Raw genomic sequence first — 57,671 nt, 5'->3', positions numbered from 1 at the left:
CATGAACTGCTCGGAATTGCGGCTGCGCAGCCGGATGCTGGCCACGCTGGTCACCACGATATAGACCACGACCATGGCGATGATCATGGCCGTGTCCCAGTTCGAAAACGAGGTCATCTTTGTCTCCTGATTTTGAGCGGATGGCTCTGGCCAGCCCGGCGTGTCTCCGTCGGGTCTAGCCGTGCGCGGGGGCGCTACATCGATTTGTGCTGCGTGGGTGCGGCGGTGTCAGGCTGCGCGCACGGCTTGCGGGTCATCGTGTCGGGTGGCGAGTTCACATGCCTGGCGAAACGCTTCGAGCATGCTGCGTTCATCGGCGATGCCCTTGCCGGCAATGTCGAAGGCGGTGCCGTGGTCGACCGAGGTGCGGATCACAGGCAGGCCGACGGTGACATTCACACCGGCCTCCAGCCCCATCACCTTGACGGGGCCGTGGCCCTGGTCGTGGTACATCGCCACCACCACATCGAAGTCGCCACGGCCGGCGCGGAAGAACAGCGTATCGGCCGGCAGCGGCCCTTCCACGCGCCAGCCGCGCGCTTGCAGCACCTGCACGGCCGGGATGATCTTTTCCTCTTCCTCGCCGTGGCCGAACAGGCCGTTCTCGCCGGCGTGCGGGTTGATGCCGCATACGCCGATGCGCGGGTTGTCGATGCCGGCGCGCACCAGCGTGGCGTGTGCGCGTTCAATCGTGCGTTGGACCAGGCCGGGCTCGATGCGGCGGATGGCATCGAGCAGGCCGATATGCGTCGTCACATGGATCACGCGCAGGTTGGGCGCCACCAGCATCATCGAGACCTCGTCGATGCCGGTCAGGTGCGCCAGCATTTCGGTGTGGCCCGGAAAGATGTGGCCGCCGGCGTGCAGCGCTTCCTTGTTCAGCGGCGCGGTGCAGATGGCGTCCAGCTCACCGGCGGAAGTCAGTTCGACGGTGCGGGCGATGTATTGATACGCCGCATCACCGGCAATGGGCGAGAGCTTGCCGTAGGGCAGGTCGGCAGGGATCAGGCCAAGGTCGATGCAGTCCACCACGCCGTAGCGGAAGGCGGCATCTGCGGGGCGATCGATCGAGCGCACTTCCAGCGAGACGCCTGCGCGTCGGGCAGCATCGCGCAGGCGGGCGGTGTCGCCGATCACCAGTGGCCGGCATTGCTCATACACCGCGCGGTGCGTGAGTGCCTTCATGATGATCTCGGGGCCGACACCGGCGGCATCGCCCATGGTGATGCCGATGACAGGACGATAGGTCATTGCGTGAGTTCCTTTGGGTGGGGTGCCGGCCGCGGTTTCGATCAACCGTTGCCAGGCGGCATGCAGGGAGCCGGGTGTGCCGAAGCCACCCGCCTTGGTGACGACCGGCAGCACGCGGCCGACGCCAGTGAGTCGGGCATGCAGCAGTGGCATGCCGGATTCGATTTCATCGCTCAAGTGCAGCGCGTCGATACCGGCGGTCGACAGCACGGCGCGGGCGGTTTCGCCGCCGGTGGCGATCAGCCCCCCGGCATGCGGCAGGGCGGGTGCCAGCAATGTGGCGAGGCGGCGGCAGAAGTGCAGGCCGTCGGCACTGTCGCCGCGCGTGGTCTGGCTGAGCGTGACGAGCACATCGCGACCGTCGCACAGGGCGTCGATGACGGTTTGGGTGATGTCAGCCTGTGGCGTGTCGAGTGCCTCGACGGGCAGTTCAAGTGACAACAGGCGGACACCGGAGGCGGCCTTCAATTCCGCCGCCTGGGCGTGCGACACGCTGGACATGCTGCCAACCACCGTCAACACCGGTCCGGCGATAGCGGTTGCCGCACCACCTTTGACGGCGGCGTTGGCGCTGCCCAGCCCAGCCGCGCGAATCAGCGCTGGCGCCAGACCGGCGGAGCCGACCCAGAACACATGCGCCAGCCGCACGGAGGCCTCGGCGATGTGCGTGAGATCGTCATCGGTCTGGGCATCACACACCACGGTTTGCACGCCGTCCGCTTGCAGCGCGGCCAGGCGACCGGCCAGGGCGGGGGCACCGGCGCGGATATCGTCAAGCGTCAGCACAGCGGTCTGCAGGCCCTGGCGCATCAGCATGTCCCGCAGATCGGCGCGGCCGCCGATGCTTTCGTTGCGCCACACCTCGGTGTCTTCCACGGCCACGCCGTGCAGCCACTGGCGGCCGTCGCGGGTGGTGCGTCCGGCCGCCGGAAACGCCGGCGCCACGATGGCCAGACCCGCCAGGGGTGCAAGTGCGGCCACCTCTGCGGCGACGTTGCCGCGCAATGTCGAATCGATCTTCTTGTAGAGCCGCGTGGCGGGGCCGGCCAGCGCGTGCCATGCCGTCACCTGCGTGGCCGCCGCGTCGACGGCGTTGGCGCGCCGCGTGTCGGTGTCCAGTGCGAGGACGTCGGCGCCGGGCGGTTGCCCGACATCGGCACGCAGCATGACCGCGCTGCGCAGCCCGGCGCGTACGCCGGCCACCGCGCAATCGGCGGCACCCGACAGATCGTCAGCCAAGATCAGCAGCTTCGGGGCGGTTTGGGCGATGGTATTCACGGCAGCAGGCGCTGGTAGATGGCCTTGATGTCCGAATGGCTCAGCGGCTTGGGGTTGTTGCCCAGCAGGCGCTTGACCTTGGAGGCGGCTTCGGCCAGCGCGTCCAGGTGCGATTCGGACACCCCGAACTGGCGCAGATCCTGCGGGATCTGCACGACTTCAGTCCACTCGGTCAGGCGTTCGATGAGGGCGTCGGCGGCAGCTTCATCGTCAACATCGTGGCGGCTGATCGTGAGTGCGCGCGCCACGTTGGCCAGGCGCGTGACGATGGCGTCCTTGTTGAAGGCCATCACGTGCGGTAGCAGCATCGCGTTGGCCACGCCGTGCGTCACGCCGAACATGCCGCCCAGCGGATACGCCAGCGCATGCACGGCCGCTGTGCCGGCGGCAGTCAATGCCAGGCCGCCGTACATCGAGCCCAGCATCATCGCCTCGCGCGCCTTGACCGAGCGGCCGTTCTGATACGCCTCGACAATGTTCGCACCGATCAACCGCATCGACTCCATCGCAAACATGTCGCTCACCGGATTGGCTTTGGTCGAGATATACGACTCCAGCGAATGCACGAACGCATCGATGCCGGTGGCGGCGGTGATTGGCTTAGGCAGGTCGAAGGTCAGCTCTGCGTCGAGAACCACCAGCTGCGGCAACAGGTGCCGGCTGACGATGCCGACCTTCAGTTCTTCATCGGGCAGCGTGACGATGGCATTGGGCGTGACTTCCGAACCGGTGCCCGCGGTGGTCGGCACCAGCACGAGCGGGATGCCCGGGCGCCGGATCAGGTCAATGCCGAGCCATTCGCGCAGCGGCTGGTCATTGGTCAGGCGCACCGCAAACAGCTTGGCCGCGTCAAGCACGCTGCCGCCGCCGATCGACAGGATGGCGTCGGGTGCAAACGGCGAGATCTGCTCACGGAAGACGGTTTCGACGTTCTCAATGGTCGGCTCGGGCTCCACGCCGCGCACGATGCGGGCTTCAATACCGCGTGCGGCCAGTGCTTCCACCACACGGCCGATCACGCCGTTCTGTTCCATCACCGGTTGCGTGATGAGGGCGATGCGCTTGACGGATACATCGAGCAGCGCGAGCTTCTCTGGCAGCAGCGCCAGGCTGCCGGCGCCGTGGACGATGTGCTTGACGGTCTGGAAGTGATAAGTCTGGGACATGACGTTTCGTGTGGTGGGCGTGGGCGACGAGGCTCAGGCTACGTTTAGCGCAGCTCGGTAGATGGCAAGGGTTTCAGCCAGGCGTTCGCGGGTCTTGGCATCGAGCGGTTTGGCGGGTGAACGTGCCGGGCCGGCGGGCATGCCGAGCATCTCGGCGGCGGTCTTGAGCACTACGGGCATGGTGCCGAGCGCAAACGCATCGCGCAGCGCACGCAACGATTCCTGCGCGGCACGTGCAGCCGGGATGTTGCCTGCCTGGAATTGATTCCAGATCGACATCACCACGTGCGGCACCGCGTTGGTGGTGGCGGCCACAGCGCCATCGCCACCGGCAATCAGCGTCCACAGGATCATCGAATCGGTGCCGGTGAACACGGCAAAGTCGTCGCGGCGCAGGTTGATCAGCTGCAGCAGGCGGTCGAAATCGCCGCCGCTGTCCTTGATGGCGCGGATGTTCGGGATGTCCGCCAGCCGGCGCACGGTGTCGACGGTCAGTGTCACGCCGGCCTTGGCCGGAATCGTGTACAGCAGGATCGGTAGCGACGTGGCGCGCGCGATCTGCTCGTAATGCGCAAACAGTTCCGGCTGCGTGGCGCCGTTGAAGTACGGCGTGATCACGGAAACACCGTCCACGCCCACGTCCTGCATCTTATGGTTGAGCCCGATCACATCGCGCGTGGCATAGGCGCCCGTGCCGGCAAAGACTGGCACGCGGCCCCGCGCCTGCTCGACTGTTATGCGGGCGATGCGCAACTTCTCTTCTTCGCTGAGCGCGATGAATTCGCCGTTGGTGCCAAGCACGAAAAGACCATGCACGCCCGCATCGATCAGCCGGTCGATCAGCACACGCAGGCCGTTTTCATCCACATCTTCCGTCGGGGTCATCGGGGTGATCAGAGCTGGGACGATCCCTTTGAACGACGCGGTCATGTTGCACATCCTTTTGTGGTGGGCCGATGGGCCCGTGGGTCAGCTTGTTTGATGACCGAGGCGCGCATGCGTGGCGTCTGCATCGATCGGTTCAGTCATTGTAGTTCACAGAGTGATTGAAACGATCAATGTTTACCCTGATCCTCGACGGTCGGCCCATGGATTGCCTGCGAATCTCAAGCGGTGTGATTCTCTTATAATTGGCTTAAATGCGGGGCTGACGGTTGGCCCCCCATTTGTGAGGGCGGATGCACCTGGCGCCTATTTTGATCGATTCGATCGAAATTCTCGGGGGGTGCGGTGATTTGGGGCGCTAGATGACTTTGGAGTGGCACCATCGACACCCGGCTGGGGTCTTCATCCTAGCCAAGCAAGGACGGTGGACGGTTCCGCGCGCTGAAGGCGTGCGACGCTGGAACGCGCTGTCGGGACGGGGGCCAAGCGTTGGGAAGCGAGCTGCTCTTTCGTACCCCCTCTGTAAAGCGCTCACCTTTGGCCAAGCCACAGCCCCGCCAGCACGATCACAGCCAGCGCCAGCAGCGCCGACAAGATCTGCCAGAAGAGCACCGGATTCCGTTCGATCAGTGGGGGCTCGCGCAGCCGCTGCTGCTGACGCGGCACGCGCAGATCGTGGATGAACTCGGACAGGGCTTCCTGCCTTTTGTGGGGATAACCGCCGCGCACTTGGTGAAATCCTCGATGAGGAATGGCGTCGGGCCAAGCGAAATCGCAGTGTGCTTTCATTGCTGTTCGTCGATATTGACCGGTTCAAGGTCTACAACGACACCTATGGACATCAGGCGGGTGACGACGCACTGGCAGCGGTGGTCAAATGCATCGGGGTGAATATTCGCCGTCCAGCAGACAGCGCCGCACGATACGGCGGTGAAGAATTCATCGTGGTACTGCCGGACACCACCCCAGACGGTGCCGCGTCCATTGCAGAGAAAATCCGAAAGGCGATTTCCGACCTTGCCATCGAGCATGCTGGCAGTGAGTACGGACGTGTCACGGCCAGTATCGGCGCAGCAGCATGGACACCAGAACAAGACCGAGACATGTCTGCCGTCATTCGTGCCGCCGATGAGGCCCTGTGCAACGCCAAGGCGACGGGTCGCAACAAAGTTGCATTTTCATGCCCAGATCCGCGTAGTTGCAGGCGGCGGGCGATTCTGACAGTGTCTGATGTCGATTTCGCTAGCGCGGGTGCGTGGCAATTGAGGTTGTTACCTCGCTCGGCTACCTGAGCTCGACCAAGTTTGCACGGGGGGAATGGACGGTGGCCATGTCGACTGGCAATTCGGCCTGACAAGGTCGCCACGAGAATCACCAGCAACGGCCCCGGCGTGATGGCAAGCTCCGCCAGCGGCAGCGAGTAATGCAGATCGACTTCATGTAGAAAAATGAAGCCAAAAAACATCATCGAAAACGCGGTACCGAAACTCAATGTTGCGAGGTTGACGTAACCGATAAGTCGGGTTGCGAAACACCCCCAAGTCGACCAGCGGGGCGGTAGCAACGCGAGCCCAGGCCACAAATCCGATGATGCTCAAGAGCCCGATGCTGGCAATACCGAACAGTTCATTGCGTGACCACCCCGGCGATTCTGATTGCGCGATCGACAGTGCCAAAGCGCTCGTCCCCACAATCAGCAATCCCATACCGAATAGATCAAGCGGGCGGTTGGTGGTGTGCTGCTTTGTCTCGGTGAGCAGCGTCGCGCCGCGCGAAATGGCGGCCAGACCCAGAGGCACATTCAGATAGAAGGCCCAGTGCCAGCCGATCGATGCGATTACGAATGCCCCAAGGCTTGGTCCCACCGCGGCAGCTAGAGCACCAACCGCTCCCCATAGACTGATCGCCACAGCGCGCTTGCTGATGGGGAAAGCTGCCAGCACGAGTGAGAGCGATGCAGGCGTGAGCAACGCAGCGCCGATGGCTTGCAACACGCGCGCCGCAACGAGCCACCCGACGCTCGGCGACAGGCCACACGCGACGGACGCGGCCAGAAACAATGCAACACCGGCCAGAAATACCTTCTTGCGCCCATGCTTGTCCGCCAGGCCGCCCGAGGGGATGAGCGTGGCAGCATAGGCGACGGTGTAGGCATTGAGCACCCAGGAAAGATCCGCCGCGGTGGCGTGCGGAAACCCGGCGCGTAAGGCACTGAACGCTGCGAACAGCATCGTGCCGTCCATCGAGACGAGAAACACTGCAACGCTGGCGATCCAGAACACCGGTCAGGGTGATGCAGTGTTGGGCTGTGCGTTGGGCAACGCCTGAGTCATCGTGGCGGGGGCCGTGGTTGCTGAGTTGTCTGGGTGTGTCATGGGCTCTTCCGATGGCGCGCACCGGGCTCGTTAAGAGGTAACGCGCGTCAGGCGAGTCCGAACGCCTTACGCAGGTTGGCATCGACGGGGCCTGCGGGCATGAAGCGGCGCAGCTTGCGCAAAAGAGACGCTTCTCCTTTGGGCGTGCGGCGCATCTTCCATGCACCCAGCGCGGCGTCGACGATCGTGCTGGCGACGCCATCCGGGTCCGGTGCCTTTTGGATGCTCTTTTGAATGGACTGGGAAACAACGCGTCGCTCTGCGTCGTAAGCCGATAGCGTGGCAGCCGCATGGGGCGCATTCGCATCCAGGCTGGTCTTGGTGAATGAAGGTTCGACAAGCGACACGCGGATGCCGAACTTGCGCACCTCGTGATCGAGGGTCTCGGACATCCCCTCCACGGCATGCTTGGATGCCGAATACAGGCCCATATACGGCGCCGGCAAAAAGCCGAGCACCGAACTGATGTTGACGATGCGCCCCGAGCGTTGGGCGCGCATGTGCGGCAATACGGCACGCGTGGTCCGCAAGACGCCGAACACGTTGGTGTCGAACAGCGTTTGCGCTTCGGCAATCGACGTCTCTTCAGTCGCGCCGAGCAGACTCACGCCAGCGCTGTTGACCAGCACATCGATGCGCTGGGCTTGCGCGATGATGGCCTCGATGCCCTGCTGAACCGAGGCTTCATCGCGGACATCCATCTGGACCAGTTCAACACCGGCGATGGGCTGCGTGCGTGCGAGATTGCGCACAGTGCCGAATACGCGGTATCCGCGCAGGGCAAACTTTGCAGCGGTGGCACGGCCGATGCCCGAGGACACGCCGGTAATCACAACAACTTGGGAATTCGACATGGCAGTTTCTTTCTGTGTGGGTGAGTGGGAGCTGCGGTCAATCGGCTCTTCAGAGCGAGCGGGTTGTGCTGGCAACGGTGGTCGACGCATCGGGCTGCCAGCCACCGCCTAGGGCCTTGAAGGCGGCCACGGCAGCACGCGCCGATTCGGTTTGTGCTTGAGCGCGCGCGTCCGACGCGCGCAGCAGGCTTTCATCGGCTTGCAGCACTTCGATCAGGCTGACGACGCCTTTTTGGTACGCGGCAAATGAGGCATTTCGCGCGCGGCTGAGCGAATCGACGCCTTGCGTGAGTACGGTCGCTTGCTCCTCGCGCTTGACGAGGGCAGAGAAGGCGTCTTCCACGTCTTCCGTGGCACGCAGCACGGCGAGCCGGTAGGCGGCCAGCATTTCGGCCTCTTGCCCCTTGGCTTGATCGATCTGCGCGTTGATGCGGCCGAAGTCGAACAGGCGCCAGCGCAGGCCGAGCACGCCGGCAAACTGGCTGGCGCCACTGCCGAACAGGCTGCCGGCGCCTACTGATGTCGCGCTGCCCAGCAGGCCGCCTAGTGAGAACTTCGGGTAGTACTCCGCAATGGCCACCCCGATGCGCGCGTTGGAAGCTGCCAGGCGACGCTCGGCGACGATGAGGTCAGGCCGGCGCCGCAGCAATTCGCCTGGCGATCCGCTGATGGCGATTTGCGGCGCGGCTGGAATGTCCGCGTCTTGCGCAAGCTCCGCCCGATGCGTGCCCGGCAGCGCGCCGAGCATCACGTCCAGCGCGTTCATCGCCGCATCCAGGCCCGCTTCAAGCTGCGGAATGGATGCGCGCACCTGGGCGAGTGCGCCTTCTGTCTGGCGAACCTGCAACTCGGCCGCCAGCCCCTTGCCGTACAAGAGATTGACGGTGGAGAGCAGTTCCTCCTGCGTCTGGACTTGGTGGTGCGCCACTTTCAGGCGTGTCTGCAGGCCGCGGATAGTGATGTAGATGTCGGCCGTCTGTGCGGCCACGGCCAGCCGTGTGGCGACTGCGCCCGCCTGCGAGGCTTGGTAGTCCGCCAGTGCGGCCTCTCTGCCACGGCGTAGCCCGCCGAATACGTCCAACTCCCAGCTTGCGTTGGCGTCGGCCTCAAATGCGTTGCCGTAGCGATCAAAACCGGGCCTCGAATTCAACACGCGGCCCAAAGGCGTTTCGACGGACTGGTATGCACGCGCGGCCTGGCCCGTGACATTGCCCGAGGGCAGCAGCGCGGCATTGGCCGCACCCAGGCCAGCGCGCGCTTGCGTGACGCGGGCGAAAGCCTGGGCAAGGTCGAGGTTCTGTTCCAGCGCGAGTTGGACGAACCGCGTGAGTTGCGGATCTCCAAAGCCGCCCCACCACGCGGATAGATCCGCTGCGGCATGGGCGGGCCGCTGCTCCACTGCCGTCTGGCCCAGGAATCGATCGGGAACCGGCGCATCGGGCTTCACATAGTCCGGGCCGACGGCACACCCGGTTACCAGGCTGGCAGCAAGAAGGGCCGCAAGGGAGTGTTTGGGCAACATGGCGACGTCCATCAAGATTTTTAGTGACTATAGTACAAATTGGTCACAAGTTGTTCAACTATCTCGACTGGCGTAAGCTGGAGCCCATGAAAACCACTCCTTACCCCGTTTCCGCACGCGGCCCGGCGGACCATGACATACGAGACCAGATCGTCGCCGCCGCCACCGAGCACTTCAGCCGCTACGGCTATGAGAAGACCGCCGTGTCTGATCTGGCCAAGGCCATCGGTTTTTCCAAGGCCTACATCTACAAGTTCTTCGAATCCAAACAGGCCATTGGCGAGATGATTTGCGCCAACTGCCTGCGCGAAATCGAGGCCGACGTGAATGCCGCCCTGGCCGAGGCCGAGGCCCCTCCGGAGAAGCTGCGCCGCATGTTCAAAGCCTTGACGGAGGCCAGTCTGCGGCTGTTTTCCCACGACCGTAAGTTGTACGAGATCGCCGCCTCGGCAGCGACCGAGCGCTGGCAGTCGGTGATCGCCTATGAGGGCCGCATCCAGCAACTGCTGCGCGATGTGCTGCAGGCAGGCCGCGAGTCCGGCGACTTCGAGCGCAAGACGCCATTGGACGAGGCCACGGCCGCCATCTACCTGGTCATGCGCCCGTACATGAATCCGTTGCTGTTGCAGTACAGCTTTGACTACACGGAGGTGGCACCGGGGCTGCTTTCCAGTCTTGTGCTCCGAAGCCTTTCCCCGTAACGCGGAGATTTTTTGATTGTGACCATTGACTAAATTGGTCACAAGAACAAGAATGAAAGCCACGATCATCTCGTTGATGGGGCTTTCATGCTTTCGCGTCGCTTTGCTACCTCTACCGCTGTCCTTGCGTTGCCGCTGGCGTTGATCGCTTGCGGTGAAAAGGCTCCCGCTGACCCGCGCACCGAGGCCCCCTTGGTGCGCGCCGCATTTGTCCAGCCTGTGGCGTCGGCATCCCGGTCATTCACGGGTGTCGTGGCTGCCCGGGTGCAGAGCGACCTCGGTTTTCGTGTGCCCGGCAAGGTGCTGGAGCGGCTGGTGGACGCCGGGCAGACCGTCAAGCGCGGGCAGCCGCTCATGCGTATCGATCCGGCTGATCTGAAGCTCGCCGCCCATGCGCAGCAGGAAGCTGTAACCGCTGCCCGGGCACGCGCGCAACAGACCGCAGACGATGAAGCGCGCTACCGCGATCTGCGCGGAACGGGCGCGATTTCCGCCTCCGCTTACGACCAGGTCAAGGCCGCAGCGGACGCAGCGAAAGCGCAACTCAACGCCGCTGAAGCGCAGGCCGACGTCGCGCGCAACGCCAGCCGGTACGCAGAACTTGTTGCCGACGGCGACGGCGTGGTCATGGAAACGCTGGCCGAGCCCGGCCAAGTCGTCAACGCGGGGCAGGCGGTTGTGCGCCTGGCCCACGCTGGCCGCCGTGAAGCGGTGGTCCAGTTGCCGGAAACGCTGCGGCCCACGATCGGCTCTGTTGCACAGGCCACGCTGTTCGGCAAGGAAAGCGACGGCACGCCTGCCAAGCTACGGCAACTGTCGGACGCCGCTGATCGGCTCACCCGCACCTTCGAAGCGCGCTATGTGCTGGATGGCGAACTGGCCAATGCGCCGCTGGGCGCCACCGTCACGATCCAGATTCCGGATCGGCTGGCCACCGCGCAAGGCGATCTGCAGGTGCCGCTCGGTGCTGTGTTTGATGCCGGCAAGGGCCCCGGCGTGTGGGTCATTCAGGGCGACCCGGCCAAGGTGTCGTGGCGCTCCATCACCATCGTGCGTCTTGGTGACGAAGGTGCTCGGGTTGCCGGCCAGGTCAAACAAGGCGACCGGATCGTCGCGCTTGGCGCACAACTGCTGCGTGAGGGACAGCAAGTCCGCGTGGCGGGTCAGGGCACCAGCACTGCCATCGCGGGGGTGCGTCTGTGATCCAAGGTCGTTTCAACCTATCGGCGCTCGCGGTGCGCGAGCGTGCCGTCACGCTGTTCCTCATCTGCCTGATCTCGCTAGCGGGTCTCATTTCCTTTTTCAAGCTGGGCCGTGCTGAAGACCCGGCGTTTACGGTCAAGGTGATGAACATCGTCACCGTGTGGCCTGGCGCCACCGCGCAGGAAATGCAGGACCAGGTGGCCGAGAAGATCGAAAAGCGCATGCAGGAGCTGCGTTGGTATGACCGTACGGAAACGTACACGCGGCCGGGCCTGGCGTTCACCACGTTGACGTTGCTCGACACCACGCCGCCGTCGGAAGTCCAGGAGGAGTTCTATCAGGCGCGCAAGAAGGTCAGCGACGAGGTGGTGAACCTCCCGTCCGGCGTGATCGGGCCGATCGTCAATGACGAATATTCGGACGTGACCTTTGCCCTGTTTGCGCTGAAGGCGCAGGGCGAGCCGCAACGCGTGCTCGTGCGCGATGCTGAGACGCTGCGTCAGCGCTTGCTGCACGTGCCCGGCGTGAAGAAGGTCAACATCATCGGCGAGCAGTCGGAGCGCATCTACGTCGAGTTTTCCCATGACCGGCTGGCGACGCTCGGTGTGAGTCCGCAAGACGTGTTTGCAGTGCTCAATAGCCAGAACGCGCTGACGGCGGCCGGCTCGGTGGAAACGAAAGGGCCGCAGGTGTTCATCCGTCTGGACGGCGCGTTCGACGAGCTGCAGAAGATTCGGGATACGCCGGTTGTATCGCAAGGCCGCACGTTGAAGCTGTCGGACATCGCCACGGTCAAGCGCGGTTATGAAGACCCGGCCACGTTCATGGTGCGTAATGGTGGGCAGCCCGCCTTGTTGCTGGGCATTGTCATGCGCGAAGGCTGGAATGGGCTGGATCTGGGCAAGGCGCTCGACAAGGAAGTCGGCGCCATCAATGCGGACATGCCGCTGGGCTTGAGCCTGACCAAGGTGACGGATCAGGCCGTCAACATCGCCGCTGCCGTCGACGAATTCATGCTCAAGTTCTTTGCCGCTCTGTTGGTGGTGATGCTCGTGAGCTTCGTCAGCATGGGCTGGCGCGCGGGCCTGGTGGTGGCCGCGGCCGTGCCGCTCACGCTTGCCGTGGTGTTTGTGGTGATGGCCGCGACAGGCAAGAACTTCGATCGCATCACGCTGGGGTCTTTGATTCTGGCGCTGGGCCTGTTGGTGGACGACGCCATCATCGCCATCGAAATGATGGTGGTGAAGATGGAAGAGGGCTACAGCCGCGTCGCGGCTTCAGCCTATGCGTGGAGCCACACCGCGGCGCCCATGCTGTCGGGTACGCTCGTGACGGCCGTCGGCTTCATGCCCAATGGCTTTGCGCGATCCACCGCGGGTGAATACACCAGCAACATGTTCTGGATTGTCGGCATTGCGCTGATTGCATCGTGGGTGGTGGCGGTGGTGTTCACGCCATACCTGGGCGTGAAGATGCTGCCTGACTTCAAGAAGGTGGAAGGCGGCCACGATGCGATTTATGACACGCCGCGCTACAACCGCTTCCGCCAGTTGCTCGGGCGCGTGATTGCGCGCAAATGGCTGGTCGCGGGTGCGGTGGTGGGCCTCTTCACCTTGGCGATTGCGGGCATGGGAGTGGTCAAGAAGCAGTTCTTCCCGATCTCGGATCGCCCCGAAGTGCTGGTCGAGCTGCAGATGCCCTATGGCACGTCGATCAACCAGACCGACGTAGCGACCGCAAAGCTGGAAGCCTGGCTCGCCAAACAGAAGGAAGCCAAGATCGTGACGGCCTACATCGGCCAGGGTGCACCGCGCTTCTATCTGGCGATGGGGCCGGAGTTGCCCGACCCGTCGTTCGCCAAGATCGTGATCCGCACCGACAGCCAGGAAGAGCGGGACGCGTTGAAGCAGCGCCTGCGCCAGGCCGTTGCCGATGGTCTTGCCCCGGAGGCGCGCGTGCGTGTTACACAGCTAGTGTTCGGGCCGTACTCGCCGTTCCCGGTAGCTTTCCGTGTATCCGGCCCGGACGCGGAGACCCTGCGCCGTATCGCTGCCGATGTCCGGCAAGTCATGGACGCCAGCCCGATGATGCGCACTGTCAATACTGACTGGGGCACACGCGTACCCACGCTGCACTTCACCTTGCAGCAGGACCGCTTGCAAGCCGTTGGCCTGACCTCCAGCGCCGTCGCGCAGCAACTGCAGTTCCTGCTCAACGGCGTTCCGGTGACCGCCGTGCGCGAAGACATTCGCACCGTACAGGTGACCGCGCGTTCAGCGGGTGACGTCCGCCTTGACCCGGGCAAGATCGGCGATTTCACGTTGGCCGGCGCCAATGGACAACGCATTCCGCTTTCGCAGGTTGGCAAGATCGATGTGCGCATGGAAGAGCCAATCATCCGCCGACGCGATCGCATGCCCACCATCACGGTGCGCGGCGATATCGCCGATGGCCTGCAGCCGCCCGATGTGTCGACCGCAATCGCCAAGCAGCTTCAACCCATCATCGAGAAGCTACCCGCCGGATACCGCATTGAGCAAGCGGGCTCCATCGAAGAATCTGGCAAGGCGACCAAGGCCATGCTGCCGCTGTTCCCGATCATGCTGGCCATCACGCTGGTGATCCTCATCTTCCAGGTGCGGTCGATTCCGGCGATGGTCATGGTGTTCCTGACCAGCCCGCTCGGATTGATTGGCGTGGTGCCCACGCTGATCCTCTTCGGGCAGCCGTTTGGCATCAATGCGCTGGTGGGGTTGATTGCGTTGTCGGGCATCCTGATGCGCAACACGCTCATCCTGATCGGGCAGATCCAGCACAACAAGGACGAGGGGCTGGGCCCGTTCCGGGCGGTGGTGGAGGCCACGGTCCAGCGGGCGCGGCCGGTGGTCCTCACGGCGCTGGCCGCCATCCTGGCCTTCATCCCGCTGACGCATTCGGTGTTCTGGGGCGCGCTCGCCTACACGCTCATCGGCGGCACGTTTGCCGGAACGATCCTCACCCTGGTGTTCCTGCCCGCCATGTATTCCATCTGGTTCAGGATCCAGCCTAGCAATGCGGCCAGTACCCCACATGAGCAAGTGCAGCCTCGACAATTGGTGCCCGAGTGATGCCAACTGGCAAGGCTGTGTGCGCGCCACATCGCCATTGATTCCAACCCGCTTTTGAACGCTGTGTAAGCAGCGGAAAATTTTGGCTCGCGCCTGCCTCCCTGTTACCTCCGTTCTCTCTCGACTTTGGGGCAGGCGTTTTTTTTTGCTGAGCGGCGCGTGTAACGTCGGGTGTACCCGTCTGCGTATCGATTCAACGCGTTGGAGGGGCGCATGGCTTTTGCGCAGCCACCACTCGCAAGCATTTGGCCAGCGGCAAAGCACTAACACGCCCCGCAAGCGAAATTGTCGGCTCTGATGCAATCCAAGTGGCGGCCTTCTGTGGCCGACGCAATCACATTCATGCAAGGCTACCGGCTTCAAACGCTTGCCAAATCCCTGCGCCAAGCGCGTGGCATCACTGCGCTTGTGGAGCAGGTTGGCCAAAGCCATAGCTTGGGCTACACATCTGGCGGTTAGCTTCACAAAGCGACCAAACCGGTGTGCAATGCTGAGCTATGCGCTGTGTACGCTTGATTGTGTCGCAACGGGTATCCCACCATTGACGAGCGTTGCCTCGATTTCCCGCGCGCCAGCAGCGACTAGGCTAGCGAGCCTCGAAACCACTCGCTCCTCAGTGGAATGAGCGACGACATAGCTCAAGCTGCCGATCGCAATCCGATCTTCGTTCAGAATCGGAGCTGCTATTCCCGTTCTGCGCCCGTCGGCTGCGGGATCGGCCCGGCACTGGAAGCGCGAGACGTTCTGGCTGTCCTTCAGCGCACTCTTGCAGCGCCTTTCGACCTGCCGGATCGGTCGTTGTTGCTGGCTGCTGCACTGCTCGAGTTTTGCGGGGCGGCGGAGCCGGGAGCGGGGCTAACGGTGGTGCCTGCAGAAGCGCGCTGGACGAAACCAATGATGGTTAGTTCGTGTAGAGAGGGCGCTACATGGACCCCGGGACGAAGAACCCGAATGACGCTTCATGGCCGACAAGAGAAGGCCAAGCAGTGAATAGCGGCCGATGTTTCCCGATCTCGAAACCATCATCCAGGGCGCCCTGCGAGATGGGGAGCGATCAGAGCACGGCAATTTCATACTCAGCACAGTCAATTGCGCTAGTTCGCTAGTGGATTCGCTCCATATCTCTGGCTGCCCCTCGAACATGCGAAAAATTGCAGGTTTGATGGTCGCGTTTGCAATCTTGGCGTCCGGAGTGAGCTTGGTCTTGCGGTGGCACGGTTGTGAGGCACTCGCCGCGGCAGTGCAGGCGGCGACTCCGAAGCCGGCGCCGGGGGCGATCTGCGCCGCCGACGCACCGCATCACTTCAAAGAACCGGACAGCGTGAAGATCAGCAGCGTCAACAGGCCGATCACCCTAGAGCAATACTAGGGCGCCATCTTCGAGGTCGTCATCAACGCGAAGAACTCGTTCGGCGGCTACGTCGGCAACACGGCGTACCTGTGCCAGGTGGCACCAGATCGCTCGCGCGTCTCGAACTTTTTGGGAGTCGACAGTCGACGCGCGCGGCTGGCCGGAGTCAGGCACTCGGTAACGGACATTCATCGGCGGTCGCGCCCGGGAACATCGCGTGGAGGTCGCGTGCGCGCAACTGTGTATAGCGCTGAAGTTGCTTCCAGTCGCGGTGCCCGCTCACGATAGCCACCTGTTCGATTCGGTAACCTGCCTCGAACAATCGTGACACGCCCTCGTGGCGGAGGTCGTGGAATCGTAGGTCTTCGATGCCGAGGGCTGCGCAGGCGCGCGGGAACAGTGAAGAGAATGTTGCTTCTTTGTAGGGGAAGATGCAGTCGCTCCCGCGCGGCTGGCGCTGAACGATGTCCCATGCGTCACCGAGCAGAGGCACCGTCTGGTGGTTGCCGATCTTCTCGGACGGGTCTTTGCGGTCGCGGATGACTACGGTGCGATCCGTCTCGTCGATGTCAGCCCAACGGATGCGGGTGATCTCGCCAGCGCGCATCGCCGAGGCGATAGCGAAGCGGATGATGTCTGACATCGGCACCCGCTGACGGGCTTTGTCGTCGAACCAGTTGCAGATGGCGTCGACCTCGTCAGGGGTAGGGCGGCGATCCCGGCGCCGGGACTTGCCGATCAAGCCAAGGAAGCGCAGGTTTTTCCGCGCTGCCTTCACTGGACTTTCCCGCAACGGGAGTTTCCAGAGGCTCCGGGCCATCTCCAGCACGCCGTCGAGATATGTGAACTCCATCGCCACGGTGACTCCGCCGGCGCCCATTGCGCTCCGCCGCTTGGCATAATCTATGACTGCGGCTTCATTCAGTTGCGCGAGGGACGTGGTGCCGAGGTGGCGCTTGAGCATGTCCAGTGCTCCGGCTTTGCTTCTCCCGATCGGGCGGTGCTTGCCGATCTCTTCCTCGTACTGCTCGATGAGCTTTCGGACGGTGATGTCGTTGAGGCGCCGCCCGTCGGAGAACTCGCCAGCCTCCAGGTCGGCCTCCACTTGGTGGGCCCACTTTTCCGCGAGCGTCTTCTTCGTGAAGGTCCGGGTGATTGCCGCGTGGCCTTTGCGCCGGATTTGGGCGCGCCACTTGTCGCCGACCTTGATGATGGATGCCATGATCGCACTCCCCCTCGTAGCAAATCCGTAGCACTGGTAGCGCAGACGAGGGTAGTTTAACGTAAATTTCAGTAAAAGTACGTCCAAGCCGTGAGCCACGAAACCGTTGATACACAAGGAAAAACCGCTGCTACAAGCCCTCGTCGTCTCAGTGTAGCGCCGATGATGGACTGGACGGACCGCCACTGCCGCTATTTCCACCGCCAGATCTCACACCACACCTGGCTCTACACGGAAATGGTGACCACCGGCGCGCTGCTGCACGGCGACGTGCCGCGCCACCTCGATTTCGACGAGGTCGAGCACCCCGTGGCGCTGCAGCTGGGCGGCAGCGAGCCCGACGATCTGGCCCAGGCCGCGCGCCTCGGCCAGCAATGGGGCTACAAGGAGATCAACCTCAACTGCGGCTGCCCGTCTGAGCGCGTGCAGCGCGGCGCGTTCGGCGCATGCCTGATGGCCGAGCCCAAGCTCGTCGCGCAGGGCGTCAAGGCGATGCGCGATGCGGTGTCGATCCCGGTTACGGTCAAGCACCGCATCGGCATCGACGCCATCGAGACGTATGACTTCGTGCGCGATTTCGTCGGCACCATCGCCGAGGCGGGCTGCGAAACGTTTATCGTCCACGCGCGCAACGCCATCCTGAAGGGCTTGAGCCCGAAGGAAAACCGCGAAATTCCGCCGCTGCGCTACGAAGTCGTCTACCAGCTCAAGCGCGATTTTCCGCATCTGGAAATCCTGCTCAACGGCGGCGTGCAGACGCTGGAGCAGATCGACACGCATCTGGCGCACATCGACGGCGTGATGATCGGCCGCGAGGCGTATCACCATCCACACCTGATGGCGACGTTCGATGCGCGGTATTACGGCGTGAACACCGAGGCTCCGACGCGTGCCGAGGTGGAAGACGCGATGATCGCCTACGTTGGCCGCTGGGTAGAGCGGGGCGGTTACGCCGGCGCGGCGGTGCGCCACATGCTCGGGCTGTACCGCGGCGTGGCGGGCGCGCGCGGGTGGCGGCGCGTGCTGTCGGATTCCAAAGCGCTCGCCCAGGTCAAGACACTGGCCGATGCCCACACGCTGTTCGACGAGGCTCGGATGCACCTGCGGCGCGGCGAAGAATCGGGGGAAGAGGCGGTCGCTGCATAATTTGCGCTACCCCCTAGTCACACTGAAAGAATGTTTGTATAATCTCGGTTTTCGCCGATCAGTCACCTCTGACTGATCAGACGACGGTGGCTGTAGCTCAGTTGGTAGAGTCCAGGATTGTGATTCCTGTCGTCGTGGGTTCGAGTCCCATCAGCCACCCCAAAGAATTTCCTTAAAAAACAGGCGCTTAGGCGCCTGTTTTTGTCTCTCGGGGAAGAATCGGGGAAGAAAACGCCGATTCCAGCCGTGACATCTCCAGATCATCCTGCCCGCCATCGATCCACTTGGCGTACGTTCGCAGGAACATTTCCACGCTGTGTCCCAGTTGCTTGGCGCAAAACGCTGGCGTCATTCCGGCCATCAGCATCGCCGTGGCGTAGGTGTGCCGCATGTTGTACGGGCGGCGATAGCGGATACCGAGCAGCTTCAATGCCGGTGTCCAATAGCTACGACGAAATGCGCGCTCGTCCACCCAGGCAGTGTTGTAGCGTGGGTCTTCGAACACCACACCATTGCCGGCGGAGGTGTGTTGATGTTGGCGCTGAAGCGCTGCGCGTGCAACCAAGTATCAAGTTGACTGGCCACGTCATGTGTCGATGCGGCAGCGCTGGTCGGGAAGTATTCAGCGAGCGAAAAAGTGCCATGTCGAATACGGTCCCGAATTTCGATCGCCAAGCGGTTCGCACATTTAACGTTAACCGGCGTTGGGGCAAGCGGCTTCCCGCTCAGCATCAATGTGTGCTTTTGCGGCTTGCCGTCTAGCGTAAAGGATAGCCGGATGCTACTTGCGCGAACTTCTACACCTATATCTCTCGCATCGCAAACTGCATTTGAGCGGAGGAGTTCCGGTCGCTACTGGACGGAGGCGTTCAGTCCAAAGAGCTATGGCGGCGACATGCTTTGCGCGGACCCATTCCCGGCGCCCTGTGCTCAGAAGGTGATATGGCGATACAGCCTTTCTGAGTCAGACGACGATTTGACGGGGAGTTGGCTTGCGTTCCAATAGTGCGGCCAGCTTACGGAGCGCAAGCGAGAGCTCCGCTCGTTCTCTTGCGCCACCGAGGGAAATGCGTATTGCATTGGGCGGCGTCGGCCCGTTGTAAAAGGCGTCTGACGGCGTCACGCGCAGATCTTCCGCGAGGGCCGCTTTGGTGAGCTGTTCCGGCGACCAGTGCTCGGGAAGCGCGTGCCACACGTGAATGCCAGTGGGCGGAAGCTGCCCGATCCCGCTCAGCCATCGATTCGCGATTTCTCTGCGAGCCATGGCTTCGGTGCGTATGCCATCAAGCAACTGCTGGGCTGAGCCATCGAGGATCCATTGGGTCGATAGGGCGACGGCAATCGGCATGGACATGAGCGCGAACGAACGTAGCGCGGCAAGAAACCCGTCGTCGTGGTCGGTGCGGTCTGGCAGGAGAACATAGGCGGTGCGTAATCCCGGGCTCAGCGTTTTCGACAGCGTCGAAATGTAGTAGGTGAGCTCGGGAGCAACGCAGGCAATGGGGGAGGGCGCGTCGGTGGACAAGAGCCAATAGGGGTCGTCTTCGACAATCCGTGCGTTGTACTTTGCCGCGACGCGAGCAAGATCTTCCCGGCGCGAGATCGGCATCGTTCGCGTTGTCGGGTTCTGCATCGTCGGGTTCAGATAGATCAACCGGACGCCGCCGGCGCAAGCCGCATCCAGCTGATCTGGCAGCATCCCTGCGTCATCGGACTGGATTGCCATGACCTTGCGATCGAGTTGCTGGGCTGCCGAGCGCAGGCCGGGATACGAAAGCGATTCTGCCGCGATCGAGTCCCCCAGGTTTGTCAAATTTAGGATGAGCGCGGCAAGCGCTGCCTGCGCGCCAGGACAGACCACCAGTCTGGAGGTACCAACCGCACCCATCATTGGACCAAGCCACTGCGCGCCGGCCGCACGGTCCGCTGCGCTTCCGCCGCCCAGCTGGTATGTCATGAGCAGGTGTGGGTCGCTACGCAGCAAGACCTGCGATAGGCCCCGGCGCAGCAAATCAGCGAAATCGAGATTTCCCGGCGGCGGCGGAACATTCATGCTCATGTCGACGACGGCGGCGAGTTGCGCCCGGGGTGCGGCGATGAATGTACCAAGGGCGCCTTTTGCGTCGAGAAGATTGCGACGCTTCGCCTCTGCATAGGCCCTGGTCACGGTCGTCAGATCGACCCCCAGCGCCTTTGCAAGATGTCGCTGTGGCGGGACGCGATCGCCGGGCCGCAATCGACCCTCTCCAATGGCTTGCTCAATGTAGTCGACGATCTGCTGGTATCGCGTACCGCGTCCTGGTGTGATCTTCAGCATCCATTGGGGCCCCACCGGCTCGATTGCATCTTGCATGGATCTAATTCCGGAAAATTACTTTCTTGTATGGGTTTTGTATTCGTCTAGCATGCCAGACATCGTTGAAGGAATCCATACATCGCGGTGTCCGCGTAGAGCAAAGCGCCAGCCGCGAATAAGCGGAAGCGCTGTGGCTGCGCCTAGATGAAGCATCCAAGTAGGGACCTGATAACGAACAACAACTCAGGTCTCTCAAGATGAACAAACCAACCGCTTGGCGTGCAACTGAGCCCCGAAGTCGCACGCGGGTCCAAAGACGGGCATCCAGATCGTGGTGCCGGGGCGCAACAGCAGCGCTTTGCATGTTGGCCAGCACGATGATGAGCGGCTGCACGCTTGAGCTGCTGTCCCCCAAGGGCAGCGTTGGGGAGCAGGAAAAAACGCTGATCCTCGTTTCCTTGGGCGTAATGCTGCTGGTCGTGATTCCGGTCATCATGCTCACGCTGTGGTTCGCCTGGCGGTACCGCGAATCCAACACGCAAGCGACCTACGCACCCAAGTGGTCGCACTCCACGGCCATCGAAATCGTGGTGTGGGGCATTCCGTGCCTGATCGTGGCCTGTCTGGGTGTCCTGATCTGGGATACCACGCACAAACTCGATCCGTACCAGCCGCTGGCCTCGCAAGTCGAGCCGGTGGAGGTGGACGTCATCGCCCTGAACTGGAAATGGCTGTTCATCTATCCGCAGTACGGCGTGGCCTCGCTCAACGAGCTAGCCATCCCGGCCGGCACGCCCATCAACTTCCGACTGACCTCGGAGTCGATGATGAACGCGTTCTTTGTTCCGCAGCTGGGCAGCATGGTCTACACAATGGCGGGCATGCGTACGCGCTTGCATCTGATCGCCGATCACCCGGGTGTCTATCTGGGGCAATCAGCCGCCTATAGCGGTGCAGGTTTCTCGGATATGCATTTCAAGACCATCGCGACGCCGCGCGCGGAGTTCGATGCGTGGGTGCGCCAAGCCAAGGCCTCCGGCCATGTGCTGGACCGGAAGGCGTATCGCACGCTCGAGCAACCCAGCAGCAAGGACCCGGTCACGCTGTATGCGGCCGTGGCGCCGCGCCTGTTTGATGGCGTGGTCGACAAGTACATGCTGGCCAGCGACCAGATCTGCCGCACCGATGGGCCCGAAGTCCTGCTGGCCGCAAAGCCCGCCCAGGCCGTATCCACCGCACGCACGGAGCAATAAGCCATGCTCGGAAAACTCAATCTTGAAGCGATCCCGTTGCACGAGCCCATCATCATGGGCGTGCTGGCTGTCGTATTGCTCGGTGGCGCGGCCCTTGTGGCGGCCCTGACCTATTTCGGCAAGTGGAAGTACTTGTGGACCGAGTGGATCTGCTCGGTCGACCACAAGAAGATCGGCGTGATGTACATCATCATGGCACTGGTCATGCTGCTGCGCGGCTTTGCCGACGCCATCATGATGCGGGCACAGCAGGCCATTGCCTACGGCGACGCCGCCGGCTATCTGCCACCACATCACTACGACCAGATCTTCACCGCGCATGGCGTGATCATGATTTTCTTTGTCGCCACGCCGCTGGTGCTGGGGTTGATGAACGTGATCGTGCCCCTGCAGATTGGCGCGCGCGACGTAGCATTCCCGTTCGTCAACTCGCTCAGCTTCTGGCTGTCCGCCATGGGGGCAGTGCTGGTGATGCTGTCGATGTTTGTTGGCGACTTTGCGGCGACCGGATGGGTGGCATATCCGCCGTTGTCGGAGTTGGGTTACAGCCCAACACCCGGGGTCGACTACTACATCTGGTCATTGCAGATATCGGGGCTCGGAACCACGCTTACCGGCATCAACTTTATTGTCACGATCCTGCGCATGCGTGCGCCGGGCATGAACCTGATGAAGATGCCGGTGTTCACCTGGACGGCACTGATCACCAATATCCTCATTGTGGCGATTTTCCCGGTGCTGACTGCAACGCTTGCGCTGCTGACGGCCGACCGCATGCTTGGCATGCACTTCTTCACCAATGAGCTGGGTGGCAACGCCATGATGTATGTGAACCTGATCTGGGTCTGGGGCCACCCTGAGGTTTACGTACTGATCCTGCCAGCTTTCGGTGCGTTTTCCGAGATCATCGCGACCTTCTCGCGCAAGCCATTGTTCGGCTACAAGTCGATGGTGTACGCCACCTCATCGATTGGTGTGCTGTCGTTCTTCGTGTGGTTGCATCACTTCTTCACGATGGGCTCGGGCGCCAACGTCAACGCCTTCTTCGGCATCATGACGTCGATCATCTCGATCCCCACTGGGGTGAAGCTGTTCAACTGGCTGTTCACGATGTATCGCGGCCGAATCCGCTACCACTCGTCGACGCTGTGGACCATTGGCTTCATGGTGACCTTCGCCGTGGGTGGCATGACGGGCGTGCTGCTGGCTGTGCCAGGCGCCGACTTTGTGCTGCACAACAGCCTGTTCCTGGTAGCGCATTTCCATAACGTGATCATCGGCGGCGTGTTGTTCGGCTGCCTGGCCGCGATCAGCTTTTGGTTCCCAAAGGTGTTCGGTTTTACGCTCAATGAGCGCTGGGGAAAAATCTCTTTCTGGTGCTGGCTGGTGGGCTTCTTCCTGGCCTTCATGCCGCTCTATGTGCTCGGCTTCAAGGGCATGACGCGCCGGATGAACCATTACGCCAATGTCGATTGGCATCCGTATCTGGTGGTGGCGCTGCTGGGCGCGTGCGTGATCGCTATGGGCATCCTGGCCATGCTGGTGCAGTTCTGGGTGAGCATCCGAGACCGCCATCAGAACCGGGATCTCACCGGCGACCCGTGGGACGGCCGCAGCCTGGAGTGGTCTACCGCCTCGCCTGCGCCGTTCTACAACTTTGCACTGGTGCCGCACATCACCTCGCTAGAACAGCACTGGGAGGACAAGGAAAACGGCCGCGCCGGGCTGCAACCGGCACGCTACGAAGACATCCATATGCCGCGCAACACGGGTGCTGGCTTCGTGGTCTCGTGCTTCGGCCTGCTGCTGTGCTTTGCCGTGATCTGGCACATGTGGGCGATTGCCGTGGCGGGCTTGGCCGGGGCCATCGCAACTTTCATCCTGCGCAGCTACGACCGCAACACCGATTACTACGTACTGGCCGCTGAGGTTGAGCGCATCGAGCGCGCCCGCTACGTCCAACTGAAAAACGCTGCCTGACCATGACTGCTTCGCTAGCCCCCAACCTTGGCGCGGCCGGGCACGCCGCTGCCGGCGCGCATGACCACGCGCACAACCACGCCCATCACGATGCTAGTACCAACACCACGTTGGGTTTCTGGCTGTACCTGATGAGTGACTGCCTGATCTTCGCGGTGCTCTTCGCCACCTTCGGCGTACTGTCGGACAACACCGCCGGTGGCCCCGGTGGCCGCCAGCTGTTCGAGCTTCCGTTCGTCTTTAGCGAGACCATGCTGCTGCTTGTGAGCAGCTACACCTTCGGCATGGCGATGCTCGACCAGCGTGAATCGGCCAACCGCCGCCTGATCGGGTGGCTTCTGGTGACGTTTGCTCTGGGTGCGGCTTTTATCGCTATGGAGCTGTACGAGTTTGGGCACCTGCTGCACGAGGGCGCCGGCCCCGGCAGGAGCGCTTATCTGTCGGCGTTTTTCACGCTGGTGGGCACGCACGGCCTGCACGTGTCATTCGGGCTGCTGTGGATTCTGGTGATGATCCACCAGGTGCATAAGTTCGGCCTTGACGGAGTGACACGCCGCCGCTTGGCATGCCTGAGCCTGTTCTGGCACTTCCTGGATCTGGTCTGGATTTGCGTGTTCACCTTCGTCTACTTGCGGGAGTTCGCATGAACGCCTCTGAACTGAATGTTGGCCACACAGGCCAAAGCGCGCAGCACGCGCAACATTACGCCGGCGGTACGGAGCACGGTTCCGTGCGCAGCTATAGCAAAGGGCTGTTGCTATCCGTTGCCATGACTGCTGCGGCATTCGGCATTGTCATGAGTGGTGCGCTGTCGTCGGCTGCAACCATGGCGGTGATCGTCGGGCTGTGCGTGGCGCAACTGCTGGTGCAGCTCGTGTATTTCCTGCACCTGGGCTTCGGTACGGGCCAGCGTGGCAACGCAGGCATCTTCATCTGCACGGCGCTGGTGATCGCGATCGTGGTGGCCGGATCGCTGTGGGTAATGCGCAATGCCAACCTCAACATGATGCCAACCGACATGTCAGTCGAGCGGGCCCGCGCCAAAGACTGATGCGCTGTGAGCCGGTGCCTGCATAGCGATCAGGCGACGAGATAAGCGTCGACACAGTCCGCGCTGATGAAGGATACAAGCCCCTCGTCTCTCGCATTCTTCCCGTGCGTTTGCCATCCAGGCAAGCGCAAACCGTATGGCGGCCACCATGTACGAATACAACGAGTTTGATAAAGCGTTCCTGCGTAGCCGTGCGGCGCAGTTCCGAGACCAGATCGAGCGGTGGCAGCGTGGCGAATTGACCGAAGATGCGTTCCGCCCGTTGCGCCTTCAGAATGGTTGGTATGTTCAGCGGCATGCGCCGATGCTGCGCGTGGCTGTGCCCTACGGCGAAATCTCAAGCGCTCAGTTGCGTGTCATTGCGCGCATCGCACGCGATTTCGATAAGCCTGAGCCAGAGGTTCTTGATGCCGCCCTTGATGCTCAGCGCAAGCTTGGTACAACTCAACTGCCGACCCAGAACGCACATTTCACCACGCGCACGAACATCCAGTTCAACTGGATTCCCTTGTCTAAGGCGGCGGACGTGATGGATCTGCTGGCAACGGAAAACATGCACGGCATCCAGACCAGTGGCAACTGCATTCGCAACATCTCGTGCGATGAACGTGCCGGGGTCGCTCCCGACGAGATAGTCGATCCGCGTCCGTTTGCCGAAATCATGCGGCAATGGACGACGTTGCATCCAGAGTTCTCTTTCCTGCCCCGCAAGTTCAAGATCGCAATAAGCGGGGCGAGCGATGACCGTGCCGCCACGGCTTGGCATGACGTTGGCCTGCAGCTGTGCAAGAGCGACGGGGGCGAGGTGGGTTTCCGGGTCATCGTCGGCGGAGGCATGGGCCGTACACCGACGATCGGGACGGTATTCCGGGAATTCCTACCGTGGCAGCACATCATGAATTATCTGGAAGCGGTTGTACGTGTCTACAACCGCTTCGGTCGCCGGGACAACAAATACAAGGCCCGGATCAAGATTCTGGTCAAGGCCGAGGGGCAGCGTTACCTTGACGAAGTCGAGGAGGAGTTCAGACAGATCGTTGAGATCGATGGCGGTCCCCATACGATCCCACAAGCGGAGTTCGATCGCGTCAGCGCGTACTTCGTTGCCCCCGCGACGCCGGCCTCAGAGGCGGCCAAGCTTTCCGGCACCATCGCTGCGCTCAACGCGGCGGCGCGCAACAACATTGCGTTTGCACGCTGGCTGGAACGGAACGTTGCAAGCCACAAGGATCCTGCGTTCAGGATCGTGACGCTATCGTTCAAGCGTTCGCTCCAGGCTCCCGGAGACGCTTCAGCGGAGCAACTGGAACATGTGGCCGAGCTGATCGATCGATTCTCATGTGGGGAAGCCCGGATTACCCATGCGCAGAACATTGCACTGCCATGGGTGCGCGTCTGTGACCTTGAAGCGTTGTGGAAGGCGGCAACCCGGGCGGGGCTCGCGAGTGCAAACGTGAAGCTGCTGACCGACATGATTGCATGCCCGGGCGGAGATTTTTGCTCCTTGGCAAATGCACGCTCACTATCTGTCGCAAAAGCGATTGCGGATCGATATCAGGACTTGGACGAGTTGAACGACCTTGGCGAGATCGACCTGCATATCAGTGGTTGCATCAACTCATGCGGGCATCACCATAGCGGGCACATCGGAATCCTCGGCGTCGATAAGGACGGCAAGGAGTGGTACCAGGTCACCTTGGGCGGCTCCGATGGTTCTGCTGCAAGCGGTCCGGCGCGAGCAGGGAAGGTGATCGGTCCCGCGTTTAGCGCAGACGAAGTGCCAGATGTTGTCGAGGCGATTCTCGAAACCTATGTAGGCCTGCGCACCGCTAAACAGGTACGCGTGGAGCGCTTGAACGAAACGTTGCAGCGTGTCGGCTTAGAACCGTTCAAGGCTGCGGCGAATCGAGTGCGAGGCACTGCGGAGGCGATCGGATGAATCGGATCAAGCTGCTGACAGAGGAGCAACATCTCGGCGAAGCCAGGGATGGCATCGTCACCCTGGCCAATGATGTCGACCCGATGGAGGTGCAGGCGTTGATCAGCGCAGCGCGTTGCGTCGAATTGCATTTTCCGCAGTTCACGGACGGCCGCGCGCTTAGTCAGGCGTACCTGATACGGCGAAGGCTGCGATTCGAGGCAGACGTGCGTGCGATCGGCGAAATTCTGGTGGACCAACTTTTTCAGCTCGAACGCATGGGCTTTTCCAGCGCTGTTCTGCCTTCTGGGATTGCTCCAGACGCTGCAAGTCTCCACTTAGATCGCTTTCCCTCTTTCTATCAGGCGGATATTTTGCGCGCTGCCCCGTTTGCATGAGTCCTGCTTGTAGCCGTGCACGTATCGAATCACGATGCCGTGTTCTGCAAGCAACTGAGGGAAACGGGGAGGGGAAAGCGCTGAGCCAGCTCCTTTTTAGGAGGTGGCGCGAGCCAAGCGGTGGGGTGGTCGCAATGGACTATGGAAGGACCGGCATGTGATGGGAGCTCAACTGTTCCAACCATCCGCTGCGTACCGCATGCCGGGTGGTGCAGGATAGGGACACGCCGTGAGGCCCGGCCTCTGCCGATTTAAGGGGTTTTTACGGTTAGCTGAGTCTTTCGTTCCCGAAGTGTTGGCGACGACCTTGTCGCCATCGTTCGAGGGGAGTGGGACGAGTGGGGCGTTGTGGCTGGCCGGTTTTGACCGACTTGGCCATCCCATCGCCGCGTGCGTTGGTTAGCATGCAGAGCGATTTCCAACACCGACATGAATCCCAATACCGCTCCGCGTCGCCTCGTCGCAGGGGCGTGTCACGGAAATTTGAGTGTCCGCCGGCACTGCCGTTTCATTGCTGCCGTCACCGCAAGCAAACAATTGCGCCACCGCTGAGACGGCCGCGCACCGCACCACCACGGAATTCCGCTATGCTTTGCTCATTTTCTTCTACTTGTGGCGTTGCGCGCAGCAAGAAGTCGCTTGTCTGACTTGCGTCCAACGGACAGCGCGAGCCCGCTTAGGACTCGCGAGATTGAATAGATCTAAACCGTTGCATTCGACCATGGCCGCTGGTTGCGTCAGTGGCTCCCGATAGTTAAGGTTTTGGGTGGGAATTGCCATTTTTTACGCCTGCGCGGTCCCCATGATTACCTGTACCAATTGGCTGCCTTCGGGCGTACTCCAATTGCCTGCAAGCTCGGCGATCAACTGAATCGTCGAGGTCAGCGTGACGCCGACATGCTCCATACGGCGTAAGGCAATGTCGCCGGACATCTTGCTCCACAAGCCACTGGCATCGGCGACCACCTGGGCATCGAAGCCCTCGCCTTCACGGGGTAATGCGGCTGCTTGCGAGCCGGCTTGAGGCATCTCGCTCCATGATATCGACCAGTAACTTGGCCCCGCACTTGAGTAGATCCATGTCCTCTGGCTGGTCAAAAAAGTTGTTGTCGATCGGCGGGGAGTGTGTCGTATGCGGGGAGACCAGTCGCACATGGCTCTTGCTTTTGGGGCGCAAAGATTGATATGTGCGCTGATGCCGTGGCTCAAGCGCACGGTGCGCCCGCCGTTCTCCTGCTTGGCCGGCCGGAAGATGATCTGCAGGTCGGGCACCTCAATGTCCGGGCCGTTGCAGACAAACGCACCGGCCTCGGTGATCGCCGAGATCAGTTGACCTTCACGATGTCGCACCCATCGCCGGAATTCGCGGGCCATCCTGCGCGACGGCTGACAGGGTTTGTGGCAAGCGTAATAGGCCGGTGACACTCAAGCGCTAAGCCTGCTGCCACACGTGTTGTAGCGCGTCACGTACCGCACAGATTGCGGGCTCGTTCTCGCGCTCTTCGGGATACAGAAGTGCTAGGTTGGTCGTCGCGCTGTAGTCGCCCACGAAGACCAGTTCGCCGGCGGCCAGCGCGGTCAGGGCGAGGTTCTCTCGCATCAGCCCAATGCCTACACCCGCCGCAACCAGTTCCCGGATCATCAATTCGTGGTCGGCCAGCACCGTTTCCACTGGGGCGATGCCAGCGTGTGTGAGGATCTCGGTCAACAACTCCTGATGTGCACTGCGTGGCGTCATGCGAAGCCACGGCATCCGTGACAGTTCCAAAGGCGCCGCAGATGCTACCCGTGCCGCCCATTCCGCCGGCGCAACCAGTCGAAACGTCAGCGGCTTCAATACGAGCATGCTGGTCCCTCTGGGTGCCGAACGCGCGACCATGATCGCCGCGTCGATCTCGGAGGCCTGTAGCGCCGTCAGCAGCCAGGGTGTGCGGCCGACCTGCAGGTCGATCCGCAGAGCGGGACATTGCTGTACCAGTCGTTGAAGCAACGGGCCCACGCGGAGCATGCTCGGATCGAGCATCACGATGCCAAGGCTAAGGTTGCCTTCGATGTGTCCATGCATCGCCTTGGCGGCATGCATGAAATCGCCGAACGCCTCCAGGGCCTTCTCAGCACGGGCGAGCAGGGCCTGCCCGCATTGCGTCAGCACGACCGACGACTTCGTGCGCGTGAACAACTGCAGCCCCAGTTCCTCTTCCATTTGGCGCAGTTGTCCGCTGACCGCGGGCTGCGTTACGTGAAGCGCATCGGCCGCCCTGGTGACGTTGCCGAAGCGCGCCACCGTGATAAAGGTGCGAAGTTGCCTGATGTCCATGACCGGATCCGGTGCGCAGGTTTGCAGTGCAGCGAGCTTATGAGTGTCATCAGGAGATGTGATTTCCCCTCGATATGCACGGCCAATTATTCTGCATTCGTCCCGGCGTCACAAGCGTGCTTCCCTGCGCCGCAGGACCATGACAATAGACAGGAGACAGGCATGACCAGCAACATCGGCATCATTGATACCCCCGATACTCCGGATTCGCTCAACACGCCCGATACCCGGAGCGATGCCCTGTGCGAACTGAGCGCCACGGAGGCGGTTCGGCTACTCAGGCAGCGCGAACTCTCGCCGCTGGATCTGGTGGACGCCGCCATTGCCCGCATCGAAGCAGTTGATCCCGTCGTCAACGCGCTGCCAATCCGCTGCTTCGAGGCAGCGCGCGCCACCGCCAGACATTTCCCAAAGCCGGATGTTGCGACGTTGCAGGCACCGGGCTGGCTCGCCGGCCTGCCGATCGCCGTCAAGGACTACAACGATCTGTCCGGGGCGCCCACGACCTATGGCTCGCCGATCTACGCCGACAATGTGGCGGATCGCTCGGACCTTACGGTGGCCAACCTCGAGCAGCGGGGCGCCATTCCGATTGCCAAGTCGAATGTGCCCGAGTTTGCTGGCGCCAACACGTTCAACACCGTCTTTGGTGCAACGCGCAATCCTTGGAACATCGAGCTTTCGGCAGGCGGCTCCTCTGGGGGTTCGGCCGCAGCGCTGGCTGCCGGTATGGTCTGGCTCGCGACCGGAAATGATCTTGGGGGAAGCCTGCGCATCCCGGCCAGCTACTGCGGTGTCGTTGGCATGCGGCCCAGCGTTGGCCGTGTGCCACGCCCGGCGTCGGTGATGCCTTACGACCCGCTCTGGGTGGAAGGGCCCATGGCGCGCAGCGTTGCCGACGTGGCGCTGATGCTCGATGCCCAAGCGCATTTCGACATGCGCGATCCGCTGTCTTGGCCGGCTCCTTCTGTACCGTTTGTCCGGGCCATTTCCGAACCGAGTGCACCGGCCCGGGTCGCGTTCTCGCCAAACCTCGGTATTGGCAAGGTAGAAGCCGAGGTCGCGGCAATTTGTCGGACCGCTGCATTGCGCTTTGCCGATTTCGGTGCGGAAGTTGATGGAGCGCACCCCGATTTCACCGGCGCGTTCGAAGCGTTCCAGACCCTGCGCGCCAACCTGGTGGCAGCCGTCCGAAGCCCATTGCTGGAGCCTTACCGCGCACAGATTTGCGACGAGATCATCTGGAACATCGAGAAGGGCCTGAACCAGACCGGTGCGGACGTGGCCCGTGCCGACCGCTTGCGCGGCGAACTCTTTCTGCGTGTGGCGGCTTTCTTTGAGCAATACGACGTGCTCGCGTGCCCGACGGTCGCCGTGGCGCCGTTTCCGGTGTCGCAACGTTTCCCGACGCAGATCGATGGGGAACCGCTGGCGTCTTATATCGACTGGATGTACCTGACCTTTGTCCTGACACTGACTGGCTGCCCCGTCATATCGATCCCAGTTGGCCTGACGGCCGATGGGCGCCCGGTCGGCCTGCAACTGATGGGTCGTCCACGTGGCGACTTCCGTCTGCTTGGCGCCGCCCATCTGCTCGAGCAATCGCTTGGTATGTCTTCCCACGTTCCGCGTGGCCCGCGCATCGCGCACGGCAGCCAGGCCTAGGCAGAAGGAGATGCAGCCATGTCAGTTCATGAAAAGCTTGCCGCGGCCGCGCCTGTGCCGCAAGAGGCCGCACCGCCGGCCGACACACCAGCGCTTGAACGCCTGGCACTGCGTGTGACAGCCTGGTGCGAGAAGTGGTACCCCGATGCCTACGTGTTCGTCGCGCTGACTGTCGTTGCCGTTGCGATCGGCACGATGGCAATCGGTGCGTCGCCGGGCGCTGTGTCCGTGGCGTTCGGGAATGGGTTCTGGAGCCTGATTCCGTTCACCATGCAGATGGCGATGGTCGCCATCACCGGATACGTCATCGCCAGTTCGCCACCAATGGCGAGGCTGGTCGACCGCGCAGCCCGGGTGCCGAAGAACGGGCGCTCGGCCGTGGCCTATGTGGCCTTCGTCAGCGTGGTGGCATCGCTGCTGCACTGGGCCATCAGCCTGATTTTTGCGGGCCTGCTGGCCAAGGCGCTTGCCCGCCGCACGGAGCTGCGCATGGACTACCGCGCCGCCGGCGCCGCCGCGTATCTCGGTATCGGTGCAACCTGGGCGATGGGCCTCAGCTCGTCGGCGGCGCAACTGCAGGCGAACGCTGCCAGTATTCCAGCCAGCCTGCTTAAGATCACCGGGGTGATTCCCTTCAGCCAGACGATTTTTCTGTGGCAAAGCTTGGTGGTGACGGCTGTATTGCTGGCGGTATCAACGCTGATCGCCTACTGGACCGCACCAGCCCCGGCCCGCGCGAGGACGGCCGCCGAACTCGGTGTCGAAATCGAGCCGACGGGGATTTCCGAGTCTGTCCAGACGCGGCCAGGCGAATGGTTTGAGCACAGTCCCCTGTTGACACTTGTGCTCGTGGCATTGGGGGGAGGGTGGGTGTGGCATGAATTGTCCTCCAAGCCCTTGCTGGTGGCGATTTCTGGCCTCAATACCTACAACCTGATCTTCCTGCTGGCCGGCATGCTTCTGCATTGGAGACCGCGGAGCTTTCTCGATGCGGTTGGTAAGGCGGTACCGGCCACCACTGGCGTGCTGATCCAGTTCCCGCTCTACGGGGCTATCGCCAGCATGCTGACCACCGCGCAGGGCGCGGACGGCGCGTCGCTTTCCCACCACCTTTCAACGCTGTTTGTCAGCGTGTCATCGGGCGAAAGCTACCCGTTGATGATGGGCATCTATTCCGCGGTACTGGGCTTTTTCGTGCCATCCGGTGGTGGGAAGTGGATCATCGAAGCGCCCTATGTGATGCAGGCTGCCAACGACTTGCACGTTCATCTGGGATGGGCGGTACAAATCTACAACGCCGCCGAGGCGCTGCCGAACCTCATCAACCCGTTCTGGATGCTGCCCTTGCTCGGCATCCTGAGGTTGAAAGCCCGTGACCTAGTCGGCTTTACCTTCGCCCAGTTTCTCAGCCATACCCCTATCGTGTTGATACTGCTGTGGGCACTAGCAAGGACATTGCCATATTCCTCACCAGTCCTACCCTAGCGCACCGCCGCTTGCGCTTCCATTAGGCGGCGCAAGCAACCCCGCTTTCGTTGACCTCAGCGTCAATGTTTTACTGACAACCGGAGATGCGGTGCCCAGTCCGCCGCATGACCTGTTTGCCTTCTGCAAGCCGGAGTTGGGGTATTGTGCGCATCATCTGAACCACTTCTATTGCCAACGCAAATGTCCTCTAAGGGCCTCACGTGGCAGAGGACGGTACGCCTAACTAGAAATAAACGACAGAGGGAGACTGGTTTGTCGCCTGACATAGGCGACACCTTCCCCTCTCAAAGAAGGGGCCAGCGTAGCACCGTTTAGATGACTGGGAAAATTTGCGGGTTAAGCAAGGCCAATCGCACATGGCGGCTAAATGAATTTAGCCTGTGCGATCCCCTTGTTAGGGAGCTGCCCTAACACCCGTCAAGATGGAGAACAAAACGCATGACCGCACAACAAAAACAAAAATCAGGTCGCACCAACGACGAATACCGCTTCAAACGCACCATGCTTTTTGAGGTGGGCCTATCTCCTGTCGAATACGAGCCACTGGCCCAGGCTTGGGGCCGCTTCGGGTGACAACTCGCTGGCCCGCCATGTCCGTGCCGCCTGTTTGGCGCACCGACGTTGAATCGCCTCGTCCTTCCTGACACGGGGCCAATTCCATCCTTGCCTAAGGAGCGATCAAGCCGATGCTGGATCGCTGCCAGACCTGCTTCATGTGCGAGTTGACCTACTGTTCGCGACGCTGCAGGCAAAGTCAATGCCGGCTGCACGATGGTCTGGCCCAATATGCGCCCGCACATAGGGCATCCTGCACTCTCGCGATGCGCGACCTGACTGAGCATGCTCATGTGCCGTGCAATGGATTCGGCATCCCCGCGTCACCCCGCTTGGCACGCCTTTCGCATGGTCCCCCGCAGATCAAATCCATCCGGCTTCTGTACTGCCCATGCCGGAGCCCATTGCACCGAAAGGAGTCGCGCCATGGCAAGTGCGGAGCGCATCGTAGAACTGTCTCACCACGTTGGCCGTATCGCCGACAACAAGATTTCCGGCATTGCTGAAATCAACCGCGAAACCAAGTTTCTCGCACTGAACGCCCTGATCGAGGCCGCGCGCGCCGGAGAAACGGGCCGTACCTTCAGCGTGGTTGCCAATCAGGTCAAGCAGGTGTCGGAGCGCATTGCGGGCATTACCGGCGAGCTCACCACCGAGCTGGGCGGTTCCATCGTCGAGCTTACGCAACTGGGCGATGCCATGATCCAACAGATGCGTGGCCAGCAGGGTCAGCGTCTGGCGGACATGGCGCTCAACATGATCGACATTGTCGATCGCAATCTCTACGAACGCTCTTGTGACGTACGCTGGTGGGCTACCGACGCGGCCGTGGTCGAAGCGGTGAGCCGTCCTGACAGCAGCACGACGGCATTCGCGAGTAAGAGGCTGGGCGTCATCTTGAACAGCTACACCGTCTATTTGGACCTGTGGGTAATCGACGCCCAAGGGCGGGTGATCGCCAACGGCAGGCCACAAGCCTATCCAGATGTGCGTGGTCGGACTGTGTCAGGCGTGGACTGGTTCCGGCGCGCGTTGGCGACCACATCGGGCGAAGAGTATGTGGCGCACGACATTGCGGTCTCACGGATGCTTAACAACGCCAGCGTCGCGACCTACGCTACTGCGATCCGCTCCGAGGGCCAGGTCGATGGTGCGCCGCTTGGTGTGCTCGCGGTGTTCTTCAACTGGGAACCCCAGGCCGAGACGGTGGTAAAGAGCGTGCGAGTATCCAGCGAAGATTGGCAGCGTACGCGTTGCCTGCTCATCGACTCCAATCATCGCGTGATCGCCGCCTCAGACGGCAAAGGGCTGTTGAGCGAGATATTCCCCCTCAAGGCGGGCAATGCATCAACGGGTTGCTACCAAACATCTGACGGCACGCAAGTCGCCTTTGCGCGCACCCCTGGCTATGAGACCTATCCAGGTCTAGGTTGGTATGGCGTGATCGTGCAGCGGCCCGAAGCGTGAAAGGGTAATCGAGTGCGTTAGGCCGAAACGCTATCGCAGTCTGCCTGCCGTTGTACCGAATCCTGGCCCATTCAACTCAGGCTTTTGGAGTGCCCCCTCAGGCTGAGCCCAAAGGGGCCACACATGTAGCTCAAAGAAGTCGTGCAGCTCGGGATAAGTGAAACATCCCGCGCTGTGACCGCAGGAAAATCAATGTCTATGCGGGCAATCCCAATCAACCGCCTGACCAGACACTCGATGGCGTGAGCGCTAGCGGTCACCTGTTTTTCACGTCGTCCAGTAACGCGCGGGCAGCCAGCTTGCCAAGATTGTTGCCGGCGTAGGGACTGTCACCTGTGAGGAGCTTTCGGTCTCGCATCACGCTTCCATCAATTTTCGTGTTTGTGATCTCGATTCCCATCGCCGCAAGTTTTTCGCCGAAGGACCAGCGCAAGGGACCGGGCATATAACCCATAGCTGGCGTCTGCTTATCCAGGGCATCCGGGAATGCGCAAATGCGGTAGCCACGAAACAGATCTCCGCCATTGGGTTCGCCTACGCCGGCTGAAAGCAAGGCCGCAGGCCCGTGGCACAGCGTGACGATGAACCGATCGTTCTCCATAGCCCACTGCAGGGTTTTCTTCATGTCTGCGCTGAAGGGGAGACCCATCAGAGCACCGTGTCCGCCGGGGATGAAAACCGCAATGTAGTCTGCATCCTTGTCCAGGGTTTCAATAACGTCGGCAAGCTTGCTTGGCTCGTGAAACTTCTGCTCATACTTGGCGTAGAAGGCCTTTACCTCCTCGTCCTCAGAGGGGAACGCCCACCACTCGAACTTGACCGGATTGCCGGATAGCGTGGCAATGTCGAACTCGAAGCCTGCGCGGTCCAGGTGGTACATGGGCAGGAGCGTCTCGATGGGATGGTTGCCGGTAGAAAAGAAGGTATCGTTCCCGGTCAGCAGATAACGCTCATCCGCAGCGACAAGTAGTACCTTCCAGCGACCTCCCTTGTAAGCATCCGGGTAGTCGGCACCCGAGAGATCTGACTTTGGCGATGTGAATTGCGAGAGCGAGTAGGGGGACGGAAAGAACGCTTTACGCTCGGCTTGATCAGGCGTCGGCTGCTTGCTGTCTGTCTGGGATGTCATGATAGGTTTCCTTCTAAAGAAGAACGGTTTTAGAGCTTGGTTTCTACCGGCTGTTACTTCTATTGAGTGAGATCCCCCCAATCACGGGCGAGGCATTCCGGCGCCCTGCTTCTGCCCGCTTGTATCAGCGTCTGCGCACACATGCGGATCGCGGCTGTCCTGAGGTAGCTCGATCGCTCAATCGGCGGCCGGCAGCTTCGAAGACAGGTCGGGGAAGTGGAGTTCGCCTTCGTAGGTCTCGGCGCCGGCTGCGAGTATCGCCCTCACGCGTGCCTGTATCGATTCGTTGGCAACGCAAAGGTCGGCTTCATGTGCCTCCACCAACAACCCTTCGGAGAAGAGTGGATCGGCACCCATGTCCACCGCCTTTTTCAGATGGGCAATCGTGATAGGAGGGAAGGTCGCAATGCGGCGCGCGAGCTTGTCCACGAATGGACCCAGCTCCGCGGCGGGCAACGCGCGATTGATGTAGCCGTAGTGGTCAGCCAGTTCAGCCGAGAAATCACCACCGACCAACAGAACCTCGAGGGCGCGCGCGCGCCCCATACGCCGCGGCAGACGTTGCGTGTTGCCGCCTCCAGGGACGAGTCCGCAGACAACTTCCGGCTGCCCGAACACAGCCTTGTCGATCGCGGCGAAGCACATGTCAGCGGCCAGAGCAATCTCGCAGCCACCACCACGCGCGATGCCCTCGACCTTGGCGATCACGGCCTTGGGCATGTTGCGCAGGCGTTCGCCGAGCATCTGGGTCAGGCGGAAGGTACGCGTATTCGAGCTCGTCTTTGGCGCCGAGCCGACACGGTGCAGCCCCGAGTGCGCGATGAAAAACTTCGGTACGGCGCTCTGCAGGACGATGACGCGTACGTTCGTGTCCTGTTCCAGTTGTCGGGTCACCCGATCAAACTCATCCGACAGCACCTCGTCGAGTAGATTGAGCGGCGGGTAGTTCAACGTAACGGTGGCGACGCCGTGGTCCTGGGCGACGTGGATATGCTTGTAGTCGGCATAGTTCGCGCCGCCTCCCTGCGGCGGCGCTGAGGCTGCAGTCGTGGCTCCCACCGCAGCGCCAGCCGTAGTTGGGGCGAGCAGTGCTCCCGGTGCGACTGTTGCGGCGCCGAGGGACTGGACGAAGGAACGTCTTGAGAGATTCGACATGGTGGACTCCGTGATTGCATTCGTCTTGCGCCAGCTGGGTCAGGCTTCCTGCCGAGTTGGGTGACGCGATTGCCCTGAACCGCCCCGCTGCGGGATTCCCAGGTGCGGGATGAAAGTGACGACGTCAGGAATTTCGCCTTGGAGAGAGATTCGTCGCCGGGTTGAAGAGGCAAGCTTCACCAACACAATGATCCGTGCATCGCCGCGGCGTTTGCAAGAGACCTCCCTGAATGGGGGGGCGGGCTCCGACAGGGTCGGGCAATGCTGAGATCGGCGTTCGCTTTAGCACGCGAGCTTTCCGTGTAGCACCGACTATGCTTGGCAAGAGCGACGAAATGGCATCGTCCCGGAGCCCCCCAACGCCCCCCCTTCGACGGCATTTCATGTTCTTGTGCCTTGACGCTCGTTTCAGCGATCATTGGCTTCCGTCCTCGTCCCCGAATCTGCTCGGCTGCTCCTAGTGAAGAGGAGTGAAGCATGATGGGCAAGAAGATCTTGTTGGCCTGTTGCACTGGGGAGCCTTGGCAAATATCCCGAGGTGGATCGTGGCCGGCCTCTGCTGGCACTGTTGGCGGCCACGGACTGAGTGCTTGCCGTGGCGCCGAGGCCACCAAGGTGCCCACGTCATGGCGGCCTTTTTGAGGTGCAAGATGCCGGCGTGATTGCGCAGCAACACAGAGCGCCGGGTGGTACGGCGGCTAACCGCCTTACGGCGGGTCTGTGACTTCAGGAGCGTGGCGATGGGGAAGACCGTATTGGTGACCGGTGCGGGCAGCGGCTTTGGCAGAGGCGTGGCACTGGGGCTCGCGCGCGGCGGCCATAACGTGATTGCCGGGGCTCACATTTGGCCGCAGGTGACGGAGTTGCGCAATGCGGCCGAGCTTGAAGGCGTCCGATTGACCGTAATCAAGCTCGATGTGCTGGATCCGATTGACCGGCAGCATGCGTTTCAGTACGAGATCGACGTGCTATTCAACAATGCAGGCATCATGGAGGCGGGGCCGGTGGCGGAGATTCCCATCGCACTTGTGCGGCGTGTCTTCGAGACCAATGTCTTCGCGTCGCTTGAACTGGCGCAGGGCTTTGCCCGACAGATGATCCAGCGCGGCAGCGGCAAGATCGTCTGGACGTCTTCTGTTGCTGGCCTGGTCAAGGTCCCCTGGGTGGCGGCGTATGCGGCCTCCAAGCATGCGGTCGAGGCGCTGTGCTCATCCATGCGCGAGGAGCTCAAACCTTACGGGGTCCAAGTGGCGACGGTGAATCCCGGCGCATACCGCACCGGGTTCAACGATACCGGTATGGAAAGCATGGACCAATGGTGGGAAGACGGAAAGCAGGCGATGCAGCCACGGGTAAAGCGCCCGCTGAACAACCAGCATGACCCGCAGGAAATGATTGACGCCATGATCGATGTCATCACGGCTACGACGCATCGCTATCGGACCGTCAAGCCCGAGTCCGCCGCCGAGATGGTGCGGCGGGAACAGGCGGAAGAATGGGATGTGACGGTCTAGCGCATGCCCCACCCGCCGTCAGGATGAAGCCCGAATGACCCAATCAGCGCCGGCCGTTGCTGCGCAGCGGCCTCAATGGCGGCCAGCCTTGATCCTCACAAAGCTGGCCCCACCGCGAACGCGCCACTATATCCATCGTGAGCGCGCCATCGAGCAATTGCGCTCCAGCATGGAGCGGAAGCTCACAGTGCTGGTCGCCCCGGCCGGCTTCGGCAAGACGTCGCTGTTGAGTGAGTGGAAGAACATCCTGGCGCAGGAAGGCTGCGCCGTTGGCTGGATGAGCATCGACCGCGACGACGACGATCTCTTCCAGTTTGGCACCTACCTGCTCGCTGCGGCGAGGGATGCTTGCACGCAGGTCGGCGAGCCGGTCCCACGTGGCCTGGAGCCGGACCTGCTGGCGCCAGCGGACGCGATGTTTGCCGAGCTCCTCAATGCGGTCGCGGCGCTGCCGCGCCAGGTGGTGCTGGTGCTAGATGATTTCGACCGACTGTCGTCGCCGGCCATTCACGAGGCGGTGTTCCGGCTGCTGCGCTATGCGCCGGAGAATCTGCACGTGCTCGTCGCAGGGCGTAGTGAGCCCGCTTTTCCGCTCAGTTACTTCGAGGCCCGAGGCCAATTGCTGAAGCTGGATGCGGATGCCCTGCGCTTTGACAGCGTGGAAACGCAGGCATTTTTCTCTGCCATTTCCGGCTATGCCCTGACCCCGGCGCAGACTGAGGCGCTGCTGGAAGCGACGGAGGGCTGGGTGGCTGGATTGCAACTGGCGTCGTTTGCATTGAGCGCGAGCGACCAGGCTGGCGCTTTTGCAGAGCGCATACCGTTTGCCCGGCGCAGCGTTGAAGCGTATCTGAATGAGAACGTATTTGTTCACGTTCCAGCGCCGCTACAAGCATTTCTCCTGCAGACCGCGGTGCTGGACCGAATGTCGGTGCCCTTGTGCGATGCGATGACCGGCACCAACGAGGCACAAGCCAGTTTTGAATGGCTGATGGGACGGAACATGTTCGTCAGACCATTGGACGCTGAGGGCCAGTGGTACCGCTATCACGCGCTCTTTGCCGAGTATTTGAGACAGCGCCTGCTTCGGGAACGACCGCATGAAGTTGCCGGGCTGCATCGCCGAGCCAGCGAATGGTTCGCTGAGCACTCTCTATGGGCTGAGGCCGTCAAGCACGCCCTTGCTGCCGGCGATGGTGACCGCGCAGCAGGTTGGGTCGAGCAATGCGCGATGAACTTGGTGGAGACCAGCGATGTGCGGACGGTTCTGAGCTGGGTCGCGAAACTGCCTGCCGAGGCTGTTCGTGGCCGACTGCGCTTGCGCCTCGCGCATGCCTGGGCGCTCGCGCTGACGATGCAAGCTGCGGCAGCTAGACGCGAATTGCAGGCCGTCGAGGATGACATCGGGCTCGGGCAGTTGTCCGTCACTGAGGTGGTCCGTGTCGAGTTGCACGCAGTCAAAGCGTTGATCGCAGCCCTATCCGACGAAAGTCAACGCGCGCTGGAAATGGGGCGAAAAGTCCTGGAACTGGGTCCGGCCGAAGGCTCATGGGCGGAAGGAATCGGCCTGACGACGCTCATCTTCGGACTGAGCTATGCGTCCGGGTTTGGGGAGATCAAGCGGTTGCGGCGCGCGCTAACGTTCGGTACCGGCGCGGATGCGCCGGTCTACGCCGCGGTGTACCGGCAGAGCATGGTTGGGCTCAGTCTGTTCGTGCAAGGCCACCTGGGCGAGGCCGTTCAGACCCTGGAGGACGTGCTGCGTGAATCCGATGCGCGCGCCGGCCGGCAGTCTGCCGCATCGGTACTCCCAGTTGGATATCTGGCCGCCATCCACTATGAATGGAATGATTTGGGCCGGGTCGCCGAGCTGCTGGAAGGGCGGCTCGAGATGGCACTACAGTCGTGCTCGTTGGGCCCCCTGATCGGCTTCTGCGTAACGCTCGCACGGCTGCGGCTGCTAACGGGAGAACACGACGAAGCCTATCGAATCGTGGAAGACGCGGAAGCCGTTGCCAGAAGCCGCCAATGGCTACGCATGCAGGTCGCATGCAAGGCTGAGGCGATCCGGATCAGTATCCGGTCCGGCGACCTGGGCCGCGCCGCGCGGATCGGCCACGAGTTGGAGGCACTGGTTGGGCAGCGGCCGGAAAGCCTGCAAGGTAGCTACTTGGAGACCTGGCAACGTTTCCAGGTGGCGCATTGCCGTCTGTTGGTGGCCCGTGGCCGCCCTGTGGAAGCGGTGCCCATCTTGCAGGCTGTGCTGGGAGAAGTCAGTGCTGCTGGCATGCAGTACCTCAGCGCGCAGATCTCGGTGGCGCTCGCGGTCGCCATGTATAGCGCTGGACAGCGCGCGCAGGCCATCCAGGCTATACAAGCGGCGGTTGCGTATGGCCAGACGAACGGTCTTCAGCGCGTTTTCCTCGATGCGGGGCCGGTAACCCGCGACATTCTTGATGGTCTGCGTCAGCAACAGGCACTGCCGGCCGGGGTCGACCTTTGGTATGTGGACGGGCTACGCGCGGGGTTCGATGCGCTGGCCGGCACGGCGGATGCAGTGCGCAGCACCTCTGCGCGAAGCGCGGCGGACTATCGGGCTGAATACCCGGTGGATCCATTGGTGGCCAATCGGCTAAGTGCCCGCGAGGTGGAAATTTTGGACTACGTGGCCAGAGGTCTGTCCAACAAGGAAATTGCCAGGGCTATCCGGGTTGCGCCTGAGACAGTGAAATGGCACTTGAAGAATATTTTTGAGAAGCTGAAAGTCAGTTCCCGCATCCAGGCCGTACGTAGCGGTCTGGGCCGTGACCTGCCGAGGGCCGTGGACGAAAGCGTGCAGGAAGGGCGCTGATCTAGGCATGCCCGTACCTGGAGCCAGCGTGCACGAACGGCCGGAACGGACGGCGTTGCCCGCTCCGGCCGTGCCGCTACTGGTCCATCGTGAGCACGATCTTGCCAATGTGGGTGCCAGAGTCCATCAGCTCATGGGCTGCTCTCGCCTGTTCCAGTGCGAAAGTCTGATAGATGAGCGGCTTGACTGCGCCAGATGCCATCAGCGGCCAGACCTGCGTCTCGAGCTCGCGGATGATCTCGGCCTTTTCTTCAGGTGTGCGCGAACGCAAGGTCGAGCCGATATGCGTGAGGCGCTTGGTCAACATCGGGAAAAAGTCGACTTCCTTGGCGACGCCCTTGATGACACCGATCTGCACGATGCGCCCGTTAATGGCCGCGGCAGCGTAGTTGCGGGGGACGTAGTCGCCGGCGATGATATCCACGATGACATCGGCACCCTTGCCGTCGGTGACACGCATGACGGCGTCGACAAAATCCTCTTGTAGGTAATTGACCGCGTAATCGGCGCCCAGTGCAAGACTGGCATCGCGTTGGGCGTCCGAGCCCACGGTGGTGATGATCTTGGACGCGCCAAACGCTTTGCTGAGCATCGTGGCCGTGGTGCCGATGCCCGATGCGCCACCATGGATCAGGACAGTATCCCCCTTGGCGAACTTGCCTCGCTGGAACAGGTTGAGCCAGACGGTCATGAAGGTTTCCGGCATCGCGGCAGCTTCCACCAGTTGCAGGCCCTCCGGCAGGTGCAAGGTATTGTGCTCGCTGGCGACACTGTATTGGGCGTATCCACCCCCGGGAATCAGGGCGCAGACGAGATCGCCGACTTTGAACCCGGTGACGCCGTCGCCGAGGGCCACGATTTCGCCCGCGACTTCAAGCCCGGGGATGTCGGAGGCACCGGGAGGTGGATCGTACAGCCCCTTGCGTTGGAATACGTCTGGGCCGTTGACACCGGCTGCGTGGTGACGGATTAGCAGTTCGCCCGGACCGGGCGTGGGCAGTGGCCTCCGTGTGGGCACCAGCACTTCAGGACCGCCGGGGTGTGTGATTTCGATGGCGGTCATCGTATCGGGGATGTTAGGCGAAGACATGGAATTTCCTATAACTCGTGGATGCGGTGTGGATCTCCGTCATGGGATCGTTGTCGCGGTTGACTGAGTATAGGGATCAGCCGTTTTGTTAGGTGATGCAGGTTTTCATCCCTGACATGCAGAATCGCATGGGGTGCTTTGGGTGATTGAGAGGGGGCTATGAACTGGGACGATGCCCGGGTTTTTCTCGCGCTGTATCGGGGTGGCACGTTGCGCGCCGCGGCGAGATCGCTTGACGTGGACCAGGCCACCGTTGGTCGGCGCCTTGCGGCGCTGGAGGGCGTGATTGGGGCAACACTGTTCCTCCGTACGTCAACCGGCTACGTGTTGACCATGGCAGGCGAGAGCGTGCTGGATGCGGCGCAGCGCATGGAGCAGTCTGCCAATGACTTCCAGCGGTTGACGCAAGGGCTTGACGCCCGGCTCGCGGGCGAGGTGCGGATCACGACGACCGATTCGCTGGCGATGGATTTTCTGATGCCCGCGCTCGAGGCGCTTCACGCAAAGTATCCCGAGGTTGTATGGCAGATCGATGCGTCGACCCGAATACTGAATCTGGCAAAACGGGAAGCGGATATCGCGATCCGCACAGCCAGGCCGGACAACCCGGACTTGATCGCGCGCCGTCTGGCTCAGTGGCCGATGGGCCTGTTTGCCTCACGAGGCTACCTTCGCGTGCATGGCGAGCCCCAGGTTGGTACGGCCTTCTCCGGCCATGATTTGGTGGTGTACCAGCCTTACGTGCTCGGATCGCGCGAGCCGATGTTGGCGGGCGAGTCCATTGCCGGCGGACGTATCGTGGCGGCGGTCAACTCCAGCCTGATGCTACGCACTGCCATCAAGGCAGGGCTCGGTGTTGGCGAGATTCCCATATACATGGGCAACGCTGACGACTTGGTCAGGCTCTGGCCTGAGCGTTGCCGCGATGTGCCCTATGAAGTGTGGCTGGTGACCCATAAGGACTTGCGCCACACAGCGCGGATACGCGCTGCGATCGAAGAGATCGCACACGCCTTCGAACGCCTTCGATAGCAGGCCGCAACTGCCATGCCAGTCCCGGCACCGCGTTGGTGTAGCCCCCCGTTTGGGGAGGGGCATTGACAAGGTTCAGCGAAGGCAGATGATGACTGCGTGGGCTGGGCGGATCATCGGGCGCCATATCAGCCTGCTCCATGATCCATTTTCAGGGAGGTCCGTGATGAGCCAAATCCAGGTCGTCAAAGTGTTCTTCGCTCGCTACCGTGAGCACGACATAGACGGGATGCTCGCCATGTTTTCGCAAGATGCGCGAATCGACTACGTTCCCATGAGAATGGAGGGGCCGGTTGGCGAGGCCGGCAAAACAATCTGGCGCGCTCTGATGGATGGTTTCCCCAATTTGAGCAACCAGGTCACTGCCGTCTATAGCGACGATGCCCAGCGCACCGCTGTTGCCGAGGTCACCATCACTGGCACTCAGGCTCGCGACGTGTTAGGGATCGCAAACCGAGGCCAGTCTTTCTCGCTGCCGCACGTCTTTATTGTTCGCATGGGCACGGATAGCAGCATCGAATTCATGCGCGCTTACTGGGACAGCGCGGCGTTCTATGCTGCACTGACACCCACTGTGGCCTAACAGGTCCATCGAGCGGGCTGCACCTCCGTGTGGCGCGCAGCCCGCGCTTGCTCACGCTCTGGGCATCAGTGGTTGGATGCTGCCGCGGCACCACGCCCTGTCTGTGCCTGGACCAGGCGCGCATCAAAGGCCTGGCGCTCCGCGTGCGCGCGGGGGCTGTTATCGAAACGAGAGCATAGATACGCGACCAGGAAAGCGAATGGGACAGTGAACAGCGCCGGGTGGTCGTACGGGAAAATCGCCGTAGGGTGGCCCAGCACGTTCTTCCACACAGCGGGGGAGAGGATCACCAGCGCCACCGACGACACCAGTCCCGACGCCACACCCCAGACCGCACCGCGAGTGGTCAGGCCACGCCAGTACATCGAGAGCACCAGCACCGGAAAATTCGCAGATGCCGCCACGTTGTAAGCAAGCGCGACCAGGAAGGCGAGGTTTTGCCCCTTGAAGGCGATGCCCAGCAAGACTGCGATGACGCCGATCACCCCCGTGGCCCGTTTCGTGACTGCAATTTCCGCCGCTTCGGTGGCATTGCCGCGGCGGAGCACATTTGCGTAGATGTCGTGCGAGATTGCCGACGCACCGGCCAGCGTCAGGCCAGAGACCACGGCGAGAATCGTGGCAAAGGCGACGGCCGCCAGGAACCCCAGGAAGAGATTGCCGCCGGTGGCGTTGGCGAGATGCATGGCGACCATGTTGCCGCCGCCGAGCAGTTTCCCGCCAACGTGACCAGCTTCGAAGAAGCGGGCATTGGTGCCCACGATAACAGTCGCGGCGAGGCCGATGGCAAACATCGCCAGGAACATGTAGCCAATACAGGTGCTGGCAACCAACACGCTTTTGCGTGCCTCGCATGCATTCGGCACGGTAAAGAAGCGCATCAGGATATGCGGCAGCCCCGAGAGGCCGAGCACCGTGGCTACGCTGAGTGAGAGCGCCGACACCGGATCGGCGAACAGCGTGCCGGGCGCGAGCAATGCCGGGCCGCTGCGGTGCACCGCCACTGCGCGGGTAACCAGGGTTTCAAGGCTGAAGCCAAAGTGCGCCAGCGACAGCAGCAACAGTAGCGTGCCGCCGAACATCAACAACACCGCTTTGGTGATCTGGACCCATGTCGTCGCGACCATGCCGCCCACAGTCACATAGATCATCATCAGCGCGCCAACCCCGACCACGGCATAGGTGTAGTCGATGCCGAACAGCAACTGCACCAGTTCGCCGGCACCCACCATCTGCACGATCAGGTAGAGCAACACGACTACCAAACTGCTGCTTGCCGCGACGCAGCGTGTGGTGACGGGGTCGAGCCGGTCAGCGATGATGTCCACGAAGGTGAACTTGCCGAGATTGCGTAGCCGCTCAGCCATCAGGAACAGCATCACCGGCCAGCCGATGAAGAAGCCGACGATGTAGAGCAGTCCGTCGAAGCCGCGCGCATAGACCAGGCTCACGACGCCGAGCAGCGTGGCGGCCGACATGTAGTCGCCGGCCACGGCCAGGCCATTCTGCATGCCGGTGATGCCGCCGCCGGCGGTATAGAAATCGTTGGCGGTACGGGTGCGCGAGGCGGCCCGGTATGTGATGCCCAGAGTCAGAGCGACAAAGAGCAGGAACATGGCGATGGCTTGGAGATTCATTGGGCCGCCTCCGACAGGATCTGCTGCACGATCGTCTCGAGTTGTCCATTCGCACGCCGCACGTAAAACCACGTTGCAACCCATCCCAGCAACACGATGCCGACGGAAATTGCGATGCCGAGGTTGAGCCACGTACCGTGCCGAAGCGGCTGGGCCAGGAACTGCGGCTGCAACGCGACGGTTAGCATCAGCGCGAGATAGGGGGCGAGGACTAGCACCAGCAGTCTGCGCGACAGGCTGGAGCGACGGCGGACGAGGTCGCCGAATCTGGGATGGCGCTGGATGCGCTCTGTACTGGTGGGTTCCTGCATCGTTTGTCTCCTAGTGCTGTATTTTTAGTGACAACAAGCCGTCAACGCCGACATGCCATGCCGGCGCTTCTGGATGAATCCGGATAGGGAAACCTAGAGCGGGAGCACGGCCTGGTACTGTTCGCGTAGCAGGCGCTTGTTGATCTTGCCTACGCTGGTTTTTTCGATCGCGTCGACGAACAGCACCCGATCCGGCACCGCGTATTTCGAGATTGCGCCGCGGCGGACGAAGTCGCGAAGATGCTCCAGGATGTCGGCTGGCTCGGCCGACTGCCCAGGCCGCAGAACGATCAGCGGCAGCGGACGTTCGCCCCACCTTGTATCCCGGATGCCGATGACGGCCACTTCGCTGACGGCAGGGTGACGCGAGATCAGGTCCTCCAGCTCAAGCGACGACACCCATTCGCCACCGCTCTTGATCACGTCTTTGATACGGTCCGTGACCTGCAGGTAGCCGTCGCTGTCAATCGAGCCGATGTCGTTGGTATGCAGGTAGCCGCCGGCCCAGAGCCGTTCGGACTCGGATGCACTGCCGAGGTAGCCCTGCGTCAGCCAGGGTGCCCGGACCACGATTTCACCGTTGGCCTTGCCATCGTGCGCGACGTCGCGCATCTCGTCATCGACGATGCGCAGATCGACCAGCGGAATTGGCAAGCCGGTTTTGGTTCGCACATCAAGCTCGGTGGTGGTATCGCCGCGCAGCGTGGTCTTGACTTGCGCCAAGGTCAGAATGGGGCACGTCTCTGACATGCCATAGCCCGTGAATACGTCGATGCCGCGATCGAGTGCCGCCTGGGCAAGGCCGCGCGGCAGCGCCGAGCCCCCCACGATGATCTTGAGACCACTCAGGTCGACGTTGGCCGCGTCGGGGTGTGAGAGCAGCATGTGCAGCAGAGTAGGAACGCCGTGAGAGAACGTGACGCGCTCCCCGCTGATCAGCCGAAGCAGATGGTCCGCCGCATACCGCCCCGGATAGACCTGTTTCATGCCGAGAGCCGTTGCTACATAGGGCATCCCCCACGCGTGCACATGGAACATCGGCGTCAGCGGCATATAGACATCGTCACGGTGCACTCGCCCCTGGCTGGGAGCGCTGGTCAGCGCCGCCATGGTCGCCAGCGTATGAAGCACAATCTGCCGATGGCTGAAGTACACGCCTTTGGGCAAGCCGGTGGTGCCCGTGGTGTAGAAGGTCGTCGCGCGCGCGTTTTCGTCGAAGTCGGGAAAAGCGTAGTCGGGTGGCGACGCAGCCAGCAGCGCTTCGTACTCGGCGACAAATCCTTCGGGTAATGGTGTGCTCTCGATGGAAAGCGTGTCGTCGCTGATCAGGATCAGGCGCTCGACGGTTTCCAGCTGGTCACGGATTGCCTCGATCACGGGCAGGAAGTCGGCGTGAACCATCAGCAGCTTGACGCCTGCGTGATTCAGCGTGTACGCAATCTGCTCTGGCGAGAGCCGCACATTGACCGTCATCAACACGGCTCCCATCATCGGGATGCCGAAATAGGATTCGAGGTAGCGGTGGCTGTCCCAGTCCATCACCGCAACCGTATCTCCGGCTTCGATGCCCTGTGAATCCAGGCCACTGGCCAACTGGCCGACGCGGTGCCGCATCGTCCAGTACGAGTGCCGCACCTGGCCCCGATAGACGATTTCCTGCTCCGGGTTGACCGCCATGGGGGCATGCAGCAATTGCTTGATCAGCAACGGATAGGCGTACGCGGAAGGCGTACGCGGAATAGGGATAAGCCGTGACACGGGAGGCTCCTTGGACGTTGTAGCTGCGGGTGTGGCAGCGCGCTGAAGTCTTGGCATGCGTGCGAAAAGGCCGCCAGGTGCTTGGAAGCGTAAGCGCCACGGTCCGACATGCCAGCCCCCCAATTGGGGAGCGGCCAGGCGTGGATAGGGGGCTCCCCATTAGGGTGGCTGGCCGATCGAAAGCGGCGGCTTAATCTGTGGCAGCCATTCAGGAGCGGCCGACGAATCCACGTCATGGAAGATTTGCGCTCCGTCACCGCTTCGAAGGAGATCGCAAATATGGCTTCCACACCGCGCCTATCCCCCGTGTTTCCCGATCTGGACGGCAAAGTGGCTCTTGTCACTGGCGCATTCGGTGGCCTTGGCCGTCACTTCGCGCTGACACTGGCAAATGCGGGATGCCGGATGGTGCTTGCCGGCAGGCGTATGGCAGACGGCGAGCAACCGATGGACGAAATCTTGACGGCGGGCGGAAGCGGCATGAGGCGATGGACTTACCTTCATCGAAACGCGTCAGTGCCGTCATACCGGCGTTGTCGACGGCGAGTTCAATCGATGCGCCCGATGCGATGCTGATCTCCGCATCGCGCCGTGCGATCCGTCCCAGCGCCCAAGTCCTTCGTCTGGGCATGTGCCGCCCCGTAGGGCAGGTCCGCCCATCCATCTTGGCGAAGTGGCTGGGTTGCACAGACATCGAGTGTGTTCGAAGGCATCTATGGGGCCGCCGGTTCCGGAGAACTTCAGTCGCAACACGGAGGCTTGACACGTGTTGCGCAGGAATCTCGAATTGAGGGAGGCCGTCTGGCAACCGGTTTCTGGGGAAGAATCCGGGGAAGAAATAGGGAAATGCAGGGGAACTGATTTTCTGGGTTTCTATAAAAATCAAAGGGTTAGCTCCCCTTGGTTCCCCCTGAATCCCCCCACATCTGGGTTCGAGTCCCATCAGCCACCCCAAAGAATTCCTTACAAAACAGCGCCTTACGATAGGCGCTGTTTTTGTTTCTGGACATCCGTAGTGGTTTATTTTCGCCATATCCCCACGGCGGAAATACTCCCTGCTCACAGCGCCTTCCGCTTGATGACCTTGTTTCGGTCGTAGCCCGAGCCGTGATGGCAGGGTTGGCATGCAGATCGGGCAGCGTGCCCCGTTCTGACTTGTGCGTAGTCGCGTCGTAGGCGCGCAGGTCATGGAAGGTGAAGGGCTCCTTGACGATCCCGGCCTCCAGCGCGGCGTTCATCCTGCCAGACCGAATTCCATCCGCGCTGGCTGCACACGTGGTTGCGCCGGTTACGAGGGATACATTGCCGCCCCGTTCTTGTATCGCATCGACCGGCATGCGCCTTGCGATGCAAGAGAAGCGACTGGCGATGGTGGTGCGTTCAACTGACGTGCTGTCCCGTCGCGGGAGAGCAGCATGGAACCCTCGAATGCTTTGGCATCCGCCTCGATGGCGGTACCCGTCATTGTGTTGTATCGCAGCGGGCGCATCGCAGCGCCACGTGGCCACGAAATCGACACGCTGAGAGAGCTGGCGCGGCAGATCGCAGCACTGAAAGGCACGCAATTTGCCGGCGAGATCGACGAATCGTGCGCTCCCCCGACGCACTGCTACCTGATTGCCGACGACACGCTAACGCTGGTGGAGGCGGGCAAGCTCGGCGTGGGGTCGGCGCATGATCTTTATGGTGGCGTCGTTCCGTGTGCCGTTGCCGCGACGAAGTTGATTGCCCATGGCTTGCTGGTTGGAGGGAAGTCTTCGCCACCGGGCTGGTCAGACCAGTTCAGCGCACGCACCGCCTCACTCGTCTTGCCCGGCTACTCGGTGTTTTCGCGCGCGGATGCTCGCCGTGCCGCGCATCTGCTCTTGGATGGCGGCCGGGTCCGCATCAAGCGGGCCGATGGAACGGGTGGCGCTGGGCAAGAGCTTGTCGCGAGCAGAGAACAACTGGAGGTGGTGCTGGATGCGCTTGACGATCAGGTGTTACGCGCCGCAGGCATCGTAGTCGAGCGGCATTTGAGCACGGTAGAGACCATCAGCGTTGGACAGGTTCTCTTCGGTGACATCGTGGCGAGCTACCACGGTGTCCAGCATTTGACCGTCAACAACCACGGCCATGAGGTTTATGGCGGCACGGATTTGACAGTGGTGCGCGGCGGGTTTGATTCGTTGATGAATCTTGAGCTCTCCGACGGAGCACGCGAAGCCATTGCCAAGGCGCGCGCATTCGATGCCGCGGTGCAGAGCAACTACGCGGGTTTCTTCGCATCGAGGCGCAACTATGACGTGGCGCGCGGCTTGGATGATGCCGGTGTGCAGCATTGCGGCGTACTGGAGCAATCGTGGCGCGTTGGCGGTGCTACCGGTGCGGAGATCGGCGCGTTACGCATATTCAGCGCTGAGCCAGAGGCCCAGGTGGTGCACGCATCGACGCGTGAACTCTACGGTCACGGCGTACAGGTGCCCGAGGGGGCCCGTCTGGTCTACCGCGGCGTGGATGCGCGAGTGGGCGAGATCACGAAGTTCTACACGGCGGAAAGCGGTTCGATTCCAGGGGGAAACTGCGCATGACGGCAGACCATTACCGTGTGCAGATCAAGGTCGAAAACGGCCATCTCGAGGGCACCGTACTCGTACCGAAGACCACGGTGCCTGGCGTGCTTTTTGTGCATGGATGGGGTGGCAGTCAGGAGCAGTACATCGAGCGTGCGCGCCTGGCTGCCGCGATCGGCTGCGTGTGCCTCACGTTTGATCTGACCGGACATGGTCGCACGCAAAGCGAACAGCAATCTGTGACGCGGCAAGCGAATCTCAATGATTTGCTCGCCGCGTACGACGTGCTGGCGGCACATCCATTGATCGACAGCAATGCGATTGCCGTGGTGGGCAGCAGCTATGGAGGTTACCTTGCCGCCATCATGACCGAATTGCGTCCCGTGCGCTGGCTGGGGCTACGCGTGCCTGCACTCTATCTCGACGAAGGTTGGACAATTCCGAAGCGGGCCTTGCATGTGGAACACGATCTTGTCGCCTATCGCAGCCGAATCGTGCCGTCGACCGAGAATCGCGCGTTACGCGCGGCTGCGAATTTCAAAGGGGACGTGCTGCTGGTCGAATCCGAACACGATCAACGGGTTCCGCACACCGTCATCGCCAGCTATCTGCAAGCCTTCATGCAGGCACATTCCCTCACGTATCGCGTCATTGATGGCGCAGATCACGGCCTTTCCGACGCCGGCAGCCAGCGGGCATACACCGCGATGCTCGAAAACTGGCTAAGCGAGATGGTCGCAGGATTGCGTGCCGGCGCCCGCGGTGCGACGCCGGGTCCAGCGAAGGAGTGATCGCCTGCGGATTCGAAAAGAAACGCTGCGTTGTGCCAATCGCGCAGCGGGTAGGGTGGCAAATCGGCAATGAGCGATGCACCCGAGAGTGGTGCGGTGAGCGCGTCGGGCAGTTCATGCCGGCACGCCATTGCGCGCCACGATGCGCCCAGCCGATACCACCAGTTGCCGTACCGGCCGTGCGACAACGGCTTCGGCCACCGTCTGCGCATTCACCAGCACCAGATCCGCGCGATCGCCCCGCGCAAGACCATAGCGGCCGAAGCCGCAAGCGGCGGCGGCCGCGTGGGTCACGCAGTCGAGCGCGACCGCAATCTCGTCGTCGCGGCGGAAGTTGTTGCGCAGGCCAATCAGCATGGCGCGCTCGAGCATGTCGGGGGAGCCGTAGGGTGTCCAGGTATCGCGGATGCCATCGTTGCCGCCAACCACTCGCACACCCGCTGCTCGACAGGCGGCGACTGGCGGGACGGGGCGCGACGGCGGTGCGGTGGTCACGATGACCACGTCGAGGTCGGCCATGCGCCGCAGCAACGCATCGCGCTCGTTCTCGGCGATGTCGCCGAGACAGAATGCGTGGCTGACCGTGACCATGCCGCGCATACCCAGCGCTGCCGTACGCTGAAGAATCAGATCGAGCGAATACGCGCCCATGCTGCCGGGCTCGTGGAGGTGGAGATCGAGCGGGCAACCGTGGCGCTGGGCGAGGCTGAACAGGGTGTCAAGCGCGCGTACGGGGTCACCCTCGATGGCGCAAGGATCAAGACCGCCGAGGATGTCTGCGCCGCTACGCAGCGCCTCGTCCAGCAGGGCTTCCGTGCCAGGCCGCCCGAGCACACCGGATTGCGGGAACGCGACGATTTGCATCTGCATCTGCGCGGCCAGCGCTTCGCGGGTGGCGAGCACTCCGTGCAAATGGCGCAGGCCGGCATCGGTATCGATATCAACATGGGTGCGCAGCCGCGTGGTGCCTGCTGCGAGAAAGGCGCGCGCCAGCGCCAGCGATTGCGCGCGGGCATCGTGGCCGGTGGCGGCGCGCCACCGCCTTTCGTTGTCGATGCGGTCGGTCAGATTCGGCCCGACTTCGTTTCGATACCACGGCATGCCCCACAGGGTCTTGTCCAGGTGGGTATGTGCTTCGACGAGGCCGGGTAGCGCCATTGCGCCGCCACCGTCCTCGACTACGCAGCCGGGCGGTGCTTCGAGATTTGGGCCGATGCGCTGGAATTCTCCTTTCTCGATGAGGATGTCGACGGCGGTATCGCTGGCGTGGTGGACGGCATCGCTGACGGGGAGCTGGACGTTTCGAACCAGCAGTGGATTCATTGCATGCCTCGCGAATGGATCGGGATCAGAGGAGGGTCAGGAGGACAGCGCCTGCGCCGTCGGAAGCATGGGCCGGCGGTGCGTGAGCGTGCCGACCACCACGAACACTGCCAGGTTGACGGCAAGGGCCACCAACCCTGCGTTGAGCGACTGCACCGCTACCGGCCAGCCCGGCAGCCACGCTGCAAGCCCCTTGCCCGACAGCGTGATGGCACCGAGCACCGCCCCGCCCGCGAAGATGCCGGCGAAGGCAGCGTACTTGTTGCCGAAGCGGCGCGGCAGGAGGCTGAAGAAGAACGACGGGAACAGTTGCGTCAGCAGGCTCGACGCGAACAGCGCCAGCGCCACGAACGTCGCCCCGCCGCGCAGCACGAAGTAGACCGCCAGCAGCCCGAACAGCGGCAACACGCATTTGGCAATCAGCGTGATCTGCCGCTCGGTCGCATGCGGCGCGAAGCCTTGCTGGTAGACGTTCTTGGCGATCAGCGTGGAGGCGCTCAGCAGGATGGTGGACCCCGGCACAAGCGCGGTCAGGATGCCCGCACCGCCGATCACGCCGATGAACCACGGATCAAAGGTCGCCTTGGCGAGTCGGAGCAGAGCAAGATCGGAGTCCGCGCCTTGCAGGCCGGGCACCTTCAGGATGGCAGCGAAACCGACAAGGAACATGAACGCGATGACGAGTTGATAGATGGGCATCACGACTGCGTTCCTGCGCACCGCCTTCGCGCTCGTTGCCGAGTAGACCGAGATGAATACATGCGGGTACAGGAAGTAGCCGAGCATCGTCAGCAGGATGGTCGAGTTGTACCAAGACAGGTTCAGCCCCTCGGCTGGCATCTGCATGAAGCCGGGCCGGGCGGCCTCGATTGCCTGGAACATCGCGCCGTAGCTGCCGTAGTAGTGCAGCGGCAGGTAGACGCCAAGAAAAACCGCCAGCGAGACGATCAGGATGTCCTTGAAGATCGCGATGCTGGCCGACCCGTGAATGCCGGAGATCAGGATGTAGCTGATCATCGCCAGCGCACCACCCCAGACAGCCATCGGCTGGGAGATGGAGCCGTAAGACGCTTCGGACACGATAATTCCGAGACCGCGCAATTGGATGATCAGGAGTGATGCCATGCCCAGCACGGCCACCAGCGACACCAGCACGCCGAGCGAGCGGCTGTCGTACTTTGAGGCGAAGAAGTCGGAGAAAGAAACGAGCTTGTGCGCGGTGGCGTAGCGCCACACGGCTGGCAGGATCCAGTAGCCGAGGAGGTAGGCCAAGCAGCCATAGGCGAGGATGTAGAAGACGGGCGGCCCTTTGCTGTACGCCCATCCGCTCGCGCCGAGGAAGATCGTAGTGGAGAACGATTCACCGGCCATCAGCAGGAACACCAGCACGGTGCCGAAGCCGCGGCCGCCAACCGACCACTGCTCGAGGTTCATGGTCCGGCCGCCTTTCGCGCGAATGCCAACGAAGAGTGCGAAAGCAAGAAAAAAGCCGATGACGAGAAGGGCGCTGCTCATGCCTGCTCCTCGGGTTCGATGCTGCTGCCGTCGTGATGGAACATCACGGCCATGATCACGGATGTCAGGATGGCCCACAGCGCATTCCAGGCCAGGAGGAACGGGATGCCAAGCACGAGTGCGTGGACATGCTCGGCAATCAGGCCACCGCTGTAGATTGCGGCCAGCGGCAGTGCCGCCAACAAATGGCTAAGTTTCACGCCGTCTCCTCTATGTGGGTATTTTGGTCAACCAAGTGTAGGTAAGATGGTTGACCAGCGCGGTTAGTAATTACCCCGATCAATGGGCAACCAACGCGGAAGCTCTGTCAGGCCTGACTTACAATGACTGACGCCCGGTTACCTCTCTGGCCGTCATGTCTCCTATGCCCACAATGACCATCGGTCACACGAGCCCCACACCGATTGCCGGCGAAGCCGGCGCCGAAGTGCTTCCCGAAGCCGGCGTCGAAGCGCGCATCCATGCGGCCATCTGCGCTGCGTTGATGGCCGGTAAGTTGCGGCCGGGCATGCCGCTGCGCGAGCGCAATCTGGCGGAAGCGTTTGGCTGTACGCGCGGGGCGGTACGCAAGGTGCTGGCGCGGCTGGGCGCTGAGGGCAAGCTCCACCTGGAGCCGAATCGCGGCGCCTACGTGCCGCAGCCGTCGGTGGAAGACATCCGGCAGGTCTACAGCGCGCGCCGCACCGTCGAGGCGGGCATTGTCGCGACACTGTGCGGGCGATTGTCGGGCGAGCAGATTGCACGGCTGGCGCAGCATGTGGAAGCCGAGGAAGCGGCGTTCCATGGACACCAGCGCGAGGCATCCGTCCGCCTCGCCGGCGGATTCCACGTACTGCTTGCGGAGATGGTCGGCAGCGCCGATTTGCTGGCGTTCGTGCAGCGGCTGATTGCGAAGACCGAGCTGTACAAGGCGCTGTACGATCCGGCGGAATTCATCGAGTGCGCGCCGACCGAACACCGTGCACTGGTCGCTGCGCTGCAGACGGACCGTCTACATGCCACCATCGACTTGATGACCGCACACCTCGACGACATCGAGAAACGCGTGGTCGAGCAGGCAATGCGAGCCGAGGATGTGCCTGACGTCAAGGCAATCTTCGCCGCGAGTATCGGGCAGTCCTGATCCTCACGCCCGACTTGCTGGCCAGCGCAATTACCCCAATGGCCGGCTAGCGGTAGTGCGCGCCGGCGCAACGTGCCAGGCGGGCGCGTTGCTTCCAATCGTAGGCGCGATATCGAGCTTCGATGCGCCATTTCTGTGCGCTATCCCCCAGGCGGATGTCGAAGCGAATCCCCGGACCTGAACGCATCGGACTGCAGCAATCGCGTCGCTAGGCGACGTGGCGTATGCGCAACGCAGCGCGAGGAGCGAGGTGGCAGAGACGAACTGCCCCGGCATAGGGATATCCCGAGTTCGTGTTCCGAAACAGGTGCATGTTGGCCTGGTCCATTGCACCCATCCAACCCAATGTTTACAACAAACACGGGCAATCGAGGGCTTGGTTATCGGGGCTAGACCTGGACCCAAAGGTCTGGGTTGTCTGGTACTAACGCTTCTGAATTGCGCTGCTGATACTGAGTTACCGGCGTGACACCGGTATCGCCAATCTTTGCTGAGCCGGGGCGCGCCCACGTGGCGTGCCTAGATAACCTACCTCTTTGGGGTCCACCATGAAATCGAGCCACATTTCTGGCTTCACGATCTTGTTTTTCGGGCTTAGGCGCCTTGTCGCACCAGTTCGCGCGCTTGCCTTGCTGATGCTCGCGATGTTCGCAATGGGTTTCGCGCCGGTCAGCCATGCTGAAGACAAAGAAGTCACCATCGCGTACCAGCAAATCGTTGATCCGTGGATCATCGGTATTGCCGACGGCTCGATCGCCAAGGCAACGGGCTACAAGATCAACTGGCGCCAGTTTGAATCGGGTGCAAAGGTGGCCGCCGCGATGGCTTCGGGCGACGTCAAGATCGGCGTGTTGGGGTCCAGCCCGCTGGCGGCGGCAGTCAGCCAGGGCCTCGATCTGCAGTTGTTCTGGATTCTCGACAACATCAATAACGCCGAGGCAATGGTTGTCCGCAACGGCTCCGGCATCACGAAGCCAGCGGACCTGAAGGGCAAGACTCTCGGGGTGCCGTTCGTTTCGACGACCCACTATCACATGATGTTCGCCCTGCAGCATTGGGGGATCGACCCTTCTTCGGTGAAGCTGCTGAACATGCAGCCGAACCAGATTGTCGCGGCATGGGAACGTGGTGACATCGACGCGGCCTACGTGTGGGATCCGGCCCTCGCTCAATTGAAGAAATCGGGCAAGGTCCTGGTGACTTCCGGTGAGTTGGCGGCGTTGGGCAAGCCGACGTTCGACGGCATTGCGGTCGATCGTAAGTGGGGCGAAGAACACAAGGAATTCATGGCGAAGCTGGTCAAGGCGATCGCCGATCTGGATGACCAGTATCGGAAGAACGCCGCGCAATGGGGCCCGTCGTCGCCACAGGCCGCCACCATCGCAAAGATGGTTGGGGGAACGCCGGCCGACGTGTCAGGCTCCCTTGCGCTCTACGCGTTTCCGACGTTGCAGGAACAGGCCTCCAACACTTGGCTCGGCGGCGGCAAGGACAGCCGAGCAGCGTTCGCGCTGAAAGACACATCGAACTTCCTGAAGGATCAAAAGCGCGTCAACGCAATCCGGCCTGACTACGCTCCGTACGTGACGTCCGCCTACGCCGAAGCCGCGATGAAGCTGAAGTAATGGATGTGCAGCTGGACGGGCCACCGCGCCCGTCCGCTATCAAGGAGGAGACGCACAGATGGAAAGCATGCTGATCAGAGATGTGAGCGTAGTGTTTCCTGGCCGCCATACCGGCGAGTCGGTCCACGCACTCGACAACATCAACTTGACGATTGGCCAGGGCGACTTTGTGGTCGCGCTGGGCGCATCGGGCTGCGGCAAGACGACGCTACTGTCGATGATGGCAGGCTTCACCGCGCCCACGACGGGCCAGTTGCTGCTTGGCGGAGAGCCGATCCTGGGCCCAGGAGCCGATCGTGGAGTTGTCTTCCAGAAACATGCGTTGTTGCCATGGCTGAATGTCATGGAAAACGCCGAGTTCGGTTTGAAACTGCAGGGCGTGGGGAAAAAGGAGCGGCGCGAGATCGCGGCGCGCAATTTGGCGCTCGTCGGTCTGCAGGACTTTCATGAGCACATGATCTATCAGCTGTCAGGCGGGATGCAGCAGCGTGTCGGGATCGCCCGCGCGCTGACCTGTGACCCGGCGATGCTGCTGATGGATGAGCCCATGGCCGCGCTCGATGCGCTCACGCGCGAAACGATCCAGGAGCTCCTGCTCGACGTCTGGATCAAGACGAACAAGATGTTCTTCTTCATCACGCACAGTGTCGAAGAGGCCTTGTTTCTCGCGAGTCGCCTGATCGTGATGTCACCGCGCCCCGGTCGCATCACGCACACATACGAACTCGATTTCAATCGACGTTTCCTCGAAACGCGCGACGCGCGTGCAGTCAAGTCAAGCCAGGATTTTATCGAGATGCGCGAGCGCGTACTCGGCATCATCTATGGCGATGAGCGCGGGGCCGAAACCCGACAGGAGGTCGCACATGTCTAGTTTGAAAACCACGCATCCGGCGCAGGCCGTGGTGTCATCGCATGTCGATCGGAAGGTTGGCGTACAGCAGGATAAGCAGTCTGTATCGCCAAGAGGGCCTCGGCGTCCGACGTCATTGTTCGCGAAGAAGCCGGTCAAGCCAGGCGGATCGTTTGGCGCGCCGGGGCAGGGCAGTAGCGCAGTGACCAGCTTTGTGACGATCTTCATTCTCGTCGCGCTCTGGTTCCTTGCGACCAACCTTCACTGGATCAAGCCGCTGTTCCTGCCGTCGCCACAGGCGGTCTATGCGAAGTTCATCTCGGTATCGACGGAAGGTTTCGCGAACTCTACGCTGGCGGAGCACACCGAGATCAGCTTGT

General features: G+C 62.0%; 48 protein-coding genes, 1 tRNA gene and 4 pseudogenes (2 of these 53 running past the window's edge). 29 read left to right on the top strand and 24 right to left on the bottom strand.

The window, feature by feature from the left end:
• The 5 genes from NG900_RS13170 to NG900_RS13150 form a co-directional block, all read right to left on the bottom strand.
• On the bottom strand, positions 1-117 hold the start of the coding sequence (locus tag NG900_RS13170; RefSeq protein WP_252680863.1) for a sodium:solute symporter family protein. Its footprint begins 1,314 nt before the window's first position; the window shows 117 of its 1,431 coding nt (coding positions 1-117); it begins with the start codon at positions 115-117; its stop codon lies beyond the left edge, outside the window.
• A 111-nt stretch (positions 118-228) separates the two neighbouring features.
• Complete coding sequence (gene pdxA / locus NG900_RS13165; RefSeq protein ID WP_252680861.1) at positions 229-2,529, bottom strand: 4-hydroxythreonine-4-phosphate dehydrogenase PdxA; 2,301 nt, start codon at positions 2,527-2,529, stop codon at positions 229-231.
• A complete protein-coding gene (locus NG900_RS13160) occupies positions 2,526-3,695 on the bottom strand; it encodes an iron-containing alcohol dehydrogenase (protein ID WP_252680859.1) in 1,170 nt (389 codons plus the stop codon). Before NG900_RS13160 ends, pdxA begins: the two co-directional genes overlap by 4 nt.
• 33 nt (positions 3,696-3,728) lie before the next feature.
• The gene (gene dapA / locus NG900_RS13155; protein ID WP_252680857.1) at positions 3,729-4,625 is read right to left on the bottom strand and encodes a 4-hydroxy-tetrahydrodipicolinate synthase; all 897 of its coding nucleotides are present in this window, start codon (positions 4,623-4,625) and stop codon (positions 3,729-3,731) included.
• A 486-nt stretch (positions 4,626-5,111) separates the two neighbouring features.
• Positions 5,112-5,369, bottom strand: coding sequence for a hypothetical protein (locus NG900_RS13150; protein ID WP_252680855.1), 258 nt, complete (start codon positions 5,367-5,369; stop codon positions 5,112-5,114).
• Here NG900_RS13150 and NG900_RS13145 point away from each other — a divergent pair.
• A pseudogene (locus tag NG900_RS13145) lies at positions 5,297-5,755 on the top strand (diguanylate cyclase); the annotation flags it as partial. The gene NG900_RS13150 and the pseudogene NG900_RS13145 overlap by 73 nt on opposite strands.
• A 143-nt stretch (positions 5,756-5,898) precedes the next feature.
• Here NG900_RS13145 and NG900_RS13140 read toward each other — a convergent pair.
• The 3 genes and pseudogenes from NG900_RS13140 to NG900_RS13130 form a co-directional block, all read right to left on the bottom strand.
• Positions 5,899-6,955 (bottom strand): annotated as a pseudogene (locus NG900_RS13140) (MFS transporter); the annotation flags it as partial.
• 47 nt (positions 6,956-7,002) lie between these two features.
• Positions 7,003-7,809, bottom strand: a complete 807-nt coding sequence (locus tag NG900_RS13135; protein WP_252680853.1) for an oxidoreductase — start codon at positions 7,807-7,809, stop codon at positions 7,003-7,005.
• A gap of 49 nt (positions 7,810-7,858) precedes the next feature.
• On the bottom strand, positions 7,859-9,331 hold the full coding sequence (locus tag NG900_RS13130) for an efflux transporter outer membrane subunit (protein WP_252680851.1): 1,473 nt from the start codon (positions 9,329-9,331) through the stop codon (positions 7,859-7,861).
• Positions 9,332-9,417: 86 nt separating this feature from the next.
• Here NG900_RS13130 and NG900_RS13125 point away from each other — a divergent pair, with 86 nt between their 5' ends.
• From NG900_RS13125 to NG900_RS13105, 5 genes and pseudogenes are all read left to right on the top strand, one after another.
• Complete coding sequence (locus tag NG900_RS13125) at positions 9,418-10,032, top strand: TetR/AcrR family transcriptional regulator (RefSeq protein WP_252680952.1); 615 nt, start codon at positions 9,418-9,420, stop codon at positions 10,030-10,032.
• A gap of 87 nt (positions 10,033-10,119) precedes the next feature.
• Entirely contained in the window at positions 10,120-11,235 is a 1,116-nt protein-coding gene (locus NG900_RS13120) for an efflux RND transporter periplasmic adaptor subunit (RefSeq protein WP_252680849.1), read from the top strand.
• Positions 11,232-14,342 (top strand): efflux RND transporter permease subunit, encoded by a 3,111-nt coding sequence (locus NG900_RS13115; protein ID WP_252680847.1) that lies wholly within the window; start codon positions 11,232-11,234, stop codon positions 14,340-14,342. Before NG900_RS13120 ends, NG900_RS13115 begins: the two co-directional genes overlap by 4 nt.
• Before the next feature lie 693 nt (positions 14,343-15,035).
• Positions 15,036-15,233: pseudogene (locus tag NG900_RS13110) on the top strand (thymidine phosphorylase); the annotation flags it as partial.
• Positions 15,234-15,342: 109 nt separating this feature from the next.
• Positions 15,343-15,711 (top strand): hypothetical protein, encoded by a 369-nt coding sequence (locus tag NG900_RS13105; RefSeq protein WP_252680845.1) that lies wholly within the window; start codon positions 15,343-15,345, stop codon positions 15,709-15,711.
• A gap of 148 nt (positions 15,712-15,859) precedes the next feature.
• Here NG900_RS13105 and NG900_RS13100 read toward each other — a convergent pair whose 3' ends face one another.
• A complete protein-coding gene (locus NG900_RS13100) occupies positions 15,860-16,915 on the bottom strand; it encodes a tyrosine-type recombinase/integrase (protein ID WP_252680843.1) in 1,056 nt (351 codons plus the stop codon).
• 90 nt (positions 16,916-17,005) lie between these two features.
• On the opposite strand from NG900_RS13100, the gene dusA reads away from it, so the two are divergent.
• Together dusA and NG900_RS13090 are read left to right on the top strand one after the other, a co-directional pair.
• Complete coding sequence (gene dusA, locus NG900_RS13095; protein ID WP_315862370.1) at positions 17,006-18,061, top strand: tRNA dihydrouridine(20/20a) synthase DusA; 1,056 nt, start codon at positions 17,006-17,008, stop codon at positions 18,059-18,061.
• Positions 18,062-18,147: 86 nt separating this feature from the next.
• A tRNA-His gene (locus NG900_RS13090) sits at positions 18,148-18,223 on the top strand.
• A 25-nt stretch (positions 18,224-18,248) separates the two neighbouring features.
• On the opposite strand, the gene NG900_RS13085 is transcribed toward NG900_RS13090, so the two are convergent.
• From NG900_RS13085 to NG900_RS13075, 3 genes are all read right to left on the bottom strand, one after another.
• A complete protein-coding gene (locus NG900_RS13085; RefSeq protein ID WP_252680840.1) occupies positions 18,249-18,569 on the bottom strand; it encodes a site-specific integrase in 321 nt (106 codons plus the stop codon).
• On the bottom strand, positions 18,488-18,841 hold the full coding sequence (locus NG900_RS13080; protein WP_252680948.1) for an Arm DNA-binding domain-containing protein: 354 nt from the start codon (positions 18,839-18,841) through the stop codon (positions 18,488-18,490). The genes NG900_RS13085 and NG900_RS13080 overlap by 82 nt, the downstream gene beginning before the upstream one ends.
• A gap of 184 nt (positions 18,842-19,025) precedes the next feature.
• Positions 19,026-20,414, bottom strand: coding sequence for an aminotransferase-like domain-containing protein (locus NG900_RS13075; protein WP_252680838.1), 1,389 nt, complete (start codon positions 20,412-20,414; stop codon positions 19,026-19,028).
• Positions 20,415-20,719: 305 nt separating this feature from the next.
• Here NG900_RS13075 and cyoA point away from each other — a divergent pair, with 305 nt between their 5' ends.
• The 6 genes from cyoA (at position 20,720) to NG900_RS13045 (ending at position 26,957) form a co-directional block, all read left to right on the top strand.
• A complete protein-coding gene (cyoA, locus tag NG900_RS13070) occupies positions 20,720-21,610 on the top strand; it encodes a ubiquinol oxidase subunit II (RefSeq protein WP_252680836.1) in 891 nt (296 codons plus the stop codon).
• Positions 21,611-21,613: 3 nt separating this feature from the next.
• Positions 21,614-23,590: a cytochrome o ubiquinol oxidase subunit I gene (cyoB, locus tag NG900_RS13065; protein ID WP_252680834.1), complete on the top strand. Its 1,977-nt coding sequence runs from the start codon at positions 21,614-21,616 to the stop codon at positions 23,588-23,590.
• A 2-nt stretch (positions 23,591-23,592) separates the two neighbouring features.
• Positions 23,593-24,237, top strand: coding sequence for a cytochrome o ubiquinol oxidase subunit III (gene cyoC / locus NG900_RS13060; RefSeq protein WP_252680831.1), 645 nt, complete (start codon positions 23,593-23,595; stop codon positions 24,235-24,237).
• Complete coding sequence (cyoD, locus tag NG900_RS13055; RefSeq protein WP_252680829.1) at positions 24,234-24,641, top strand: cytochrome o ubiquinol oxidase subunit IV; 408 nt, start codon at positions 24,234-24,236, stop codon at positions 24,639-24,641. The genes cyoC and cyoD overlap by 4 nt, the downstream gene beginning before the upstream one ends.
• 148 nt (positions 24,642-24,789) lie before the next feature.
• Positions 24,790-26,580 (top strand): nitrite/sulfite reductase, encoded by a 1,791-nt coding sequence (locus tag NG900_RS13050; RefSeq protein WP_252680827.1) that lies wholly within the window; start codon positions 24,790-24,792, stop codon positions 26,578-26,580.
• Positions 26,577-26,957, top strand: a complete 381-nt coding sequence (locus tag NG900_RS13045; protein WP_252680825.1) for a DUF934 domain-containing protein — start codon at positions 26,577-26,579, stop codon at positions 26,955-26,957. Before NG900_RS13050 ends, NG900_RS13045 begins: the two co-directional genes overlap by 4 nt.
• Before the next feature lie 783 nt (positions 26,958-27,740).
• Here NG900_RS13045 and NG900_RS13040 read toward each other — a convergent pair.
• Complete coding sequence (locus NG900_RS13040) at positions 27,741-28,331, bottom strand: cysteine hydrolase family protein (protein WP_252680822.1); 591 nt, start codon at positions 28,329-28,331, stop codon at positions 27,741-27,743.
• Between the two features lie 58 nt (positions 28,332-28,389).
• Entirely contained in the window at positions 28,390-29,274 is an 885-nt protein-coding gene (locus tag NG900_RS13035) for a LysR family transcriptional regulator (RefSeq protein WP_252680820.1), read from the bottom strand.
• 39 nt (positions 29,275-29,313) lie between these two features.
• Between NG900_RS13035 and NG900_RS13030 the strand changes: the two genes are divergently transcribed.
• The 4 genes from NG900_RS13030 to NG900_RS13020 all read left to right on the top strand — a co-directional run bounded on the left by NG900_RS13030 (position 29,314) and on the right by NG900_RS13020 (position 34,449).
• Complete coding sequence (locus NG900_RS13030; protein ID WP_252680818.1) at positions 29,314-30,939, top strand: amidase; 1,626 nt, start codon at positions 29,314-29,316, stop codon at positions 30,937-30,939.
• Between the two features lie 18 nt (positions 30,940-30,957).
• Positions 30,958-32,424, top strand: coding sequence for a short-chain fatty acid transporter (locus NG900_RS13025; protein WP_252680816.1), 1,467 nt, complete (start codon positions 30,958-30,960; stop codon positions 32,422-32,424).
• 441 nt (positions 32,425-32,865) lie between these two features.
• Positions 32,866-33,000: a hypothetical protein gene (locus NG900_RS26615; protein WP_289813775.1), complete on the top strand. Its 135-nt coding sequence runs from the start codon at positions 32,866-32,868 to the stop codon at positions 32,998-33,000.
• A gap of 408 nt (positions 33,001-33,408) precedes the next feature.
• A complete protein-coding gene (locus NG900_RS13020) occupies positions 33,409-34,449 on the top strand; it encodes a cache domain-containing protein (protein ID WP_252680814.1) in 1,041 nt (346 codons plus the stop codon).
• Positions 34,450-34,705: 256 nt separating this feature from the next.
• Here NG900_RS13020 and hchA read toward each other — a convergent pair whose 3' ends face one another.
• Together hchA and NG900_RS13010 are read right to left on the bottom strand one after the other, a co-directional pair.
• Positions 34,706-35,578 (bottom strand): glyoxalase III HchA, encoded by an 873-nt coding sequence (gene hchA, locus NG900_RS13015; RefSeq protein WP_252680812.1) that lies wholly within the window; start codon positions 35,576-35,578, stop codon positions 34,706-34,708.
• Between the two features lie 177 nt (positions 35,579-35,755).
• A complete protein-coding gene (locus NG900_RS13010) occupies positions 35,756-36,733 on the bottom strand; it encodes an enoyl-CoA hydratase/isomerase family protein (RefSeq protein ID WP_252680810.1) in 978 nt (325 codons plus the stop codon).
• 740 nt (positions 36,734-37,473) lie between these two features.
• On the opposite strand from NG900_RS13010, the gene NG900_RS13005 reads away from it, so the two are divergent.
• Both NG900_RS13005 and NG900_RS13000 read left to right on the top strand, forming a co-directional pair.
• Positions 37,474-38,247 carry an SDR family oxidoreductase gene (locus NG900_RS13005; RefSeq protein ID WP_252680808.1) on the top strand — a complete coding sequence of 258 codons (774 nt, stop codon included), beginning with the start codon at positions 37,474-37,476 and terminating at the stop codon, positions 38,245-38,247.
• Positions 38,248-38,281: 34 nt separating this feature from the next.
• Positions 38,282-41,098 (top strand): winged helix-turn-helix domain-containing protein, encoded by a 2,817-nt coding sequence (locus NG900_RS13000; RefSeq protein WP_252680806.1) that lies wholly within the window; start codon positions 38,282-38,284, stop codon positions 41,096-41,098.
• 76 nt (positions 41,099-41,174) lie between these two features.
• On the opposite strand, the gene NG900_RS12995 is transcribed toward NG900_RS13000, so the two are convergent.
• Positions 41,175-42,188 carry an NAD(P)H-quinone oxidoreductase gene (locus NG900_RS12995; protein WP_252680804.1) on the bottom strand — a complete coding sequence of 338 codons (1,014 nt, stop codon included), beginning with the start codon at positions 42,186-42,188 and terminating at the stop codon, positions 41,175-41,177.
• Between the two features lie 159 nt (positions 42,189-42,347).
• On the opposite strand from NG900_RS12995, the gene NG900_RS12990 reads away from it, so the two are divergent.
• Positions 42,348-43,220 carry a LysR family transcriptional regulator gene (locus NG900_RS12990; RefSeq protein WP_252680802.1) on the top strand — a complete coding sequence of 291 codons (873 nt, stop codon included), beginning with the start codon at positions 42,348-42,350 and terminating at the stop codon, positions 43,218-43,220.
• Positions 43,221-43,386: 166 nt separating this feature from the next.
• The gene (locus NG900_RS12985) at positions 43,387-43,803 is read left to right on the top strand and encodes a nuclear transport factor 2 family protein (protein WP_252680800.1); all 417 of its coding nucleotides are present in this window, start codon (positions 43,387-43,389) and stop codon (positions 43,801-43,803) included.
• 65 nt (positions 43,804-43,868) lie between these two features.
• On the opposite strand, the gene actP is transcribed toward NG900_RS12985, so the two are convergent.
• From actP to NG900_RS12970, 3 genes are all read right to left on the bottom strand, one after another.
• Positions 43,869-45,440, bottom strand: coding sequence for a cation/acetate symporter ActP (actP, locus tag NG900_RS12980; protein WP_252680945.1), 1,572 nt, complete (start codon positions 45,438-45,440; stop codon positions 43,869-43,871).
• A complete protein-coding gene (locus NG900_RS12975; RefSeq protein WP_252680798.1) occupies positions 45,437-45,751 on the bottom strand; it encodes a DUF485 domain-containing protein in 315 nt (104 codons plus the stop codon). Before NG900_RS12975 ends, actP begins: the two co-directional genes overlap by 4 nt.
• A gap of 93 nt (positions 45,752-45,844) precedes the next feature.
• The gene (locus NG900_RS12970; RefSeq protein ID WP_315862371.1) at positions 45,845-47,509 is read right to left on the bottom strand and encodes a fatty acid--CoA ligase; all 1,665 of its coding nucleotides are present in this window, start codon (positions 47,507-47,509) and stop codon (positions 45,845-45,847) included.
• Positions 47,510-47,788: 279 nt separating this feature from the next.
• On the opposite strand from NG900_RS12970, the pseudogene NG900_RS12965 reads away from it, so the two are divergent.
• A pseudogene (locus NG900_RS12965) lies at positions 47,789-47,989 on the top strand (SDR family NAD(P)-dependent oxidoreductase); the annotation flags it as partial.
• Positions 47,990-48,399: 410 nt separating this feature from the next.
• On the opposite strand, the gene NG900_RS12960 reads toward NG900_RS12965, so the two are convergent.
• Entirely contained in the window at positions 48,400-48,747 is a 348-nt protein-coding gene (locus NG900_RS12960; protein WP_252680796.1) for a hypothetical protein, read from the bottom strand.
• Positions 48,748-48,924: 177 nt separating this feature from the next.
• On the opposite strand from NG900_RS12960, the gene NG900_RS12955 reads away from it, so the two are divergent.
• Positions 48,925-50,079: a DUF3182 family protein gene (locus tag NG900_RS12955; protein ID WP_252680794.1), complete on the top strand. Its 1,155-nt coding sequence runs from the start codon at positions 48,925-48,927 to the stop codon at positions 50,077-50,079.
• Positions 50,076-50,852 carry an alpha/beta hydrolase family protein gene (locus NG900_RS12950; RefSeq protein WP_252680792.1) on the top strand — a complete coding sequence of 259 codons (777 nt, stop codon included), beginning with the start codon at positions 50,076-50,078 and terminating at the stop codon, positions 50,850-50,852. The genes NG900_RS12955 and NG900_RS12950 overlap by 4 nt, the downstream gene beginning before the upstream one ends.
• A gap of 114 nt (positions 50,853-50,966) precedes the next feature.
• Here the strand turns inward: NG900_RS12950 and NG900_RS12945 are convergent, their stop codons facing one another.
• From NG900_RS12945 to NG900_RS12935, 3 genes are read right to left on the bottom strand one after another with little or no spacing between them, the layout of a single operon-like run.
• Positions 50,967-52,175 carry an amidohydrolase family protein gene (locus NG900_RS12945; RefSeq protein WP_252680790.1) on the bottom strand — a complete coding sequence of 403 codons (1,209 nt, stop codon included), beginning with the start codon at positions 52,173-52,175 and terminating at the stop codon, positions 50,967-50,969.
• Positions 52,176-52,211: 36 nt separating this feature from the next.
• Complete coding sequence (locus NG900_RS12940) at positions 52,212-53,690, bottom strand: sodium:solute symporter family protein (RefSeq protein WP_252680788.1); 1,479 nt, start codon at positions 53,688-53,690, stop codon at positions 52,212-52,214.
• Positions 53,687-53,890 (bottom strand): DUF3311 domain-containing protein, encoded by a 204-nt coding sequence (locus tag NG900_RS12935; RefSeq protein ID WP_252680786.1) that lies wholly within the window; start codon positions 53,888-53,890, stop codon positions 53,687-53,689. Before NG900_RS12935 ends, NG900_RS12940 begins: the two co-directional genes overlap by 4 nt.
• Before the next feature lie 164 nt (positions 53,891-54,054).
• Between NG900_RS12935 and NG900_RS12930 the strand changes: the two genes are divergently transcribed.
• The 4 genes from NG900_RS12930 to NG900_RS12915 all read left to right on the top strand — a co-directional run.
• The gene (locus NG900_RS12930) at positions 54,055-54,813 is read left to right on the top strand and encodes a GntR family transcriptional regulator (protein WP_252680784.1); all 759 of its coding nucleotides are present in this window, start codon (positions 54,055-54,057) and stop codon (positions 54,811-54,813) included.
• Between the two features lie 635 nt (positions 54,814-55,448).
• The gene (gene tauA / locus NG900_RS12925; RefSeq protein WP_420804149.1) at positions 55,449-56,438 is read left to right on the top strand and encodes a taurine ABC transporter substrate-binding protein; all 990 of its coding nucleotides are present in this window, start codon (positions 55,449-55,451) and stop codon (positions 56,436-56,438) included.
• A 58-nt stretch (positions 56,439-56,496) separates the two neighbouring features.
• Positions 56,497-57,312, top strand: coding sequence for a taurine ABC transporter ATP-binding protein (locus NG900_RS12920; protein WP_252680780.1), 816 nt, complete (start codon positions 56,497-56,499; stop codon positions 57,310-57,312).
• Positions 57,305-57,671, top strand: partial view of an ABC transporter permease subunit gene (locus tag NG900_RS12915; RefSeq protein ID WP_252680778.1) — the beginning only. 572 nt of this gene lie beyond the right edge of the window; only the first 367 of its 939 coding nucleotides appear in the window; the start codon lies at positions 57,305-57,307; the stop codon falls past the right edge of the window. The genes NG900_RS12920 and NG900_RS12915 overlap by 8 nt, the downstream gene beginning before the upstream one ends.

The organism is Ralstonia soli, from assembly GCF_023955655.1.
Classification (GTDB): domain Bacteria; phylum Pseudomonadota; class Gammaproteobacteria; order Burkholderiales; family Burkholderiaceae; genus Ralstonia; species Ralstonia soli.
This window is presented reverse-complemented; position numbering and strand designations above follow the sequence as displayed.

Excerpts from the sequence above, each read along its gene's own strand:
- NG900_RS13030 (WP_252680818.1), top strand. The coding sequence starts at position 29,314 with ATGAGTGTCATCAGGAGATGTGATTTCCCCTCGATATGCACGGCCAAT.
- NG900_RS13010 (WP_252680810.1), bottom strand. The coding sequence starts at position 36,733 with ATGTCGAATCTCTCAAGACGTTCCTTCGTCCAGTCCCTCGGCGCCGCA.
- cyoA (WP_252680836.1), top strand. The coding sequence starts at position 20,720 with ATGTTGGCCAGCACGATGATGAGCGGCTGCACGCTTGAGCTGCTGTCC.
- NG900_RS13105 (WP_252680845.1), top strand. The coding sequence starts at position 15,343 with ATGTTTCCCGATCTCGAAACCATCATCCAGGGCGCCCTGCGAGATGGG.
- tauA (WP_420804149.1), top strand. The coding sequence starts at position 55,449 with ATGCTCGCGATGTTCGCAATGGGTTTCGCGCCGGTCAGCCATGCTGAA.
- NG900_RS13135 (WP_252680853.1), bottom strand. The coding sequence starts at position 7,809 with ATGTCGAATTCCCAAGTTGTTGTGATTACCGGCGTGTCCTCGGGCATC.
- hchA (WP_252680812.1), bottom strand. The coding sequence starts at position 35,578 with ATGACATCCCAGACAGACAGCAAGCAGCCGACGCCTGATCAAGCCGAG.
- NG900_RS13160 (WP_252680859.1), bottom strand. The coding sequence starts at position 3,695 with ATGTCCCAGACTTATCACTTCCAGACCGTCAAGCACATCGTCCACGGC.
- NG900_RS12940 (WP_252680788.1), bottom strand. The coding sequence starts at position 53,690 with ATGAGCAGCGCCCTTCTCGTCATCGGCTTTTTTCTTGCTTTCGCACTC.
- NG900_RS12930 (WP_252680784.1), top strand. The coding sequence starts at position 54,055 with ATGCCCACAATGACCATCGGTCACACGAGCCCCACACCGATTGCCGGC.
- NG900_RS13120 (WP_252680849.1), top strand. The coding sequence starts at position 10,120 with ATGCTTTCGCGTCGCTTTGCTACCTCTACCGCTGTCCTTGCGTTGCCG.
- NG900_RS13050 (WP_252680827.1), top strand. The coding sequence starts at position 24,790 with ATGTACGAATACAACGAGTTTGATAAAGCGTTCCTGCGTAGCCGTGCG.
- cyoB (WP_252680834.1), top strand. The coding sequence starts at position 21,614 with ATGCTCGGAAAACTCAATCTTGAAGCGATCCCGTTGCACGAGCCCATC.
- NG900_RS12995 (WP_252680804.1), bottom strand. The coding sequence starts at position 42,188 with ATGTCTTCGCCTAACATCCCCGATACGATGACCGCCATCGAAATCACA.
- NG900_RS26615 (WP_289813775.1), top strand. The coding sequence starts at position 32,866 with ATGACCGCACAACAAAAACAAAAATCAGGTCGCACCAACGACGAATAC.
- NG900_RS13045 (WP_252680825.1), top strand. The coding sequence starts at position 26,577 with ATGAATCGGATCAAGCTGCTGACAGAGGAGCAACATCTCGGCGAAGCC.
- NG900_RS13005 (WP_252680808.1), top strand. The coding sequence starts at position 37,474 with ATGGGGAAGACCGTATTGGTGACCGGTGCGGGCAGCGGCTTTGGCAGA.
- NG900_RS13130 (WP_252680851.1), bottom strand. The coding sequence starts at position 9,331 with ATGTTGCCCAAACACTCCCTTGCGGCCCTTCTTGCTGCCAGCCTGGTA.
- NG900_RS13025 (WP_252680816.1), top strand. The coding sequence starts at position 30,958 with ATGTCAGTTCATGAAAAGCTTGCCGCGGCCGCGCCTGTGCCGCAAGAG.
- NG900_RS12990 (WP_252680802.1), top strand. The coding sequence starts at position 42,348 with ATGAACTGGGACGATGCCCGGGTTTTTCTCGCGCTGTATCGGGGTGGC.
- NG900_RS13035 (WP_252680820.1), bottom strand. The coding sequence starts at position 29,274 with ATGGACATCAGGCAACTTCGCACCTTTATCACGGTGGCGCGCTTCGGC.
- NG900_RS13125 (WP_252680952.1), top strand. The coding sequence starts at position 9,418 with ATGAAAACCACTCCTTACCCCGTTTCCGCACGCGGCCCGGCGGACCAT.
- NG900_RS12920 (WP_252680780.1), top strand. The coding sequence starts at position 56,497 with ATGGAAAGCATGCTGATCAGAGATGTGAGCGTAGTGTTTCCTGGCCGC.
- cyoD (WP_252680829.1), top strand. The coding sequence starts at position 24,234 with ATGAACGCCTCTGAACTGAATGTTGGCCACACAGGCCAAAGCGCGCAG.
- NG900_RS12975 (WP_252680798.1), bottom strand. The coding sequence starts at position 45,751 with ATGCAGGAACCCACCAGTACAGAGCGCATCCAGCGCCATCCCAGATTC.
- NG900_RS13150 (WP_252680855.1), bottom strand. The coding sequence starts at position 5,369 with ATGAAAGCACACTGCGATTTCGCTTGGCCCGACGCCATTCCTCATCGA.
- NG900_RS12960 (WP_252680796.1), bottom strand. The coding sequence starts at position 48,747 with ATGAACGCCGCGCTGGAGGCCGGGATCGTCAAGGAGCCCTTCACCTTC.
- NG900_RS13020 (WP_252680814.1), top strand. The coding sequence starts at position 33,409 with ATGGCAAGTGCGGAGCGCATCGTAGAACTGTCTCACCACGTTGGCCGT.
- cyoC (WP_252680831.1), top strand. The coding sequence starts at position 23,593 with ATGACTGCTTCGCTAGCCCCCAACCTTGGCGCGGCCGGGCACGCCGCT.
- NG900_RS12950 (WP_252680792.1), top strand. The coding sequence starts at position 50,076 with ATGACGGCAGACCATTACCGTGTGCAGATCAAGGTCGAAAACGGCCAT.
- NG900_RS13040 (WP_252680822.1), bottom strand. The coding sequence starts at position 28,331 with ATGGCCCGCGAATTCCGGCGATGGGTGCGACATCGTGAAGGTCAACTG.
- NG900_RS12945 (WP_252680790.1), bottom strand. The coding sequence starts at position 52,175 with ATGAATCCACTGCTGGTTCGAAACGTCCAGCTCCCCGTCAGCGATGCC.
- NG900_RS13000 (WP_252680806.1), top strand. The coding sequence starts at position 38,282 with ATGACCCAATCAGCGCCGGCCGTTGCTGCGCAGCGGCCTCAATGGCGG.
- NG900_RS12955 (WP_252680794.1), top strand. The coding sequence starts at position 48,925 with ATGGAACCCTCGAATGCTTTGGCATCCGCCTCGATGGCGGTACCCGTC.
- actP (WP_252680945.1), bottom strand. The coding sequence starts at position 45,440 with ATGAATCTCCAAGCCATCGCCATGTTCCTGCTCTTTGTCGCTCTGACT.
- NG900_RS12985 (WP_252680800.1), top strand. The coding sequence starts at position 43,387 with ATGAGCCAAATCCAGGTCGTCAAAGTGTTCTTCGCTCGCTACCGTGAG.
- dapA (WP_252680857.1), bottom strand. The coding sequence starts at position 4,625 with ATGACCGCGTCGTTCAAAGGGATCGTCCCAGCTCTGATCACCCCGATG.
- NG900_RS13075 (WP_252680838.1), bottom strand. The coding sequence starts at position 20,414 with ATGCAAGATGCAATCGAGCCGGTGGGGCCCCAATGGATGCTGAAGATC.
- NG900_RS13100 (WP_252680843.1), bottom strand. The coding sequence starts at position 16,915 with ATGGCATCCATCATCAAGGTCGGCGACAAGTGGCGCGCCCAAATCCGG.